47 protein-coding genes and 2 tRNA genes (1 of these 49 running past the window's edge) are annotated in these 48,528 nt (G+C 68.5%); 24 read left to right on the forward strand and 25 right to left on the reverse strand.

Going from position 1 to position 48,528, the window contains the following annotated elements; genetic code table 11:
• Positions 1-1,344, forward strand: the 3' portion of a protein-coding gene (locus B7W94_RS06155) for an alkaline phosphatase family protein (protein WP_085605294.1). It extends 420 nt beyond the left edge of the window; the window shows 1,344 of its 1,764 coding nt (coding positions 421-1,764); its start codon lies beyond the left edge, outside the window; its stop codon occupies positions 1,342-1,344.
• A gap of 81 nt (positions 1,345-1,425) precedes the next feature.
• On the opposite strand, the gene B7W94_RS06160 is transcribed toward B7W94_RS06155, so the two are convergent.
• The 4 genes from B7W94_RS06160 to B7W94_RS06175 form a co-directional block, all read right to left on the reverse strand.
• Positions 1,426-2,076 carry a dihydrofolate reductase family protein gene (locus B7W94_RS06160; protein WP_085605296.1) on the reverse strand — a complete coding sequence of 217 codons (651 nt, stop codon included), beginning with the start codon at positions 2,074-2,076 and terminating at the stop codon, positions 1,426-1,428.
• Between the two features lie 73 nt (positions 2,077-2,149).
• Complete coding sequence (locus B7W94_RS06165; protein ID WP_085605298.1) at positions 2,150-2,623, reverse strand: GNAT family N-acetyltransferase; 474 nt, start codon at positions 2,621-2,623, stop codon at positions 2,150-2,152.
• Between the two features lie 35 nt (positions 2,624-2,658).
• Positions 2,659-3,717, reverse strand: a complete 1,059-nt coding sequence (locus B7W94_RS06170) for an LLM class flavin-dependent oxidoreductase (protein ID WP_085605300.1) — start codon at positions 3,715-3,717, stop codon at positions 2,659-2,661.
• Between the two features lie 28 nt (positions 3,718-3,745).
• Complete coding sequence (locus tag B7W94_RS06175) at positions 3,746-5,254, reverse strand: DUF7059 domain-containing protein (protein ID WP_172400076.1); 1,509 nt, start codon at positions 5,252-5,254, stop codon at positions 3,746-3,748.
• A gap of 96 nt (positions 5,255-5,350) precedes the next feature.
• Here B7W94_RS06175 and B7W94_RS06180 point away from each other — a divergent pair, with 96 nt between their 5' ends.
• From B7W94_RS06180 to trxA, 4 genes are all read left to right on the forward strand, one after another.
• A complete protein-coding gene (locus tag B7W94_RS06180) occupies positions 5,351-7,546 on the forward strand; it encodes a DUF6049 family protein (RefSeq protein WP_085605302.1) in 2,196 nt (731 codons plus the stop codon).
• The gene (murJ, locus tag B7W94_RS06185) at positions 7,539-9,173 is read left to right on the forward strand and encodes a murein biosynthesis integral membrane protein MurJ (RefSeq protein ID WP_085605304.1); all 1,635 of its coding nucleotides are present in this window, start codon (positions 7,539-7,541) and stop codon (positions 9,171-9,173) included. The genes B7W94_RS06180 and murJ overlap by 8 nt, the downstream gene beginning before the upstream one ends.
• Positions 9,174-9,252: 79 nt before the next feature.
• Entirely contained in the window at positions 9,253-10,227 is a 975-nt protein-coding gene (gene trxB, locus B7W94_RS06190) for a thioredoxin-disulfide reductase (RefSeq protein WP_085605306.1), read from the forward strand.
• A 68-nt stretch (positions 10,228-10,295) separates the two neighbouring features.
• Positions 10,296-10,619: a thioredoxin gene (trxA, locus tag B7W94_RS06195; protein ID WP_025102859.1), complete on the forward strand. Its 324-nt coding sequence runs from the start codon at positions 10,296-10,298 to the stop codon at positions 10,617-10,619.
• A gap of 74 nt (positions 10,620-10,693) precedes the next feature.
• Here the strand turns inward: trxA and B7W94_RS06200 are convergent, their stop codons facing one another.
• The 12 genes from B7W94_RS06200 to rpmH all read right to left on the reverse strand — a co-directional run bounded on the left by B7W94_RS06200 (position 10,694) and on the right by rpmH (position 21,195).
• A complete protein-coding gene (locus B7W94_RS06200) occupies positions 10,694-10,969 on the reverse strand; it encodes a GrpB family protein (RefSeq protein ID WP_085605308.1) in 276 nt (91 codons plus the stop codon).
• Positions 10,969-11,217 (reverse strand): GrpB family protein, encoded by a 249-nt coding sequence (locus tag B7W94_RS06205; protein WP_085605310.1) that lies wholly within the window; start codon positions 11,215-11,217, stop codon positions 10,969-10,971. Before B7W94_RS06205 ends, B7W94_RS06200 begins: the two co-directional genes overlap by 1 nt.
• A gap of 6 nt (positions 11,218-11,223) precedes the next feature.
• Positions 11,224-11,559: a hypothetical protein gene (locus B7W94_RS06210; protein ID WP_025102860.1), complete on the reverse strand. Its 336-nt coding sequence runs from the start codon at positions 11,557-11,559 to the stop codon at positions 11,224-11,226.
• A 9-nt stretch (positions 11,560-11,568) separates the two neighbouring features.
• Positions 11,569-13,017 carry a sugar porter family MFS transporter gene (locus B7W94_RS06215; protein ID WP_172400077.1) on the reverse strand — a complete coding sequence of 483 codons (1,449 nt, stop codon included), beginning with the start codon at positions 13,015-13,017 and terminating at the stop codon, positions 11,569-11,571.
• A gap of 61 nt (positions 13,018-13,078) precedes the next feature.
• Positions 13,079-14,053 carry a ParB/RepB/Spo0J family partition protein gene (locus B7W94_RS06220; protein ID WP_025102862.1) on the reverse strand — a complete coding sequence of 325 codons (975 nt, stop codon included), beginning with the start codon at positions 14,051-14,053 and terminating at the stop codon, positions 13,079-13,081.
• The gene (locus B7W94_RS06225; protein WP_301178376.1) at positions 14,053-14,925 is read right to left on the reverse strand and encodes a ParA family protein; all 873 of its coding nucleotides are present in this window, start codon (positions 14,923-14,925) and stop codon (positions 14,053-14,055) included. The genes B7W94_RS06220 and B7W94_RS06225 overlap by 1 nt, the downstream gene beginning before the upstream one ends.
• Positions 14,926-18,119: 3,194 nt before the next feature.
• Positions 18,120-18,767 (reverse strand): 16S rRNA (guanine(527)-N(7))-methyltransferase RsmG, encoded by a 648-nt coding sequence (gene rsmG, locus B7W94_RS06230; RefSeq protein ID WP_062765888.1) that lies wholly within the window; start codon positions 18,765-18,767, stop codon positions 18,120-18,122.
• A 24-nt stretch (positions 18,768-18,791) separates the two neighbouring features.
• The gene (locus tag B7W94_RS06235) at positions 18,792-19,283 is read right to left on the reverse strand and encodes a Jag family protein (RefSeq protein ID WP_025102865.1); all 492 of its coding nucleotides are present in this window, start codon (positions 19,281-19,283) and stop codon (positions 18,792-18,794) included.
• The gene (gene yidC / locus B7W94_RS06240) at positions 19,280-20,350 is read right to left on the reverse strand and encodes a membrane protein insertase YidC (protein ID WP_060921330.1); all 1,071 of its coding nucleotides are present in this window, start codon (positions 20,348-20,350) and stop codon (positions 19,280-19,282) included. Before yidC ends, B7W94_RS06235 begins: the two co-directional genes overlap by 4 nt.
• Before the next feature lie 3 nt (positions 20,351-20,353).
• Positions 20,354-20,704, reverse strand: a complete 351-nt coding sequence (gene yidD, locus B7W94_RS06245) for a membrane protein insertion efficiency factor YidD (protein ID WP_025102867.1) — start codon at positions 20,702-20,704, stop codon at positions 20,354-20,356.
• Entirely contained in the window at positions 20,701-21,051 is a 351-nt protein-coding gene (rnpA, locus tag B7W94_RS06250) for a ribonuclease P protein component (protein WP_081811539.1), read from the reverse strand. Before rnpA ends, yidD begins: the two co-directional genes overlap by 4 nt.
• A 6-nt stretch (positions 21,052-21,057) precedes the next feature.
• Complete coding sequence (gene rpmH, locus B7W94_RS06255; protein ID WP_022879826.1) at positions 21,058-21,195, reverse strand: 50S ribosomal protein L34; 138 nt, start codon at positions 21,193-21,195, stop codon at positions 21,058-21,060.
• Between the two features lie 225 nt (positions 21,196-21,420).
• On the opposite strand from rpmH, the gene B7W94_RS06260 reads away from it, so the two are divergent.
• From B7W94_RS06260 to B7W94_RS06320, 13 genes are all read left to right on the forward strand, one after another.
• The gene (locus B7W94_RS06260; RefSeq protein WP_085605316.1) at positions 21,421-22,035 is read left to right on the forward strand and encodes a hypothetical protein; all 615 of its coding nucleotides are present in this window, start codon (positions 21,421-21,423) and stop codon (positions 22,033-22,035) included.
• A gap of 183 nt (positions 22,036-22,218) precedes the next feature.
• Entirely contained in the window at positions 22,219-23,610 is a 1,392-nt protein-coding gene (gene dnaA / locus B7W94_RS06265) for a chromosomal replication initiator protein DnaA (RefSeq protein WP_025102871.1), read from the forward strand.
• A gap of 482 nt (positions 23,611-24,092) precedes the next feature.
• Positions 24,093-25,235, forward strand: coding sequence for a DNA polymerase III subunit beta (dnaN, locus tag B7W94_RS06270; protein WP_025102872.1), 1,143 nt, complete (start codon positions 24,093-24,095; stop codon positions 25,233-25,235).
• A 52-nt stretch (positions 25,236-25,287) separates the two neighbouring features.
• On the forward strand, positions 25,288-26,502 hold the full coding sequence (recF, locus tag B7W94_RS06275) for a DNA replication/repair protein RecF (protein ID WP_085605318.1): 1,215 nt from the start codon (positions 25,288-25,290) through the stop codon (positions 26,500-26,502).
• The gene (locus B7W94_RS06280) at positions 26,495-27,004 is read left to right on the forward strand and encodes a DUF721 domain-containing protein (RefSeq protein WP_085605320.1); all 510 of its coding nucleotides are present in this window, start codon (positions 26,495-26,497) and stop codon (positions 27,002-27,004) included. The genes recF and B7W94_RS06280 overlap by 8 nt, the downstream gene beginning before the upstream one ends.
• A 118-nt stretch (positions 27,005-27,122) precedes the next feature.
• Positions 27,123-29,204, forward strand: a complete 2,082-nt coding sequence (gene gyrB / locus B7W94_RS06285) for a DNA topoisomerase (ATP-hydrolyzing) subunit B (RefSeq protein WP_025102875.1) — start codon at positions 27,123-27,125, stop codon at positions 29,202-29,204.
• 72 nt (positions 29,205-29,276) lie between these two features.
• Positions 29,277-31,832, forward strand: coding sequence for a DNA gyrase subunit A (gene gyrA, locus B7W94_RS06290; RefSeq protein ID WP_025102876.1), 2,556 nt, complete (start codon positions 29,277-29,279; stop codon positions 31,830-31,832).
• On the forward strand, positions 31,829-32,233 hold the full coding sequence (locus B7W94_RS06295; RefSeq protein ID WP_025102877.1) for a DUF3566 domain-containing protein: 405 nt from the start codon (positions 31,829-31,831) through the stop codon (positions 32,231-32,233). The genes gyrA and B7W94_RS06295 overlap by 4 nt, the downstream gene beginning before the upstream one ends.
• A gap of 161 nt (positions 32,234-32,394) precedes the next feature.
• A complete protein-coding gene (locus B7W94_RS06300; RefSeq protein ID WP_085605322.1) occupies positions 32,395-33,705 on the forward strand; it encodes a sensor histidine kinase in 1,311 nt (436 codons plus the stop codon).
• Positions 33,693-34,382 (forward strand): LuxR C-terminal-related transcriptional regulator, encoded by a 690-nt coding sequence (locus B7W94_RS06305; protein ID WP_025102879.1) that lies wholly within the window; start codon positions 33,693-33,695, stop codon positions 34,380-34,382. Before B7W94_RS06300 ends, B7W94_RS06305 begins: the two co-directional genes overlap by 13 nt.
• Complete coding sequence (locus tag B7W94_RS06310; protein WP_139833271.1) at positions 34,379-35,287, forward strand: DUF4097 family beta strand repeat-containing protein; 909 nt, start codon at positions 34,379-34,381, stop codon at positions 35,285-35,287. Before B7W94_RS06305 ends, B7W94_RS06310 begins: the two co-directional genes overlap by 4 nt.
• An 85-nt stretch (positions 35,288-35,372) precedes the next feature.
• Positions 35,373-35,446: transfer RNA gene (locus B7W94_RS06315), tRNA-Ile, on the forward strand.
• 26 nt (positions 35,447-35,472) lie between these two features.
• Positions 35,473-35,548 (forward strand) — tRNA-Ala (locus tag B7W94_RS06320).
• Between the two features lie 9 nt (positions 35,549-35,557).
• Here the strand turns inward: B7W94_RS06320 and B7W94_RS06325 are convergent.
• Positions 35,558-36,679 carry a M24 family metallopeptidase gene (locus B7W94_RS06325; RefSeq protein ID WP_085605375.1) on the reverse strand — a complete coding sequence of 374 codons (1,122 nt, stop codon included), beginning with the start codon at positions 36,677-36,679 and terminating at the stop codon, positions 35,558-35,560.
• Positions 36,680-36,729: 50 nt separating this feature from the next.
• Positions 36,730-37,176 (reverse strand): hypothetical protein, encoded by a 447-nt coding sequence (locus tag B7W94_RS06330; protein WP_025102882.1) that lies wholly within the window; start codon positions 37,174-37,176, stop codon positions 36,730-36,732.
• Positions 37,177-37,310: 134 nt separating this feature from the next.
• Between B7W94_RS06330 and B7W94_RS06335 the strand changes: the two genes are divergently transcribed.
• A complete protein-coding gene (locus B7W94_RS06335) occupies positions 37,311-37,733 on the forward strand; it encodes an NUDIX hydrolase (RefSeq protein ID WP_025102883.1) in 423 nt (140 codons plus the stop codon).
• A gap of 14 nt (positions 37,734-37,747) precedes the next feature.
• On the opposite strand, the gene B7W94_RS06340 is transcribed toward B7W94_RS06335, so the two are convergent.
• Together B7W94_RS06340 and B7W94_RS06345 are read right to left on the reverse strand one after the other, a co-directional pair.
• Positions 37,748-38,230: an aminoacyl-tRNA deacylase gene (locus B7W94_RS06340; protein ID WP_253247395.1), complete on the reverse strand. Its 483-nt coding sequence runs from the start codon at positions 38,228-38,230 to the stop codon at positions 37,748-37,750.
• Positions 38,227-38,724: a hypothetical protein gene (locus tag B7W94_RS06345; RefSeq protein ID WP_025102885.1), complete on the reverse strand. Its 498-nt coding sequence runs from the start codon at positions 38,722-38,724 to the stop codon at positions 38,227-38,229. Before B7W94_RS06345 ends, B7W94_RS06340 begins: the two co-directional genes overlap by 4 nt.
• A gap of 146 nt (positions 38,725-38,870) precedes the next feature.
• Between B7W94_RS06345 and B7W94_RS06350 the strand changes: the two genes are divergently transcribed.
• On the forward strand, positions 38,871-39,428 hold the full coding sequence (locus B7W94_RS06350; protein ID WP_025102886.1) for a peptidylprolyl isomerase: 558 nt from the start codon (positions 38,871-38,873) through the stop codon (positions 39,426-39,428).
• Between the two features lie 21 nt (positions 39,429-39,449).
• Positions 39,450-40,343 carry a rhomboid family intramembrane serine protease gene (locus B7W94_RS06355; protein WP_025102887.1) on the forward strand — a complete coding sequence of 298 codons (894 nt, stop codon included), beginning with the start codon at positions 39,450-39,452 and terminating at the stop codon, positions 40,341-40,343.
• A gap of 151 nt (positions 40,344-40,494) precedes the next feature.
• On the opposite strand, the gene B7W94_RS06360 is transcribed toward B7W94_RS06355, so the two are convergent.
• Complete coding sequence (locus B7W94_RS06360; protein ID WP_025102888.1) at positions 40,495-40,734, reverse strand: cell division protein CrgA; 240 nt, start codon at positions 40,732-40,734, stop codon at positions 40,495-40,497.
• A 104-nt stretch (positions 40,735-40,838) separates the two neighbouring features.
• On the opposite strand from B7W94_RS06360, the gene B7W94_RS06365 reads away from it, so the two are divergent.
• From B7W94_RS06365 to B7W94_RS06370, 3 genes are read left to right on the forward strand one after another with little or no spacing between them, the layout of a single operon-like run.
• Positions 40,839-41,633 carry a class E sortase gene (locus tag B7W94_RS06365; RefSeq protein ID WP_085605326.1) on the forward strand — a complete coding sequence of 265 codons (795 nt, stop codon included), beginning with the start codon at positions 40,839-40,841 and terminating at the stop codon, positions 41,631-41,633.
• Positions 41,634-41,656: 23 nt separating this feature from the next.
• Positions 41,657-41,812, forward strand: coding sequence for a DUF4175 domain-containing protein (locus B7W94_RS17900; protein WP_136051341.1), 156 nt, complete (start codon positions 41,657-41,659; stop codon positions 41,810-41,812).
• Positions 41,809-42,441: an anthranilate synthase component II gene (locus tag B7W94_RS06370; protein WP_085605328.1), complete on the forward strand. Its 633-nt coding sequence runs from the start codon at positions 41,809-41,811 to the stop codon at positions 42,439-42,441. The genes B7W94_RS17900 and B7W94_RS06370 overlap by 4 nt, the downstream gene beginning before the upstream one ends.
• A gap of 18 nt (positions 42,442-42,459) precedes the next feature.
• On the opposite strand, the gene pknB is transcribed toward B7W94_RS06370, so the two are convergent.
• The 4 genes from pknB to B7W94_RS06390 all read right to left on the reverse strand — a co-directional run.
• A complete protein-coding gene (gene pknB, locus B7W94_RS06375) occupies positions 42,460-44,151 on the reverse strand; it encodes a Stk1 family PASTA domain-containing Ser/Thr kinase (RefSeq protein ID WP_085605330.1) in 1,692 nt (563 codons plus the stop codon).
• Between the two features lie 44 nt (positions 44,152-44,195).
• Positions 44,196-45,947: a serine/threonine-protein kinase gene (locus tag B7W94_RS06380; protein ID WP_085605332.1), complete on the reverse strand. Its 1,752-nt coding sequence runs from the start codon at positions 45,945-45,947 to the stop codon at positions 44,196-44,198.
• Positions 45,944-47,398, reverse strand: a complete 1,455-nt coding sequence (locus B7W94_RS06385; RefSeq protein ID WP_085605334.1) for a penicillin-binding transpeptidase domain-containing protein — start codon at positions 47,396-47,398, stop codon at positions 45,944-45,946. The genes B7W94_RS06380 and B7W94_RS06385 overlap by 4 nt, the downstream gene beginning before the upstream one ends.
• Position 47,399: 1 nt before the next feature.
• The coding region (locus B7W94_RS06390) for an FtsW/RodA/SpoVE family cell cycle protein (protein ID WP_085605336.1) at positions 47,400-48,528 on the reverse strand (1,129 nt) is incomplete at its 5' end.

A 48,528-nucleotide genomic window follows, 5' to 3' on the forward strand; every position in this document is an offset into this window, starting at 1 on the left:
GACCCGGGTGAGGAGTACCCGCACGTCAACACGCAGATCTTCGGCACCGTCGATCCGAAAGCCAACGCCGACCTGTTCGTCGACGAGATGACCACGCCCTTCAACGCCCCCACCCACGGGGAGAAGGCGACGATGTCCGGGTTCCTCGAGGACTACATCATCAACTTCCGCCGACTGCGCGACGGGAAGGAGCCGAGCCTGGACGAAGCGCGGCACATCATGGGCTCGTTCTCGCCGGAGATGCTCCCGGTGCTCTCCACCCTCGCCGCCGAGTTCGCCGTGTTCGACCACTGGTACGCGGGAGTGCCCTCCCAGACCTTCTGCAACCGCTCCTTCTTCCACGCCTCGACCTCGCACGGCTTCGTGACGAATCAGGGTGGCGGCGGCTACCGGAAGTGGCTCGACGCCCCGGCCGCACCGACGGTGTTCAACCGCCTGGAAGACCGCAAGGTCAGCTGGCGGATCTACATCGACAAGCTCCAGCTGGTCTCCTTCACGGGGATGCTGCATGCGGCGGTGCTCGAGAAGTACTGGCGCACGGATCATTTCGGCACGATGGAGGACTTCTACGCCGACGCGAAGAACGGCACCCTCCCGGCCTACGCGTTCATCGAACCCCGGATGGTCTACGACCACAACGACTTCCATCCGCCGTTCGGGAAGCCGCGGGAGAGCGTGGTCGACGGCGAGCCCGTGTTCGACAGCGCCATCTCCGATGTGCGGGCGGGCGACCGGCTCATCCATGACATCTACGAGGCCGTGCGCACGAGCGCGACGCCCGGCGGCTCGAACGCCGTGAACACCCTGCTGCTCATCACCTTCGACGAGCACGGCGGCTGTTACGACCACGTGCCGCCGCCCGCGGCCACGAAACCCACGAAGGACACCGGCGCCGGGGAGATGGGCTTCACGTTCGACCGGCTCGGCTGTCGTGTCCCGGCGATCGCGGTGTCGGCGTACACGCGGCGTGGCACGATCATCCACGACGAGATGCACCACGGATCGGTCACGGCCACGCTGTCGCGCCTGCACGGGCTGGAGCCGCTGAACGACCGGGACCAATCGGCCAACACGCTGCTCAACGTCGTGAACCTCGACAAGCCGCGGCACCCGGCCGACTGGCCCGTCACCACACCCGCGTACACCCCGCCGAACCCCGAAGACGGCACCCCGCAGCCGAACGAGGCCGATCACCTCAAGCCGCTCACGCCTCCCGCCCGCGGCCTGCTCGGGCTCCTCCTCGCCCGCTACGGCGCGCCGGGCGAGAAGGAACCGGAGACCTTCGCCGACGCATACCAGCTCCTCCACGAGCACGGCGAGGAGCTGTTCGGCCCTCCGCTCTGACGTCGCACTTCCGCACGAGGTCGCAGAGTCTCCGGGAATCCCCGCGACCTCGGTGCGATTCTGCGACCGCGCGCCGGCGCCTCAGCCCTCGCGGGAGAACGTGATGTGGGTCACTCCGGACTCCGCGACCTCGGTCGTCACGCGATAGCCGGCCTCGAGGCCACGCAGGTCATCCCAGAGCCGGATACCGCTGCCGGTGAGGATGGGGGTGATGCCGACGTGCAGGTCGTCGACGAGCCCCGCGCGCAGGAACTCCCGGACCGTGGTCGCCCCGCCGCCGACGCGCACGTCACGCCCTCCGGCCACCGCCACGGCTTCCCGCAGCGCCTCCTCCGGGGTCGCGGAGAGGAAGCGGAAGCTCGTGCCGTTCGCGAACTCGATCGACGGGCGCGGAGTATGCGTGAGGACGAACACCGGCACCTCGAACGGCGGCTCCTCGCCCCACCAGCCGCGCCACTCCGGGTCGTCCGGGTTCGCGTGGAGCCCGAACATCCCGGCGCCCATGATCTCGGCGCCGATCCCCTCGAAGTACTGCGCCGCGTACTTCTCGTCCACCCCGGTGGTGCCCGCACCGCTCGTGTCGTGGAAGACGCGCTCCTGGAAGGTGCGGGTCGCGGTGTAGGCCGCGGTGAGGCGTCCCCAGTCCTCGCCGAAGGGGTTCTCCGGCGTCTGATCGGTCGTCGTGGCAAAGCAGTCGAGGGTGATGTTGAGGTCGACGCGCACGCGGGTCATGGTGCCTCCGAAGCGGTGGGGACGGGCGCCGGTCGGCGCGCCGTCCCCAGCGTCGGGCGCCCCGCGGCCCCTGTCAAGAGGCCCCGGGGTCTCCCGGAAGCGCCATGTGGATGGTCGGGTAGGGACGACCGTCGCCGTCGAGCGCGCTCCGACCCACCTCCACGAAGCCCCGACTGCGGTAGAAACCACGCGCGCCCGGGTTGTCCTCGTTCACATCGACCCTGACCACGCCCTGGTGGGCGACCACCTCGGCGAGCAGGGCGGAGCCCACGCCGCCGCCGCGGACGGCATCGGAGACGAAGAGCATCTCCAGTGCGCCGTCGTGGACACCCGCGAACCCGACGGGGATCCCGTCCTGTTCGGCGACGGTGAGGGTCACCGCGGGGAAGTAGTCGGACGCGAGATGCGATTCGATCCGGGCGAAGTCGGCCTCGTCGAGGAAGTCATGCGTGGCACGAACGGCACTGCGCCAGATCTCGACGAGCGCCGCGTACTCCTCTTCCCCTCGACATGGCCGGATGGTGAGCGGAGCACTGCCTGCGGACATGAATCCGACACTATCGGTCGGACCGCCGTGCCGGATCAGGCCACGGGGTCGCCCTGGACCGGTCCCTCCGTGTTGGGCTTCCACCCGAGGGCCGGCGCCACGTGCTCCGCGAACGCCTCGAGCACGTGGAGGTTGTACTCCGGCCCGAGCTGGTTCGGGATCGTGAGCATGAGGGTGTCCGCGGCCATGACGGCCTCGTCCTGCCGGAGCTGCTCGATGAGCACATCAGGCTCCGCGGCGTAGGTCTTGCCGAACGTGGAGCGGAACCCGTCGATGATGCCGATCTGGTCGGCGTTCTCCTCGCTGCGCAGCCCGAAGTAGGCGCGGTCCATATCCGACACGAGCGGGAACACGCTGCGGCTGACCGAGACCCGCGGCGACCCGGTGTGGCCGGCGTCACGGTAGGCGGAGCGGAACAGCTCGATCTGCTCGCGCTGCAGCTCGTGGAACGGCTGACCCGTGGCCTCCGTCACGAGCGTCGAGCTCATCATGTTGAGTCCCTGGCGTCCGGTCTCCTCGGCCGTGGCGCGCGAACCCGAGCCCCACCAGATGTGGTCGCGCAGCGTGGGCGACTGCGGCTCGATCGCGAGGTACTGTCCCGCGCCCACCATGCGGGGGTCGCCGGGGGCGAGGCGCTCGCCGTCGATGGCCCGCAGGAAGATCTCGAACTTCTCCCGTGCGAGCACGCTGCCGCGCTCCGGGTCCTCCTCGTCGCGGAAGCCGAAGGTCTCGTAGCCGCGCAGCGCCGTCTCGGGTGACCCACGGCTCACGCCGAGCGCGATCCGGCCGTCCGCGATGAGGTCGAGTGCGGCCGCCTCCTCCGCGAACTGGAACGGGTTCTCGTAGCGCATGTCGATCACGCCGGTGCCGACCTCGATCCGCTCGGTGCGCGCGGCCATGGCCGTCAGCAGCGGCATCGGGGACGCCGCCTGGCGGGCCCAATGGTGCACGCGGACATAGGCGCCGTTGACGCCGAGCTCGTCCGCGCCCTCCGCGATCTCGATGGTCTGCTTCAGCATGTCGCCCGCGGTGCGGGTCGCCGAGCCGGGCACGTCGGCGTAGTGACCGAACGAGAGGAATCCGAAAGCCTTCATGGTGTATTCGAACGCATGGAAGCCGGGACTATTCCCCCGGGAGGAGGAAGCCGTCGAGCACGAGTCCCCGGATGCGCGGCTCGAGCTCCGCCCACAGCTGCGGGAAGGGCACCTCGAAGAGGTCGGCAAGGGCGGGGGCGATCTGCAGCACCTGGAGCTCCCCGTCGCAGGCGCCGACGAACCCGGCGAGCGCGGGATCCACCGCGACGGTCCGCGCGAATCCGCCGCCCTGACGCAGCTCGATCACGCTCGGGTCGTCGTTGCCGGGAAGCAGGTGGCGCGCCTCCGTCACGTCAGGGGCCACGACGAGCGTGTCGGGCAGTCCCTCGGCGAGCGCATCGTGGGCCGCCAGGCCGAGAGCGAGCGCCGCCCCCACGTTCGCCACGGACTGCGAGACCCGCTCCGACCGCCGCAGCGGCTCCCCCTGCCCCCGGCGGAGCAGCACGTAGCCGAAGCCGATCGCGGTCACGCCCCGCGCCGCGAAGTCGTCGAGCCACGCGGTGAGCAGCGGAGTGAACGCGGCGTCGCGCGGCGTGATGCCGCCGTCCCTGATCCAGAGCTCGGCGTACGCGAGGGGCGACAGCTCCTCCCGCTCCACCACCCACAGGTCGAGGTCGGCGGGCACCCACGCGTCCAGCCGGGCGAGGCCGGTGATCCCCGTGCGGGACTCCCAGTTGCCGAGAAGCTGGGCAATGCCGCCCGGGGTGAGATGCGCCGGTGCCGTGCGCACGAACTGCTCGACGAGCGCGTCGCCGACGAGACCGCCGTCGCGGTACTCGTAGGCGGGCACCCCCTCGGTTCGGGGGGTGATCACGAACGGAGGGTTCGAGACGATGAGGTCGAACGCCTCCCCGGCGACCGGCTCGAACATGCTGCCGTGGCGGAACTCGATGTTCGTGACCCCGTTGAGCTGCGCGTTCAGCGCGGCGTAGGCGAGTGCTCGGCGGGAGACATCGGTGGCGACGACCCGGCCGGCTCGCCGCGCCACGAGGAGCGCCTGGATGCCGCAGCCCGTGCCGAGGTCGAGGGCACGATCCACCGCGAGCGGCACGACCGTCTCGGCGAGCGTGCGCGAGGCCCCGCCCACGCCGAGCACGTGATCGGCGGGCAGCGGACCGTCGAGGGCGACCTCGTCCAGATCGCTCGCGATCCACCACTCCCCGACACCGTCCTCGTCGACGAACGACTGCGGGCGCAGCAGCGCGACCGGGATCACGGAGTCGGCGTCGACCGTCGCCAGCCCCAGGGCCTCCAGACCGTCCACGCCGAGGGTGGGCAGGGCGCGCTCCACCGCCGCGCGGGGCTGCGGAAGCCCGAGCACCAGGAGACGTCCGAGGGTCGCGAGCACGCCCTCGTCCCCGGCGATCGCCCGCAGGATGGGTTCGCGCAGGCCGCGGGCGAGGGCATCGTCCGCCTCCTCTCCCCAGAGGCGACGCAGGGGCTCGGATCGGAGGTCGGCGGCGTCGAGATCCGCGGCGAACGCGGCACTGCGGAGCGGGTCGGGATGGGGGGCGGGGGTGTCGGACACGGCCGTCACTCTACGCGTCTTCAGGGTTCTCCTCCCTCCGGCCTCCTAGAATCGCAGGGTCAGTACTCACGATCCGCCTCCTCCCGGCGTTCGAGGAAGACCTTCATGACCGCGATCACTCCCGAGACGGGCCTCCGCGCGCGCGTGCGCCGGCTCGCGGCGTTCGTGGTCGCCGCCGGCGTCTGCGCCGTAGGTGTCGCCGGTCCCGCTGTGGCGGCCGACCAGCCAGCCGCGGACGACGATCAGCGGGTGGAACTGCATGTCACGGCAGGCCTGCGCGGGACCGTCGCCCCGGGGACCTCGACGTCGGCCGTGGTCACGATCGACAACCGCACCGAGGCGGAGCTCTCCGCGGGCCGCGTCGAGATCGAGCTCGGCAGCACGCCGCTGACCGACGACGACGCCGTCACCGAGTGGTTGGACGAGGGTCAGGCCGCGGGCTCCTTCCTCCCCCTCGGAGAGGAGACCACGAAGCCGGCCGAGGCGCGCGGATCCGCCGCCACCACCGTGTTCGTGCCGCAGGAGACCCTGAAGCCGTTGAAACCCGGGGTGTACCCGCTGCGGGCTGCCCTGAGCGACGCCGGCACCAAGGATGGTGAGGGGCAGCGCACCACCGTTTGGGACACCACCGCGACGAGCGTCCTCGTCGTCACCTCCGGCCCCACGAGCCCGGTCGGGGTCATCGTGCCCATCACCGCCACGCCGGCGGGCGGTGCCCTCCTGAGCGCCGAGGAGCTCACGGAGTTGACCGCCGCGGACGGCGACCTCACCGCGCAGCTCGACGGCGTGGCCGGGACGACGGCGGTGCTCGCGGTCGACCCTGCCATCCTCACGTCGATCCGCGCGCTGGGCACCGCCGCCCCCTCCACGGCGACCGACTGGCTGCAGCGGCTCGACGAGCTCCCCAACGCCCGATTCGCCCTGCAGTTCGGCGATGCCGACCTCACGGTGCAGGCGCAGTCCGGTCTGCCCGAGGCGCTGGCACCGCTGCCACTGACCTCGCTGCTCGATCCCGCCGCGTTCCCCCAGCAGCGAGCCGTGACACCGACGGGCACTCCCGGCACCACCGCGGAACCGACGGCGACGCCGACCGACGGACCGGCTCTTCCCACCGACGACGAGCTCACGGAGATCGACGGCGCGACCCCGGGGATCGTCTGGCCGGAGAACGACCTCACGGAGGCCGACCTCGCGGCGTTCACCGGCTATCTGGGACGCCCTGCCACGACCATCGTGTCGTCCGAGACCGTAGGCGACAAGAGTGCGGCCCATGCGACAGCGGGCGGTCAGGACCTGCTCGTCACCGACGCCGCCACGTCGGCCGCACTGTCTGCTGCGGCGACCGAATCCGCCTCGGTTCCCCGCCAGGGGCTGTTGGCGGAAGCGGCCGCGCGGCTCTTCCTCGCCGGCGCGCGGGCACCCGGCGCTCCGATCCTCATCGGCCTGGAGCGCGACGAGAACCGCTCCGCGGACGCCCTCCGTGACGCGATCTCGGCAGCCGACTCGATCGGCTTCGAACTCTCGACGGTGCGGGCGGCTCCCGCCGCCTCGGTGAGGCTGCCCGAGACGGCCGCGGCGACCCGGGCGTCCGATCTCACCAATCTCCTTGCCGACGAGCGCTCCCTCACAGCCTTCGCCACCGTCCTCAGCGACCCCCTCGTGCTGCTGAGCCCCGAGCGGATCCGGATCCTGCGGACCATCGCGGTCGGATCGTCCGCGGAAGCCTTCGCCGAGAAGGTCGCGGCACATCGCGCGCGCACCACCGAGACCCTCGGCGCCGTCAGCATCCCCGACTCCAGCACCATCCAGCTCCTCACGGCCAACGCCGACCTCCCCATCGCCGTGCGCAACGACCTCCCGTGGCCGGTGACGGTGCGGTTGTACGCCGCCCCCACCGATCCGCGCCTCGAGGTGACGCCCGTGATCGACGTCGCTGTGCAGGCGAACTCGACCACGAGGGCGAAGGTGCCGGTGTCGGCCCGTGTCGGCAGCGGCGAGCTCGATCTGCGCCTCAGCCTCACCAGCCCGACCGGGGTGCCGATCCAGTCCGAGCAGACCGTCCGCGTGGCGGTGCGGGCGGAGTGGGAGACCATCGGGCTCGTCATCTTCGGCGGCCTGGCCGTGCTGCTCATCGCTCTCGGCGTGGTCCGCACGGTGCGTCGGAAGCGCCGGGAGGCGATCGAGGAGCAGGCGGTCGAGGCGGCCGTCGAGGAACTGATCGAGGAGAAGGAGTCGGAGGCCGCGGTGCAGGAGCGTCTCGACGGCCCTGACGCCCCTTCCGCGAAGGAGTCGCGTGACTAGTCTCGGGCGCGCCAGCGCCATCATCGGCGCGGGCACCCTGGTCTCCCGCGTGACCGGGCTGCTGCGCAGCATCGTCCTCGTCGGTGTGCTCGGCTCCGTCGCCTCCGAGGCCGCTGACGCCTTCACCTACGCGAACCAGTTGCCCAACAGCGTCTTCTCGTTGATCTCGGTGGGCATCCTCACGGCCGTCATCGTGCCGCAGATCGTCAAGGCCACGGCGGATGCGGATGGCGGCAACGCGTTCATCTCCAAGCTCTTCACGCTCGGTACGGTCGTCCTCGTCGTGGTCACCGGTATCGCCACGGCCTGCGCACCGTGGCTCGTGCACATCGTGGCCGGTCGTGCGAACCCGGAGCTGCTGGCCCTCGCCACGGCGCTGGCGTACTGGTGCCTCCCGCAGATCCTGCTGTATGGCCTGTACGCGATGATCGGCGAGGCGCTCAACGCGCGCCGCATCTTCGGGCCCTTCACGTGGGCGCCGGTCGTCAACAACGTCGTCTCGATCATCGGGTTCCTGGCGCTCGGCGCCCTCTTCGGACCCGTGCCCACGCGGGCGGCGGAGTGGACGCCGGCCATGATCTCGCTCCTCGGCGGGACCGCGACCCTCGGCATCGCCCTGCAGGCCGTGGTGCTGCTGGTCTTCTGGCGTCGTACGGGTCTGGCTCTGAAGCCGGACTTCCGCTGGCGCGGCGTCGGGCTCGGCACGGTCGGCCGCCTCGCCGGATGGACCTTCCTGATGGCGTTCGCGAGCCTGGCCGCGGGGACCCTGCAAGGCTTCATCGTCAGCGAGGCGGCGGGGCTCGAGGCCTCGGCCACGGTCACGACCAACGCCTGGCTGATCTTCATGCTCCCCTACTCGGTGATCGTGCTGTCGATCGGCACCCCCTACTTCACCCAGATCAGCGAGCACGCCGCGAGTGGCCGGGACGACGAGGTCCGCAGCGACATCTCCCGGAGCATCCGCACGCTCCTCTTCTTCATCGCCGCCGCCGTCGCCGCCGTGGCCGCCGCTGCCGTGCCGGCCTCGCGGGTCTTCACGAAGGACACCGAGTTCGTGACCGCCGAGGACGCGGCGAGGTCCGCCGCGCTGGTCCTGCTCTGCTACCTGCTCAGCCTGATCCCTCTGACCGTCCTCTTCATCGTCCAGCGCACCTTCTACGCCTACGACGACACCCGCACCCCGTTCTGGTTCACGATCGTGCAGTGCACGCTCATCGTGGCCACCGCCCTCCTCGCGTGGGCGCTGTTCGAGGCTGAGGTGCTGCCGCTGTCGCTGCTGGCCGCCGCCGTCGCCCTGGGGCAGTCCGTGGCCAGCATCCTGCAGACCGTCCTGGCCGTCTGGCTCCTGCACCGGAAGATCGGTGGTCTGGGAGTGCGCTCCTGGCTGGCCGCCGTGGGGCGATTCGGCCTGGCTGCGGTGCCTGCGGGCCTCGCCGGCTGGGGCGTGTTCGTGCTGAGCGGGGGAGCAGACGGCTGGATGATGGGCAGCGCGATGTTCGGTGCGCTCGGCACCGCCGTCATCGGCCTCGTCGTCGTGCTCGTCTACGTCGCGATCCTCGCGGTCTTCCGCGCCCCGGAGCTGAAGGCCGCCGGCGGGCTCGTCCGCCGCTTCCTGCCCGGCCGCTGACGCGGGAATGCCCCGCGGTTACCATGGGTTGAAGCAGTCGGACGTCTTTCGACGGCACCGCCTTTCTAACGGAGATCACATGCGTCAGGTCATCATCATCGGCTCCGGCCCCGCCGGATTCACGGCTGCCATCTACGCGGCGCGCGCGAACCTGGAGCCGCTCCTCATCGCGAGCTCCGTCGAGGTCGGCGGAGAGCTTATGAACACGACCGAGGTGGAGAACTACCCCGGCTTCCCGGAGGGCATCCAGGGCCCTGAGCTCATGGCCAAGTTCCAGGAGCAGGCCGAGAAGTTCGGCACCGAGGTGCTCTACGACGACGTCACCGAGCTCGACGTCGCCGGTCCCGTCAAGAAGGTCACCCTCGGTTCGGGCGCCACCCACGAGGCGAAGACCATCATCTACGCGACGGGTTCCGCCTACCGCAAGCTCGGCATCGAGGGCGAGGAGCGTCTCTCCGGCTTCGGTGTCTCCTGGTGCGCCACCTGCGACGGCTTCTTCTTCCGTCAGAAGACGATCGCCGTGGTCGGCGGCGGTGACTCGGCCATGGAGGAGGCCACCTTCCTCACGCGCTTCGCGGACAAGGTGTACGTCATCCACCGCAAGGACACCCTGCGGGCCTCGAAGATCATGCAGGAGCGCGCCTTCGCGAACGAGAAGATCGAGTTCGTGTGGAACAGCGAGGTCGTGGAGATCCTCGGCGACAACGCCGTCTCGGGCGTGCAGCTGCGTTCCACGGAGGACGGCTCGCTGCGCGACCTGCCCCTCGACGGCCTGTTCATCGCCATCGGCAACGACCCGCGCACCCACCTCGTCCACGAGAAGCTCGAGCTCACGCCCGAGGGGACGATCTGGGTCGACGGTCGCTCCTCGCGCACGTCGGTTCCCGGAGTCTTCGCCGCCGGCGACGTGATCGACCCCACCTACCGCCAGGCCATCACCGCCGCCGGAACGGGCACGATCGCGGCCCTCGACGCCGAGCACTTCCTCGCCGACCTGGAGGACTCCTCCGTCGAGGTCCCCGCGGCCGGGGCCGCCGAGGTCATCACGGCCTGACCACGGCCGGGAACACTTTCCCCCCGCCCGTTGTTGCAACAGGCGAACCTCGAACAAGGAGAACTCTGATGAGTGCAAAGGCAACGAGCCAGGCGACCTGGGAGCAGGACGTGCTGCAGGCCGATGGTCCCGTGCTGGTGGACTTCTGGGCCGAGTGGTGCGGTCCGTGTCGTATGGTCGCGCCGGTGCTGGACGAGATCCAGTCCGACAACCCCGACAAGATCACCATCCTCAAGCTCAACGTGGACGAGAACCCGGAGCTGGCCATGAAGTACCAGATCACGTCGATCCCGGCGATGAAGGTCTTCCAGGGTGGAGAGGTCAAGACGACGATCATCGGCGCCAAGCCGAAGTTCGCCCTCGAGCAGGATCTCGCCGCTTTCCTCGGCTGATCCCCCACGACCACGAAAAGGGCCGCACCTCCGGGTGCGGCCCTTTTCGCATTCCCGGGGACGCCTGCGCCCGGTCAGCGCTTGTCGTACACGTCCACGGGTTCGAGACCGCGCGCGGCACGGGCGCTGTTCACGATCTCCTGGATGACGGCCGTCTTTCCCGCTTTGTAGGAGGCCACCCCGTCCGCCGCCGCCCGCGCTGCGTCGTGCTTGGCGCGCTCGTATCGCTCCGCGTCTGCCCGATGCGCGCGCAGCCAGTCCTGCAGCAGACGCTGGGGCGCGAGATCCCACTCCGCGACAGAGAAGAAATGCGCGATGGCGAGGCGCTCCCCCGCCGACTCCCGGATCATCACCGGATGCGTGCGACCCCGCTGCCGATGCGCCAGCCGGCCTCCTCCAGTGCGGAGCTCCGGTCGCCGAACTGCTCCCCTGTCTCTAGGCGCACCGCGAGGTCGATGACCGGCTTCGCGCTCATCCCGGGAATCGCGGTCGAGCCGATGTGCTCGATGATCCATTCCTCGGCCCCGACGGCGCGGATCGATGTCGCGAACTCCTCGAACCGCTGCGGCCACGACGGATCATACGGAACGAGGAGCATCGGTCGTCAGGACGCGTCGGCGATGCGGGGATCCCAGCGGCGGTGGCGCTGCTTCTCGTCTAGAAGCCCCCAGACGGCCGGTGTGAGCTCCGGGTACTCGAGGGCGATCTGCCGCAGCACGCGGTAGTGTCGTGCGGCGTTGGGTCGCACACCGTCATTCGCCGCGATGTTGTCCGCACGGAGCAGGTACACGACGAGTTCGTCGACGCTGGGCAGCTCCTCCATGAACTCCCAGGGGTCCTCACCGCCCAGAAGGCGCTCCTGGACGAGGACGGCGAGTTCGTCCGACGCCTCGGCGCGCAGCACTTCCAGGCTGGCGCGACGGGGGACGGATTCGGTCATCCCTCCAGCCTACGCGCGTGCGCGACGGGGTCGGCGCTCCACCTTCGCATCCTCGCGCATGTCTTCGAGCTCGCGGCCCTTGGTCTCCGGCACCTTGAAGAACACGAAGAAGAACGACAGCAACGCGAAGAACGCGTAGAAGCCGTACGCGAATGTGAGGCCGATCTCGGCGAACGCCGGGAAGGTCGTCGAGATGAAGAAGTTGGCCACCCACTGCGCCGCCGCGGCGACGGCCAGAGCACCGGCACGGATCGAGTTCGGGAAGATCTCGCCCAGGAGCACCCACACCAGCGGGCCCCAGCTCGCACCGAAGAACACGACGAAGCCGTTGGCGCAGATGAGGGCGACGGTGGCCCAAGGATCGGGCAGCGTCGCGGTTCCGGAGGAGTCAAGCGTGCCGAACGAGAAGGCGAGCGCCATGAGTCCGAGCGTCACCGTCATCCCGACCGAGCCGACGAGGAGCATGATCCGACGACCGACCCGGTCGACGAGGAGGATCGCGACGATCGTGACGACGATGTTCGTGACGGAGGTGATGACGGACGTGAGGAGGGCACTGGATTCGTCGAAGCCCACCGACTGCCACAGCGTGGTGGAGTAGTAGAAGATGACGTTGATGCCGACGAACTGCTGGAACACCGACAGCAGGATGCCGACCCAGACGATCGGCTTGAGCCCCAGCCGGCTCCCCCGCAGATCCCGCAGCGACTCGGAGCGCTCCGTGTCGATCGTGCCCGTGATCTCCTTGATCTTCGCTTCGGTGTCGATCGTCCCCGTGACGGTCTGGAGCACTTCCGCGGCGCGCTTCACCTCGCCCTTGCGGACCAGGTAGCGCGGCGACTCCGGCAGCCGCAACGACACGAGTCCGTAGACGAGCGCGGGGATGGCCGCGACCATGAACATCCACCGCCACGCGGTCAGGCCCCACAGCGGCTGGTCGGCCTCCCCCGCGATGCCCGCCAGCAGGGCGTCGGACAGGAGGGCGGCGAAGATGCCGAGGACGATGGCGAGCTGCTGCAGCGATCCGAGCCGACCGCGGATCGCTGCCGGCGAGACCTCCGCGATGTACGCGGGTGCGATCACCGACGCCGCACCGACGCCGAGGCCGCCGATCACACGCCAGACGATGAGGTCGACGACACTGAAGGCGAGGCCGGAGCCGATCGCCGAGACGAAGAACATGGCCGCGGCGACCACCATCACGGGGATGCGTCCGAACTTGTTCGAGACGGGCCCGGCGAACCAGGCCCCCACGGCGCAGCCGATCAGGGCGGACGACACGGCGAAGCCCTTGAGGCCCGTGCCCAGATCGAAACCGGAGACGTCTCCGGCCAGAGCGTCAACGGCGCCGTTGATCACCGCGGTGTCGAATCCGAAGAGGAATCCGCCCAGAGCCGCCGCGATACTGACGGCGATCACGCGACGCTTGATACTCGCTGGATCAGCTGATCTGGACATGACATCCCCCTCGCATCGTCAAGATGACGCGAGTCTATGTCACCCCCGACCGGGGGCGCGGTCACCGCGCGGAGCCGTACCCTTCTTCGCCCAGCTCCTCGAGAATGCGGTTCAGATCCTGGATCGATGCGAAATCGATCGTGACCTGGCCTTTTCGTGCACCCAGGGAGATCCGGACGCGCGTGTTGAGCCGGTCTCCGAGCTTGCCGGCGACCTCGTCCAGGTAGGCCCGCCGCGCACCCGGGGTGGGCTTGGGAGTCTTCCCTGCGGACGGCTGCGACTTGGCGGCTTCCTCCGTCGCGCGAACGGACAGGTCTTCGTTGACGACCTTGTCCGCCAGACGCTGCATCGCTTCCGGAGAGTCCACGCTGAGGATCGCGCGGGCGTGTCCGGCGGTCAGCACACCGGCGGCCACTCGCTGCTGCACCGGCACCGGCAGCTTGAGCAGGCGGATGGTGTTGCTGATCTGCGGACGGGAGCGCCCGATGCGCGTGGCCAGCTCCTCCTGAGTGATGCCGAAGTCGTCGAGGAGCTGCTGGTAGGCCGACGCCTCTTCCAGGGGATTCAGCTCCGAGCGGTGGAGGTTCTCCAGCAGCGCGTCACGCAGGAGGTCCTCGTCGGCCGTGTCGCGGACGATGGCGGGGATCGCCTCGAGTCCGGCCTCGCGGGCGGCCCGCGTGCGCCGCTCCCCCATGATGAGCTCGTACTCGCCGTCGCTGTTCTTCCGGACGACCACCGGCTGCAGTACGCCGAACTCACGGACACTGTGCACGAGTTCCGCGAGGTCCTCGGGGTTGAAGTGCGTGCGGGGCTGCCGCGGGTTCGGCACGATCGCCTGCGGGTCGACCTGGATCAGGTGGATCCCCGGCACCGCCTCGAGTTCGGTCTCGGGCGCGGCGTTGGCGCTCGTGGAGGGAGCCTCGGGGGTCGGAGCGATCTTCGCACCGGGGAAGAACACGTCGACGGGACGCTCGGTCTGGTCCGCCGTCGGGATGAGGGCGCCGATGCCGCGGCCGAGTCCAGTGCGCTTCGCCATTATTTCTCCTTGCTCTGCGTCTGTCGCGACGCGATTTCGACGGCGGCCTCGCGGTACGCGATCGCCCCGGCGGACTGACCGTCGTAGGCGATGACCGTCTGGCCGAAACTGGGGGCTTCCGACACACGGACGGAGCGCGGAATCACGGTGTCCAGCACCTGCGAGGGGAAGTGGGACCGCACTTCTTCCGCCACCTGCTGGGCCAGCCGCGTCCGTCCGTCGAACATCGTGAGGAGGATGGTCGACAGACGCAGACCCGGGTTGAGGTGCTTCTGGATCATCTGGATGCTGCCGAGCAGCTGGCTCAGACCCTCCAGGGCGTAGTACTCGCACTGGATCGGGATGAAGACCTCGTTCGCGGCAGTGAAAGCGTTGATCGTGAGCAGCCCGAGGGAAGGAGGGCAGTCGATGATCACGAAGTCCACCGGATGCTCCGCGAGGTAGTCCTCCAGAGCCCGGCGGAGGCGGTGCTCTCGCGCCACCTGCGCGACGAGTTCGATCTCAGCACCCGCAAGGTGGATCGTGCTCGGCGCGCAGAAGAGGTTCGGGCTCTCGGGGCTGGGCTGAACGATCTCCGCAAGGGGGAACTCGTCGATGAGGACATCGTAGACACTCGGGGTGTCGGCGTTGTGCGGCACCCCAAGGGCAGTGGAGGCGTTCCCCTGGGGATCGAGGTCGATGACGAGCACCTTCGCGCCCAGTCCCGCCAGCGCGGATGCGATGTTCACGGCGCTGGTGGTCTTACCCACACCGCCCTTCTGATTCGACACCGTCAGGATGCGGGTGTCGCCACTGAACTCGACGGAGACCCCTTCGAGCGCGCGGCGCCGGGCGGAGAGATCCGCGATTTCTCGCGCGAGGGGTGTATCCATCCCGAACGACTCGTTCGACGATGCCTTCTCGGACTGTTTCACGTGAAACATCCACTCCTTTCGGGGCCGCGTTCCACTCTAATCGCAGGTGCGGACCTCGCAGCACAGGCGCGACCTGGCAGCAGGGTGCGTGCCTCGCGCGCCGCGTCCGCCGAATGGACCGCATGGCGCGGGACACGGACGTTTCACGTGAAACGCCTGACTACCCTCCCGTCCTGGAGATCGGCCTAGGTGCCACACCTTTTTAGCCTGTGGTCCGGCGTGACGGGCGGAACTGGCTTCGCCATCATCCGCGTCCCCCCGGGTCACGTCGGGTCGGGAGCATGCTTCCGTCAGGTCCGCGAATCATCTCCTCCTTCTTCACCGGATCCGTCACGCTACGAGGCCCTGGCACGCTCTCCTCGGCCCCCGCAGATGCTCCTCCCCGCCCCGTCTGTGTTTCCATGCAGTCCCGCAGTCCAAGATCCGTAAGGGCCCCGACCCCCGGGGCTCGCCTGGACATGGGCAATACGGCACACGCAGGCCCCACCTCTACGGGTCCCAATCGGAGACCGAGACAGCCACCACGGAGCCAGGCCGCCAGGCGGGAACGCCCACCCATGCCGGCTTCCTTGTCCGTGTCTGAGCCCCCTGCACCCGCCTAGCTCGCCCGCACCACGCCAACGTCGTTTGAACCTCCACATCGAGCCTTGTCTACCCCAGGAACTCGGCGTCGTCCGCGTATGCCTGGTGGTCCGACCGCGCCTGCCTCCACCCGTCGCTGCCGCACGGGCCGGAGTGGCGCATGCCCCTCCCCCGGCACGCGATCCACGCGTCGGGTGAACGTACTGCTCCTCATGCGCGGGGACAGGCGATGAGCCCACACATTCGGTGCCGTTTCACGTGAAACGCCCAGGGATGCCCCCTGTGGGCGAGCGCTCACTCCGTGCCGCTGAGTACCGCAGGTGATCCAGTAGGCCGGCGTCACGCGATCTGTCGAAGACCGCGAGCACTGACGCCCGCTGGAGTGCGCCCTCCATGCCGCGCCCCAATCGAGTAGCTCAGCACGAGTGCTCGCCACGGTATGCCCTCGCGATTTCCCCAAGCCGACACGCGAGCTCCCGTGCGGACCCCGTCGACATCACGGCGATCCCTCGGCGCTCGGTCACGCACATGAAACCCACGCAGTCGCCGGCCCAGAAAGCACAACTCATTCGCCCGCGCCCGCCGGGGTGGTCACTGCCGCCTACAACCAGAGAATCGGACAGCCCACGCCGAATCCCTCACCAGTGGAGCCCCCGCGCCCACCGACGACCGCTCACCAGCGGTGTCAAACACCGCGGGCACCACCGTGAGCGCGGGGCAACCCACGACCGATCCCCCACGACTAACGGCTCACGACGAACTGACTCTCAGCGTGCCGGGCTTCGTCAGATGACACAACCGCCCCGACCCCCGCCGCACCCGAGAGGGTGGTCACGTGAACCAGCGGCACGGCGCCCGGATCTCGGCTCTGCGCGCTGCGCTCCTTAGCCGACGACGCCGGGCAGCATCAGATGCTGGGCTTGCTTAGCGACACGGCTGGTCACCTCACGGCCGTCGTCCGTCTACACCTGCTGTCGGCAACCGTTTCACGTGAAACCGCCGAATGACGCCCGACGTCAGCCTCTACGTGCTGCCACCGGTGGCCCATGACGCCTCGCAGCATGAGGCACTCCGTTTGGGTACTGTCCCGGCCGTCCCGCACACGCACAGCCCTCGGCCGTCAACCGCTGTCGGTCATGGTTTCACGTGAAACAGCCCTCCCCCCGATGCTCGGCCCTGCGTGCTGCACTCCCTGCAAACTCCCGCCCCTGCGGACCAGGCACGCCCCTTGGATAGCAAGGCGATTGCTCTGCTTACTGAGAGCCCTGTAACCCAGCAGCTGTCGCCAGCGTTTCACGTGCAACGGCCGCACGGCTCCCAACCCTCGTCCCTGCGCTCCACGCTCCCTGACCTACGTCGCCGCACAGCCGTACGCGCTGGCTCTGGCAGCGAGGCGACATCTCCCCTCGAGACCAGCGCTTGGCCCCCAGCTGTATTCATCCTGCCGTTTCACTGAAACGTTGGCCCGTGACTCTGACCTCAGCGCACCGACGGGCCCGATGCCAGAAGCTGCGCCTGTCGACGACGCACCTGCGTACGCCCATCGAGCCGCGCGGACCCTTGGTGAGCCGCAGTCCGGACACCTCGTCGCCCGTGTTCCACATGAAACGGACCAGGGTCGCCAGGGGGCCATCAAAGCGACGCACACACCTCTCGCCAATGCGTCCGGCTGGCTGAGCCAGCCAGTCCTCCGCCCGCCGTCGCGAGGACGTGCCGAGCGGAGCAGAACTTGCATTGCCACCCGATCTCGCATCTGGGCGCCGCTTTTAGGATTGCGGGCCCCACGACACATCGTGTCGGGCGTTCGTGACGAGTGGTTCTGCACGGTACGTGGCGTGGGTAACTTCTGGGGCGCCCCGGCCCTGCTCATGCGGGCACGGGAACCCTGCCTTGGCAACTCCCGGAAGACGAGGTATGGCGACAGCCACGGCGCGGACGACCCTACCCCCAACGGTCGACGGGCACCGCCCACCCCTCAGCCGGACGGGCCTCATCCCGCCCCGCCTTGGTGACACCTTCGCCTCACCATCGCGCCGCGGCCCATCCGCGTTCAGGGGCCCGCCGAGGCCCGAGAGCGACACCTGTCGACGCATCGGCGCACGGCAGTGTGACGGTTACCTACTCCCCTGCATCGCTTTCCTATCCGCCTCGGCCAACGGTGCGGAAATGAAGCTGTTTCACGTGAAACAACTGCCGTACAGCACCCGAACTGAAGCCTTCACACGCGCCATGCAGAGGTCCGGACCCGTCCCGTTCGCCGCAGCCAGTCGGATTCACGCCCATTGCGCGGCGCACCGACTCAGCGCTTCCCAGCCCTGGCGCATCGATCCGCGCAGCGGCTCAATCGATGCGACGACAGGACGAACCTTCGCGGGGCGCGGTGAACGACGACTGCTCCGACTTCGATCTGGACGAACACAGCCGCAACCGCAGCGGAGCGGCCTACGGACGTGATCGCACGACATCGCCCCATGGAGAGTGATCTCCCGGCGACGTATCGACGGCGCCGGAAACATGGGGGCACGGTAGGACCCCGGGTCAGCCCCGTGTCCCGGGAGACGGCGACGTCTTCAGCGCACGGAGGCGCGGACGACTCGAGTGGTCTCCGGGAGCAACCCCTCGCCCAGCACTTCGACCCGAACATCCGCGAGCTTGAACTTCGCGATCTGCTTCCGTGCCGCTTCGATCTCGTTCGCGGCGTTCATCCCCTTCAACAGGGCCAGTTCCCCACCATCGCGGACCAGCGGAGCGGTCAGAGGGATCAGGGTCCGCAATGCGCTCACCGCACGAGCCGTGACGACATCGAAGGCGCCCTTCGCACGCACGTCCTCGGCACGCGCGCGGAGAATGGTGACATTCGTGAGCTCCAGGTCGTTCACTTGCTCAGTCAACCAATTGATCCGACGCTCCATCGGCTCCACGAGGGTCCACGACACGTCGGGCCGCGCGATCGCGAGCACCAGACCGGGCAGTCCGGCCCCGGACCCGATATCCGCGACGGAGCCGTGGAAGAGGGGCGCGGCGATCGCGCTGTTCAGGATGTGGCGCGTCCACAAGCGCGGCAGTTCCAGCGGCCCGATCAGGCCCCGCTCCTCCCCCTCACGCGCAAGGGAGTCCGTGAACCGTCGAGCGAGTTGCAGGCGCTCCCCGAAGATCCGGGCAGCGACGGCCGGCTCCTGCTCGACGGTCTTCTCGCCGAAGTCCTGCGTCTCGGACACGTGCCAGCGCTCGCCTTCCGCGCGTCAGTGCCGACGCAGGACCGTGTGCCGGTCCGCGCCCTCGCCGTACGACTCGGAAACGAGCCCGCGCTCGGCGGCGATGTCGTGGACCAGCTTGCGCTCATAGCTCGACATCGCCGGCAGCGAGGCCTGCGACGAGCCCTCATCGAGCTTCGCGGCCGCCGCCTCGACCAGAGTCACGAGCTGACGGCGCCGCGCGTCGCGGGATCCGCCGATGTCGAGGATGAGGCGCGAGAACGAGCCGGTCTTGTTCTGGACGGCGAGACGCGTGAGCTCCTGCAACGCCTGCACCGTATCGGGAGCGGAGAGCAGCGCGAGCCCGTCACCCTCGGCCTCGACGGAGACGTAAGCACGACCCTGACGGACGTCGAGGTTCAGATCACCGTCGATGTCTGCGATGTCGAGCAGCTCCTCGAGGTAGTCCGCCGCGACATCCCCCTCGTTCTCGAGCTGCGCCACAGTGGGCTCTGTGCTCCCGGTCACGACCTCGCTCATGACGCGTTCCCCTTCTTCTTCGCACGCTTCTTGCCGACCGGCTGCTGCCGCTTCGGCGCCGCCGCCTTCGCCTTCTCAGCCTCCTCGAGCAGACGCTGCTGCTCGGCCTCGTAGGCAGCCATCGGGACGACCTTGCCGGAGGAGTCGATCGCCTTGCCCTTGCGGGCGAGCCGCTCTTCGCGGGCCTTGGCGGCTTCGGAACCGGGAGTCGGCATCTCACGGATGACGAGGAACTGCTGCCCCATGGTCCAGAGGTTCGAGATGAACCAGTACACGACCACGCCGAGCGGGAAGAAGACACCGGAGAAGATGAAGCCCAGCGGCAGAACGTAGAGCATGATCTTCTGCATCTGGTACGCCTGGCCGGTCTTGGCCTCCGGCGAGAGGTTCTTCGAGATGATCTGCAGCTGCGTGAAGAACTGCGACGCGATCATCAGGACGACCAGGGTGATCAGGATGATGATCGCCGTGACGTTCTGGGCCTCGATCGCGTTGCCGAGGTTCTCGTGCAGGGACGCGACCCCGAAGAGCTTGGCGTCGTAGAACTCCTGCGTGAGCTCCGCGCTCAGCAGCCCGACACCGCCGACGCCCTGCGTCGCATGCTTGCTGACGTCGCTCAGCACGCTGTAGAGCGAGAAGAAGATCGGCATCTGCACGAGCAGGGGCAGACAGCTCGACATCGGCGTCGTGCCGTGCTTCTTGTACAGCGCCATCGTCTCGCGACTCATCGCCTCGCGAGAGAGCTGGTCCTTCTTGCCACGGTACTTCTCCTGAACTTTGCGCAGCTCAGGAGCGATTTCCATCATCTTCCGCTGGCTCTTGATCTGCTTCACGAACAGCGGGATGAGCGCTGCACGGACCACGATCACGAGGCCGACGATCGAGAGGACCCAGGTGATTCCGGACGCCGCCGGGAGACCGACGGCCGTCAGCAGCCAGTGCCAGGCGACGAGGATGAGCTCGACGACCCACTTCAGCGGCCACAGGATCGTGCCGAGCAGGTCGAATCCGCCGGATGCCGGTTCCGGGCTGGGGGTGGCACTGGCGAACAGAAGGTCAAGACCCACCGATCAGTCCTTTCGGGAGGGGACGACGAAACCGTGTGCGGTCAGGTCGTAGCGGAAGTGTCGATGCGGTGTGACGTCGTCGACGCCTCCGCGAGACCAGGGGTTGCAGCGGAGGATGCGCCACGCCGAGAGCAGAGCCCCCCGCACGGCGCCGTGCTGCTGCACCGCACCTACAGCGTAGGCGGAACAGGAGGGGTAGTACGCACACACGTCCCCGTACATCGGCGAGACCACCTTGCGGTACCCCGCGAGAAGAGCGAGCACGGCGTTGCGCGGAAGGAGCGGAATGCTCCGGAGCACGTCGCGTCCGTGCATCTCTCCCGTGCCCACCGACGACGCCGGCAACGCAGTCATGATGTGGCCTCGACGGGCGCGAGCCGCGCCAGACAGCGGTGCACGTCACTGCGGAGTTCCGCATACGACGCGGTCGCCGACGCAGGAAGGGCACGGATGACGACATCCGTGCCCTGAGGAACACGCGGGAGCGCCTCCGCACAGACGGCTTTGAGTCGCCGGCGCACGGTGTTGCGCACCACAGCGGTGCCCACCTGCTTGCTGATGATGAAACCGAAACGCGCTGCTCTGCTCTCACCGGTCGCCAGCATGGAGGTGAGGACGCGGGCCCCGCCACAACGCGATCCGCGTCGAACGACCAGTCGGTAGTCGCTCCCGCGGGTCAAACGGAACGGGCGGGCGAGCACAGCTGCTTACGCGGAGAGCTCGGTACGGCCCTTCGCGCGGCGTGCCGAGAGGATGGCACGACCGGCGCGGGTGCGCATGCGGGCACGGAAGCCGTGCTTCTTGGCGCGACGACGGTTGTTGGGCTGGAAGGTGCGCTTGCTCATGAGATCACTCCGGGAATGCTGCCACCGGATTCACTTCGACCGGAGACATAGGGAACTGCCGTACAGGCATAAGTCAACCGATTAAGGGTACGTCTTGGCGGCGCGCAGGGCAAATCTACCGCACGACCGTTCTCGGCCGCTCCGCTCGCGAGGGCGCCATCCGGCCGTCGATATGCTATCCGGACCGCCGATGAGCGGAAAGTGCCGTGCCAGCGAGAGGCCGCGATGACCCACCCGCAGACCCTTTCCTCCGACTCCGGATCCGCGCCCGCCTATGACGGCGGGGCAAGACGTGCACTCTCCACCGCGGCGATCGCCACGGGCGCTGTCTCCCTGATCCTCCTGGTCGCCCTGGCCGTTCCGTACTACGCGCTCCAGAATCCTTGGCTGATCCCCGTGTTCGTCCTCGGTGCGGCTGCCGCGATCGGCGGTATCGCCCTCGGCCTCCGTGCACGACGAGCCCCGTCGGCCGAGCGCCGGTCAGCCGGTCTCGGAGTGGCGGGGGCCGTCGCCGCCCTCATCCTCGCCCTCGTCCTGCTGGTCGTCTTCCTGAGCGGACTCTGGTCACCCCCGCTGAACAAGGTGTTCCTCGAAGGAACGGGACCGCAGTCCGGGGTGACAGCCACCTTCAGCAGCGACACCGAGACCAGGACCCTCCCCTGGCCGGCGGTCGGGAACGCGCAGTACACCACCTCGGAGTCGTCGGCCTGGATCACGATCACGGCACCCACCGACAGCGATGATCAGACGGTGGGATGCAAGATCTATTGGAACGACGAGCTGGTCGTCGAGGAGACGTCGGATTCCGGCACGGTCAGCTGCGAGTACGACGCCGACTGAGAGCACTCGCCTCCGCTCCACACAGGAGCTATCCACAACCCCGGCCACGCGACCGAGCCGCCACGGGGCTTGATTCTCCGCGGCAGGTTGCCGTTCCCGACGACGATGACTAGCGTGGGCATCCGTAGTTATCCACAGGGCAGCCTCTCCCGCGCTCCCTTCCCGAATATCGTCCGGAGCACCATGTCCTCACCAGCCCAGCCCGAAGTCCCGATCTGGACCACGGTGCAGGAGCTGCTGGAAGCCGACGACCGGGTCACCCCCCAGCTCCAGGGGTTCCTGAGTCTCGCGGTACCGGCCGGCGTGATGTCGGCGACGCTCTACCTCGAGGTGCCGAACGACCTCACCGCGGCCCAGATCAACAAGCGCCTCCGGCTGCCCATCATGGAAGCCCTCGCGCACATCGGCGAGGAGGTCACCTCGTACCGGGTCGTCGTGAACCACGAACTGGCCGAGCAGCCCACCGCCCCCATCGCCGTGGCGGACTTCGGTCGGCAGGAACCGGTGCGCGCCGAGTCCCCGATGGAGCAGCCCGCGGCCGTGCGCCACGAGTCGCGCCTCAACCCGAAGTACACCTTCGACAACTTCGTGATCGGCCAGTCCAACCGGTTCGCCCATGCCGCGGCGGTCGCGGTGGCCGAAGCGCCGGCCAAGGCCTACAACCCGCTCTTCATCTACGGCGACTCCGGACTGGGCAAGACCCACCTCCTCCACGCCATCGGCGACTACGCGCAGTCCCTCTATGCGGGGGTCAAGGTGCGATACGTGTCGAGTGAGGAGTTCACGAACGACTTCATCAACTCGATCGCCAACAACCGCGGTGCCGCGTTCCAGGCCCGGTACCGCGACGTGGACATCCTCCTCATCGACGACATCCAGTTCCTCCAGGGGCGCGCGGAGACGCAGGAGGCGTTCTTCCACACCTTCAACACCCTGCACGATCACAACAAGCAGGTCGTGATCACGAGCGATGTCGCGCCGAAGCACCTGACCGGCTTCGAGGACCGCATGCGCAGCCGCTTCGAGTGGGGCCTCATCACCGACGTGCAGGCACCCGACCTCGAGACCCGCATCGCGATCCTGCGCAAGAAGGCGCAGAGCGAAGCCCTCCACATCCCCGACGAGGTGCTCGAGTACATCGCCACGGTCGTGTCCTCGAACATCCGCGAACTCGAGGGCGCACTCATCCGCGTCTCGGCGTTCGCGAGCCTGAACCGCTCGGCCCTCGACATCTCCCTCGCCCAGACCGTGCTGCGGGACATCATCGACACGGCCGAGGACAACATCATCTCGCCGACCGACATCATCACGGCGACCGCACAGTACTTCAAGCTCACCGTCGACGATCTCTACGGCTCCAGCCGCTCCCAGCAGATCGCCACCGCCCGGCAGATCGCCATGTACCTCTGCCGTGAGCGCACCAGCCTCTCCCTCCCGAAGATCGGGCAGCTCTTCGGCAACCGGGACCACACGACGGTCATGTACGCCTACAAGAAGATCAGCGAGCTCATGAAGGAGCGCCGCTCGATCTACAACCAGGTGACCGAGATCACCACGCAGCTCGGTCGTCGCTGACGCCCGCGCGCACGAGAGGGACGCCATCCGACACCGGAGGGCGTCCCTTCGGCGTTTGGCAGGTCCGTGACCGCCGGATAAATGCGTCTATGCACATGTGGATAACTTGTGGATGACCGTGGAACGCGCCGACGCAGATGTGTGTCGATCGGGGAAACCTGTGGATAACCGCGGGACGGTCTAATCGCGACGGACCCTCGTCCACCCGCGGATTCCTCAGGGTCTCCACAAGTGACAAGTGTGTAGTTCCCTACTCGCGCTTGCTTTCCACCGACTTATCCACAGTATCCACAGGTGTTAACACCGTTAAGGAGTTAAGTCATTCAAGGTGCGATCCGATCACCAGACGGTGGGGAGAACCGGTCCGGGGCATGACAAGTCCTCCGGCGTAGGGAAGCGCAGGACTGTGGGGCTAGCATGGGATTCCCTGCACAGGCAGGGCCCGACGACGACCCGTCATGTTCGACGACAAGGGAGCACCCGTGAGGTTTCAGGTCAACCGCGATGTCTTCAGCGAGGCTGTGTCCTTCGTCGTCAAGCTGCTCCCCCAGCGGAATCCGCAGCCGATCCTCGCCGGAGTGCTGATCGAGGCCGACGGTTCGGGACTCACGCTCTCGGCCTTCGACTACGAGGCCTCCGCACGGACGACCATCGAGGCGACGGTCGAGACCCCGGGCACGATCCTCGTCCACGGCCGCCTGCTCTCGGACATCGCGAGCCGCCTCCCGAACGCCCCCATCGAGATCGCCGTGGAGGATGACGGCGGGATCGCGGTGACCTGCGGCTCGGCGCGCTTCACCCTCGCGGCCATGCCGGTCGAGGAATACCCGTCGATTCCCGAGGTCTCCGGATCCTCCGGCGTCGTCCCGGCCGACGAGTTCGGCACCGCGATCGCCCAGGTCGGCTTCGCCGCATCCCGTGACGACGTGACTCCGGTGCTGACGGGTGTCCAGCTCGAGGTCACCGGACACACGCTCAGCCTCGTCGCCACCGACCGCTACCGGGTCTCGCTCCGCGACGTGCCGTGGGACGGGGAAGCCGTCGAGGCGACCGCGCTGGTCCCCGCTCGCACGCTCGTCGAGGTCGGCAAGACCTTCGGGCACGCCGGCACGATCCAGATCGCTTTCTCGGGGGCCGGAGACCGCGAGATCATCGCGTTCACCGCCGGCAACAAGACCGTGACCTCGCTGCTCATCAAGGGCAACTTCCCCCCGGTCCGGCGCCTCTTCCCCGAGCAGACCGACCACTACGCCGTCGTCAACACCGCCGACCTCATCGAGGCCGTCCGCCGCGTGTCCCTCGTGCTCGACCGCGCCGCGCCGCTGCGCTTCACGTTCTCGACCGACAGCGTCACGATGGACGCCTCCGGCAGCGAGCACGCCCGCGCCTCCGAGTCGGTCGACGCCATCCTCTCCGGCGGCGACGAGGTGACCCTGGGGCTCAACCCGCAGTACCTCATCGAGGCGCTCGGCGCGGTCAAGAGCGAGTTCGTGCGAGTGACCTTCACCTCCAGCGACAACGCCAACAAGCTCAGCCCCGTCCTCATCACCAGCCAGACCTCGGTCGACCAGGCGGGCCTGGACTCGTTCAAGTACCTGCTGCAGCCCAACCTCCTCCTGCGCTGAGCGCGAGCTCTCGCCCCGAGGGAGTGTCCGACCCGGAAGGTAGGCTGGCTCCGTGATTGTGGAGCATCTCAGCCTGGTCGATTTCCGCAATTACGCGACCGCGGAACTCGCCCTGCACCGAGGGCCGAACGTCCTCGTCGGGCGGAACGGCCAGGGCAAGACGAACCTCGCCGAGGCCGTGGTCTTCCTCGCGACGCTCGGGTCGCATCGGGTGTCGTCCGACGCTCCGATGGTGCGGGACGGCCAGGACTACGCGGTCATCCGTGCGCGGCTCTCCCACGGTGAGCGGCGTGTGCTCGTCGAGGTGCAGCTCAATCGACAGGGGTCGAACAAGGCGCGCGTCAACGGCTCGCCGTCGAAGACCAACGAGCTCCCCCGCTACGCGCACGTCGTCCTCTTCGCGCCGGAAGACCTCCAGATCGTCCGTGGAGACCCGTCGGCTCGGCGCCGGTTCGCCGATCAACTCCTCATCCAGCGCACCCCGCGCCTCGCCGCGGTACTGGCCGACTACGATCGCGTGCTCAAGCAGCGCAACGCCCTTCTCAAGTCGGCGCGGGCGCGCGGCATCCGCGGTGAGGCCTTGAGCACCCTGGACGTCTGGGACGACAAGCTCGTCTCGCTGGGATCGGAGATCATCACGGCGCGGCAGCGGTTGGCTTCCGATCTGCACCAACCGGTGGCCGATGCCTATGCGGCGATTGCGGGCGCCGATCACCGACCGCAACTGGACTGGGCCCTGTCCGTCGCCGGCAGCGATCCGGAGGACGACGACGATCGGGACGCCGCCGACGGCTCCACTCCCGTGGATGACGTGCGCGGAGACTCCCGCCGGATCGCCGAGATGTTCCGCGCTTCCCTCGCCGCGAAGCGATCGAACGAGCTCGACCGCGGTCTCACCCTCACCGGACCCCACCGGGACGATCTGGTGCTGCGGGTCCGCGACCTCCCCGTGAAGGGCTACGCCTCGCACGGCGAGTCCTGGTCGGTCGCGCTCGCTCTGCGGCTGGCATCCGCCGAGCTGCTGCGCAGCGAGTCTCCCGCCGGCGACCCGGTGCTCATCCTCGACGACGTCTTCGCCGAGCTGGACGCCGATCGGCGCCAGCGTCTCGCCGCCCTCACGGCGGGCTATGAGCAGGTGGTGGTGACTGCCGCGGTGGAGGAGGATATCCCCGATGTGCTTCACGCCCACGTCGTGCGCATCGCAGCGGGGACCATCACCGACGAGCGCGACCGGTCGCAGGAAGAGGAGGGTGCGCAGGATGACTGACGTCGTCACGGAAAGCGCAGCTCCGGCGGAGGCGCCGGAGACCGTCGCCACCTATTTGCGGCTGCGCGGGCTCAAGCCGAGCGCCAAGAACTGGAAGCGCAAGCGACGGATCTCGGTCGACGACGACAACGCGCCGTTCACTCCCGGACGCGATCCGGGAACCCTCGGTGCGGTCCTCGACACCCTCACCCGTGAATCCGGCTGGGAGACGACGCTCGCGCGGGAGGACCTCGTCCGGCAGTGGGCCGACCTCGCCGGGGCGGACACCGCGAAGCACTCGGAGCCGGTGTCGCTCGAGCGCGGACTGCTCACCGTGAAGTGCGATTCGACGGCGTGGGCGAAGAACCTGCAGTTCATGCGTGCGACCATCCTCACCGAGATCGGACGACGGTATCCGGAGGCGGGGGTGGAGAACCTCCGCTTCATCGGACCGGACGTCCCCTCGTGGAAATGGGGTCCCAGAGCCGTTCCAGGGCGGGGCCCGCGCGATACCTACGGGTAGGGCACCATGCAAGGGGTCCGAAACGCTCAGAGGGCCACACGCGGCCGTTGAGCGGCATTTCGACTCGAAACCCGGCTAGAATGGGAGTTCGAGATATCGATCTGGAGAATGCCCTCTGATGACGCCTGAATCCCCTGCTGACGAGACGGAACCGAACAACGACGCTTCGTCGGGCTCACAGGCCGGAGAATCGGCGGCACCCGCACCGAAGAAGCAGCAGCCCGGTGAGTACGGCGCCGACTCGATCCAGATCCTCGAAGGACTCGAGGCCGTCCGCAAGCGCCCCGGCATGTACATCGGCTCGACCGGGCCGCGTGGACTGCACCACCTCGTCTACGAGATCGTCGACAACTCGGTGGACGAGGCGCTGGCCGGCTACGCCGACACGATCCTCGTCACCCTTCTCGCCGACGGCGGCGTGCGCGTGGTCGACAACGGCCGCGGCATCCCCGTCGACCCGCACTCCTCCGACCCGTCGAAGTCCACGGTCGAGGTCGTGCTCACGATCCTGCACGCGGGCGGCAAGTTCGGCGGCGGCGCCTACGCCGTCTCCGGCGGTCTGCACGGCGTCGGATCCTCGGTGGTGAACGCCCTGTCGACCCGCTTCGACGTGGAGGTCAAGCAGAAGGGCTTCGTCTGGCGGCACAGCTTCGCCGAGGGCGGCGTCCCGCAGCAGAAGCTCGAGAAGGGCGAGGCCACCGAGGAGACCGGGACGAGCATCACGTTCTGGCCGGACGCGGAGATCTTCCAGGAGACGGTCGAGTTCGACTACGACACGCTCCGCACCCGGTTCCAGCAGATGGCGTTCCTCAACAAGGGACTGCGCATCGAGCTGTCCGACGAGCGGCCGGAGTCGGCGTACGAGACGGAGGAAGACGGCCAGGCGGTCACGAAGCAGCCGAGCGACGTCTTCTTCTACGAGCGCGGTCTCGTCGACTACGTCGAATACCTGAACAAGGTGCGTCACGCCGAGGTCGTCAACGAGGAGATCATCGCCTTCGAGTCGGAGGACACGGCGCGCAAGATCTCGCTCGAGGTCGCGATGCAGTGGACCACGTCCTACACGGAGAACGTGTTCACCTACGCGAACACGATCAACACGCACGAGGGCGGCACGCACGAGGAGGGCTTCCGGGCGGCGCTCACCACGCTCGTCAACCGCTACGCCCGTGCGAACAACCTCCTCAAGGAGAAGGACGACAACCTCTCCGGCGACGACGTGCGTGAGGGGCTGACCGCCGTCATCTCGATCAAGCTCGGCGAGCCCCAGTTCGAGGGTCAGACCAAGACCAAGCTCGGCAACACCGAGGCGAAGGCCTTTGTGCAGAAGGTCGTCGGCGATCAGCTCGGCGACTGGTTCGACCGCAACCCGACCCAGGCGAAGAACGTGATCCGCAAGGCGATCGACGCGGCGACGGCACGCCTCGCCGCCCGCAAGGCGCGCGAGACGGCTCGCCGCAAGAGCGTCTTCGAGTCGGCGGCGATGCCCGACAAGCTCAAGGACTGCACGAGCAAGGACCCGTCGATCAGCGAGATCTTCCTCGTGGAGGGCGACTCGGCCGGTGGTTCCGCAGTGCAGGGTCGCGACCCGCACACGCAGGCGATCCTCGCGCTGCGCGGCAAGATCCTCAACGTCGAGCGCGCGCGTCTCGACAAGGCGCTCGGCAACAAGGAAGTCCAGGCGATGATCCAGGCCTTCGGTACGGGCATCGGCGAGGAGTTCGACATCGAGAAGGCGCGCTATCACAAGATCGTGCTGATGGCCGATGCCGACGTCGACGGCCAGCACATCACCACCCTGCTGCTCACGCTGCTGTTCCGCTACATGCGCGGACTCATCGAGGCCGGCTTCGTGTACCTCGCGATGCCGCCGCTCTACCGCCTCAAGTGGTCGAACGCGGCACACGAGTACGTGTTCAGCGACGCCGAGCGCGACGCGCTGCTGGCCTACGGGCTGGAGAACGGCAAGCGCATCCCGAAGGACGCCGGCATCCAGCGCTACAAGGGTCTCGGCGAGATGAACGCCAAGGAGCTCTGGGAGACCACGATGGACCACACCACCCGGACGCTCCGTCAGGTGACCATCGAGGACGCCGCCGCCGCGGACGAGATCTTCAGCGTGCTGATGGGCGAGGACGTGGAATCGCGTCGGAGCTTCATCCAGCGCAACGCCAAGGACGTCCGGTTCCTCGACATCTGATCACCGCGGGGTCCCTGAGCGTGTGCCAGGGGATCCGACGCCTCGACAAGCTCAGCCAACCAGGAAAGACACATGACTGACGAAGAACGCCCCGACATCACCGAGGGCCACGAGCACGGCAAGATCGACCAGGTCGATCTGCAGTCGGAGATGCAGCGCAGCTATCTCGACTACGCCATGGCGGTCATCGTCGGCCGTGCTCTCCCCGATGTGCGCGACGGTCTCAAGCCGGTGCACCGCCGAGTGATCTACGGCATGTACGACGGCGGATTCCGCCCCGACAAGTCGTTCTCCAAGTGCGCCCGCGTCGTCGGCGAGGTCATGGGTCAGTACCACCCGCACGGCGACTCGGCGATCTACGACGCGCTCGTCCGTCTCGTGCAGCCGTGGTCGCTCCGGTACCCGCTCGCTCTCGGCCAGGGCAACTTCGGCTCGCCCGGCAACATGGGCGCGGCGGCACCGCGGTACACCGAGACGAAGATGGCCCCGCTCGCGCTCGAGATGGTGCGCGACATCGAAGAGGACACCGTCGACTTCGCCGACAACTACGACGGCCAGACCCAGGAGCCGACGGTTCTGCCGTCCCGGTTCCCGAACCTCCTCGTCAATGGCTCGGTGGGCATCGCGGTCGGCATGGCGACCAACATCCCGCCGCACAACCTCCGCGAGGTGTCCGATGCCGCGCTCTGGGCGCTGGACAACCCGGACCTCCCCCGGGAGCAGCTGCTCGACGGGCTGATCCAGCGCATCCCCGGACCGGACTTCCCGACCGGCGCGCAGATCCTCGGCACGAAGGGCATCCACGAGGCGTACCGCACCGGCCGCGGCTCGATCACGATGCGCGCCGTCGTCAACGTGGAGGAGATCCAGGGGCGGACCTGCCTGGTCATCACCGAGCTGCCGTACCAGGTGAACCCCGACAACGTGGCGGTCAAGATCGGCGACCTCGCGCGCGACGGCAAGATCACCGGCATCGCCGACATCCGCGACGAGTCCTCGGACCGCACGGGTCAGCGCCTCGTCGTCGTGCTCAAGCGCGATGCCGTGGCGAAGGTGGTGCTGAACAACCTCTACAAGCACACGCAGCTGCAGGAGAACTTCGGCGCGAACATGCTCGCGATCGTCGACGGCGTCCCGCGGACGCTCGCGATCGACGGCTTCATCTCGAACTGGATCGCCCACCAGATCGACGTCATCGTGCGACGGACGCAGTTCCGGCTGAACGAGGCCGAGAAGCGCATGCACATCCTGCGCGGCTATCTGAAGGCGCTCGACGCGCTCGACGAGGTTATCGCGCTCATCCGCCGTTCCCAGACGACGCAGGATGCGAACGAGGGTCTGCAGAAGCTCCTCGACATCGACGAGATCCAGGCCGATGCCATCCTGCAGATGCAGCTCCGTCGCCTCGCCGCGCTGGAGCGTCAGAAGATCATCGACCAGGCCAACGAGCTCGAGGCGCTCATCGCGGACTACAAGGCGATCCTCGCCGATGAGGGCCGGCAGCGGACGATCATCCGCGAGGAGCTCACCGCGATCGTCGACCGGTTCGGGGACGAGCGGCGCACGCACATCCTGCACGGCTTCGACGGCGACGTGTCGATGGAAGACCTCATCGCGGAAGAGGAGATGGTCGTCACCGTCACGCGCGAGGGCTACATCAAGCGCACGCGCAGCGACAACTACCGCTCCCAGCACCGCGGCGGCAAGGGCGTCAAGGGCGCCCAGCTGCGCGCCGACGACATCGTCGAGCACTTCTTCGTCACGACGACCCATCACTGGCTGCTGTTCTTCACCGACAAGGGCCGGGTCTACCGCGCGAAGACGTACGAGGTGCCGGAGGCCGGACGGGACGCGAAGGGCACGCACGTCGCGAACCTCCTCGCTCTGCAGCCGGACGAGAGCATCGCGCAGGTCCTCGACATCCGCGACTACGCGGTGGCGGACTACCTCGTCCTCGCCACGCGCGACGGCCTGGTCAAGAAGACCCGTCTCGACAACTACGACACCAACCGCCAGGGCGGCGTGATCGCGATCCGGCTGAACGACGAGGACGAGCTGGTCAGCGCCCTCCTCGTCAACGCCGAGGACGACATCCTCCTCATCAGCCGCAAGGGCATGTCGGTGCGGTTCCAGGCGACCGACGAGGCCCTGCGCCCGATGGGTCGCGCCACCGCCGGTGTGAAGGGCATGAAGTTCCGCGAGGGCGACAGCCTGCTGTCCGCTTCGGTCGCCGCACCCGGGAAGTACGTGTTTGTCGTCACCGACGGCGGCTATGCCAAGCGCACCGCCGTCGAGGAATACCGGGTCCAGGGGCGCGGCGGATACGGCATCAAGGTCGCCAAGTTGAACGACGATCGGGGCACTCTCGCGGGTGGTCTGATCGTGTCCGAGGACGACGAGGTCTTGGTGGTTCTGTCCAGCGGCAAGGTGGTACGCTCTGCCGTGGCCGAGGTCCCCGCCAAGGGTCGCGACACCATGGGAGTGGTGTTCGCCCGCACGACGGAGGCCGACCGCATCCTCGCCATCGCCCGGAACGGCGAGCGTGGTCTCACTGAAGAGGAGACCGAGCCGGATGCCGATGCCGAGGCCCCCCAGACGACTGAGACACCCGAGGATACAGACGCATGAGCACAGTGGCCGACAAGCTGGCGAAGAAGTCGACACGGAAGACCGGCGGTAAGCAGGTCCGTCTGCGCCTCGTCTACGTCGACTTCTGGTCCGCCGTGAAGCTCTCCTTCCTGGGAGCGGTCGCACTGGCCGTGGTCACGATGGTGTCGTTCTTCCTGATCTTCCTCGTGCTCCAGGCCACCGGCATCATGTCCACGGCTGACGAGTTCGTGCGCAGCTTCACCGACGGCGCCATCCCGCTGTCGGAGCTCGTGGGTCTGCCGCAGGTCATGGCGTTCGCCGCCGTCGTCGCGATCCTCAACCTCATCGTGTTCACGGTGCTCGGTGCGGTCGTCGCAGGCATCTACAACCTGGCCGTGAAGGTCACCGGAGGGCTGCTCGTCGGCTTCATGTCGAACTGAGCCTCCGAGACCCCGTCTTTCCGCCGAGACCCCGGCCTGCGCACCGATGCAGGCCGGGGTTTCGGCGGTAGAGCGGGGTTTCGGCGGGGTAGGGAAAACCCGAACGGGAGTGTCCGGCTGACTCGGTGGGCGAGGTCGTGCGGCGGCCCTACCGTGGAAGCATGACCACACAGACTGCGCCCCTCGAGGCCGCTGCGACCGGGAAGCCGCCGCTGCGCATCCCGCTCACGATCCTGCATCTCGCTGGCGTCGGGGTGATCGGGGGCGGCATCTTCGGGATGCTCGGCGGCCTCCTCGGCACCGGACTCGGACTCCTCTTCGTCTTCGGCGTCGGCATCGTCGTGCTCGTGGGCCTCGTCTATGCGCTCTTCGGAGTGGGCTGGTTCGAGATCGCCCGCGTCGCCGGCCTGTACCGCGTGCCGAACACCCCGCTCCGGCTCCAGCCGCGGGATCGTCCCGGCTTCGGCGGCTGGCTCCGCTCTCTCGGGCGGCAGGCCATCGACGGACGGATGTGGCGCGCGGTCGCGAACTTCGCGATCACCGCCGTCCTCGGCTTCGTGGTGCTGCGGCTTTTCTGGGCCCTCCTCTGGTCGACCATCATCGCCTTCGCGCCGCTGACCTCGGCCGAGACGATCATCGGTCCCTTCGGCGGCGGGCAGATCCCGGTGTCCTGGGCGCCCCTGATCGGCATCCTCGGTGCGCTCGCCTCGGCCGCCGGCATCATCGGCCTCGCCCTCCTGGCTCGCACGCTGGCTTTGGCGATCGTCGCCCGGGCGCGGGAGGTCGAGCTCACCGAGCGCGTGCGGGCATCCACCGCCCAGCGGGAGGGAGCGGTCCGCGCGGCCGACCTGGAACGGACGCGGATCGAACGCGACCTGCACGACGGCGTCCAGCCGCGGCTCGTGTCCGTCGGGATGACCCTCGGGCTCGCGCAGCAGAAGATCGACACCGATCCCGACGCCGCGAAGGAGCTCATCTCCGAGGCGCACACGTCGACCAAGGCGGCGATCACCGAGCTGCGGCAGCTCGCGCGGGGCATCCACGCGTCGGTGCTCGACGACCGCGGCCTGGACGCCGCACTGTCGGCGCTCGCCAGCCGCTCCCCCATCCCCGTGCAGTTGGACGTGCGGATGGACCCTTCGACAGGCTCAGGGACCCAGGGGCACGGCTCAGGGGCTCCGCGGCCGGGGCGCGATGCGGAGGCGGCGGTGTACTTCTCCATCGCCGAGTCGCTGACCAATGCGGCGAAGCACTCCCGGGCCAGCGAGGCGCGGGTCACGGTCCGGCTCCGCGAGGGGAACACCCTCTGGGCGCGGGTCGAGGACAACGGCATGGGCGGCGCCCAGGTCATCCCGGGCGGAGGCCTCGACGGCATCGCGAACCGGATCCTCGCCGCGGGCGGAACGTTCCGACTCGACAGCCCGCAGGGCGGTCCGACCAGCCTGGAGGTGAACGTGCCATGCGCATCCTGATCTGCGAGGACTCCGTCCTCCTGCGCGAGGGGCTCGTGCGTCTGCTCGAGGACGCCGGCCACGAGGTGGTCGCCGCCCTCACCGACACCACCGACCTCCGTGCCACTGTGGCATCCACCTCCCCGGACCTCTGCATCCTCGATGTGCGGCTCCCGCCCACGTTCACGGACGAGGGCATCCGCGCGGCGCTGGACCTGCGTGCCGTGCACCCGGCGCTCGCCATCCTCGTGCTGTCGCAGTACGTGGAGGAGCGCTACGCGTCCGACCTCATCGCCGCGCAGGGCGGTCCGCTCGGCTACCTCCTGAAGGACCGGGTGGCGGATGTCGCCGAGTTCATCGATTCGGTGCAGCGGATCGCCGACGGGGCCACGGTGCTCGACCCGGAAGTGGTGGCTCAGCTCCTCACCCGGCGGAACCGCGACGATCGCATGATGCGGCTCACCGAGCGGGAGCGCACCGTGCTGGCCCTGCTCGCCGAGGGCAAGTCGAACCAGGCGATCGCCGGCCTCCTCTTCCTCTCGGCGGCGAGCGTCGAGAAGCACATCACCTCCATCTTCCAGAAGCTGGGCTTCGAACAGGACGAGTCGGGCAACCGCCGCGTGCTCGCCGCCCTCGCCCATCTTGAGAACACGGGCGGCACGACGCCGCCGAACGGCCAGACAGGAGTCACACGATGACCACCGAGAACACGGGAGCACAGGGCGGCCACACCCCGATCACTCCTCCCCCGCCGCCGTCCGCGGCTTCCTCCGCGTCGGCGCCCGGCGCGCCCGGACCCCGGCGCTCCTCCGGAGCGACCGCCGTCATGATCGTCACCGCGGTGGTCGGTGGGATCGCCCTGCTCGGAGCCGGAGGCACGGCGGCCGTCGCGGCGACCGGCACCCTCCTCTCCTCCAGCCGACCGGATTCGGTGCAGACGGTGGACGTCGACGGCGTCACCGCGATCGATCTCGACGCCGACGCGAGCATGGTCCGCATCGACTTCGGCGATGTCGACGCGGCGGAGCTCTCCGTGACCAACGGCCGCGGTGCTTGGACGTTCGAGCGCGAGGCGGACGAGCTCGTCGTCTGGAGTCCTCGACCGGCCTTCGGCTGGTGGTTCGGCAACTGGTTCGGCGACGACGAGCGCGCGGTCCTCACGCTGCCGGAGGAGCTCAGCGGCTCCGACCTCGACGCGAGTCTCACTCTCGATGCCGGCGCTCTCGACGTCTCCGGTGAGTTCGGCTCCCTGGAAGTCCAGATCAACGCCGGATCCCTCGACGTCTCCGGTGCGGCCTCGGCCTTCGATGTGCAGATGAACGCGGGACGCGCGGACGTCCTCCTCGACGGCGTCGATCAGGCGGATCTCGGCATCGCTGCGGGCGATCTGACGGTGGAGCTGACCGGCGATGCGCCGACGACGACCACGATCGACGTGAGCGCCGGATCGCTGAATCTGACCCTTCCCGACGTGGAGTATCGGATCAGTCAGGACGTCAACGCGGGCTCGTTCGATGCCCGGGTCGACGAGTCCCCGAGCGCTCGCCGCACGATCGACGTGTCCGTGTCGGCCGGCAGCGTGGACGTCAGTCCGGGACGGTGACCGGCCGAGGGCGAGGATCCCGGAGGGGGTCCTCGCCCTCGATTCGGATTTTCGGCGAAACTCCGGTAAAGTTCTGGAGGTTGACGGGGCTATAGCTCAGGCGGTTAGAGCGCTTCACTGATAATGAAGAGGTCCCAGGTTCAAGTCCTGGTAGCCCCACCCTTTCAATTCAAGAATTCCCTCACGGGGCCTTAGCTCAGTTGGTAGAGCGCCTGCTTTGCAAGCAGGATGTCAGGAGTTCGAATCTCCTAGGCTCCACCATCCTCTCCCTCACCGGTCGGTCGCCGTGAGTTCATGCGGTGCCGTGTTCAGGCGCTCGGCGCCGTCCGCCGTCACGACCACGATGTCCTCGATGCGGGCGCCCCATTCGCCGGCGAAGTAGATGCCGGGCTCGATGCTGAAGGCCATGCCCTCTCGGAGCACGAGGTCGTTGCCGGGGGCGATGTAGGGCTCCTCATGCACCGAGACGCCGATCCCGTGACCCGTGCGGTGCAGGAACGCCTCGCCGAGCCCCGCCTCCGTGAGAACCGAGCGGGCGGCCGCGTCGACCTCCGCCGCCGTGACCCCGGGCCGCACCGCGTCCACGGCCGCCTGCTGCGCGCGGACGAGGGTGGCGATGCGATCGGCTGCCACCGGATCGGGAGTTCCGACCACGTACGTCCTCGTGCTGTCCGAGTTGTAGCCGCTCGGCACCGCGCCGCCGATGTCGACGACCACCACGTCGTCCTGCTCGATGACCCGGTCGGAGACCTCGTGGTGCGGGTCGGCGCCGTTGGGCCCGGAGCCGACGATGACGAACTCGACGGTCCGATGCCCCTCCTCCACGATCGCCGCGGCGATGTCGGCGGCGACCTCCCGCTCGGTGCGGCCGGCGCGCAGCCATCCGGGCACGCGGCGGTGCACGGCATCGATCGCCGCGCCGGCTCGGCGCAGCTCGGCGATCTCCTCGTCGTCCTTGGTCATCCGGCCCTCGCGGAGGACGGGTGTCGCGAGCTCGAGCCGGGCCTGCAGCCGCTCCCCGATCGGGACGACGTGCAGCGCGGGAAGCGCATCCGACACCCCGACGCGGGAGACGGGACCTGTCGCCGCGGCGACGAGGGCGTACGGATCGTCGCCGTCGACCCAGTCGGCGACGGTCAGTCCGAGCTCTCCGACGGCCGTGCTGCGCACCTTGGCGAGCTCCATCCGCGGGACGATGACCGTCGCCGCGCCCTGCGGCGGCAGGACGAGGGCGGTCAGCCTCTCGATGGTGTCACCCTCGACGCCGAGGAGGTACTGCAGGTCGGGGCCGGGGCCGACGATGATCGCGCCGAGGCCAGCCTCCTGGGCGCGCTCCTGCGCGCGTGCCAGACGGCGGGCGTAGACGGCGGCGGAGAAGGGAAGGGTGCTCACAGGCACCACGCTAACGCGAGCGGCCCCGCTGCGTCAGACCCACTTCGGGATCAGCTGATCGCCTGGCGGATGCGTCCGGCGAGGAACTCGAGGTCCTTCTCCGTGAGCGCGGTCACCGCGTACGCGGTCGGCCAGACGGTGCCGTCATCGAGGTTGGAGATCGGCTCGAACCCGAAGGTGCCGTAGCGGACCTTGAACTTGCTGGCCGGCTGGAAGAAGCACAGCACCTTCCCGTCGCGCCCCCACGCCGGCATGCCGTAGTACGTCCGGGGCACGAGTTCCGGCGCCACCTCGGAGACCAGCTCGTGCAGCTTCTCGGCGAGCAGCTTGTCCTCGTCGGTGAGCTTCGCGACGGCCTCCTTGAGATCGGCCTCTCCGGCGGCCCGCAGCTCCTCGGGCGACTTCTTGGCCCGCGAGCGTCGGGTGCGGGCCTCCTTGGCGGCGGCCTGCATGGCCTCGCGCTCCTCGGCGGTGAAGTTCTTCTCGGTGTCAGCCATGATGTTCCTCTCGTGGGCCGGATGATGCTCCCAGCGTAGGGACGGCCCGTGATGTCGGGCTTCTCGATTCGTGATCGATCACCCCGATCGTCACGCGGCGGGGGACGGCCCGAGACCCGGATAAGGTGTGACGCATGGACCTGCGCGTCGCCGCATACGGGGTCGTCACCGATGAGGGTGGGCGCCTCCTGCTGGCGCGGTGGACCGAGGGCCGGCGCGTGGCGTGGACGCTCCCGGGCGGCGGCCTGGAACCGGGCGAGGCGCCGGAGGACGCGGTGCGGCGGGAGCTCCGCGAGGAGACCGGGTACACGGTCCGGGTCGGACAGCTCCTCGGCATCCACTCCCGTGTCATCCCGGCCGGACGGCGCGTGCAGAAGTCGTCCGACCCCCTGCATACCCTGCGCATCGTCTATCGGGCCGAGGTCACCGGGGGGAAGCTGCGCTGGGAGACGGAGGGCTCCACCGATCGCGCCGAGTGGTTCGCGCTCTCCGCGGTCGCCGGACTGCAGCGTGTACGGCTGGTGGACATCGCCCTGCGGATGGCCGGCCTGCTCTGAGGCTCCGGCGACGGTCAGCGCTCTTCGGGCACCGAGATGTCGGCGATGGTCGCGCCGTACGCCGCGATGAGGTCGTCGGCGTCGACGAACAGGCTGTAGCCGTGCGCACCGGCACCCATCGCGATCCGCTCGCCGACGATGGACTCATCGGCGTAGACCGGCCAGTCGGTGGTGCTGCCGATCGGGACGATGGTTCCGCGCTCGTAACCGGTCGCTGCGAGAGCGAGCTCGGGTTCGGGCAGACGGAGCTTGTTCACTCCGACGACGGCGCGCAGCTTCGGCCACGAGATGGACCGCCCACCCGGGACCAGCGCGAACAGATAGGTGTCATCCGAGCGCTTCACCACGAGGGTCTTCACGATCCCGGACGGCGGGAGGCCGAGGATCTCGGCGGCTTCGACGAGGCTACGCGCCTGCGGCCGCTCGCGGATCTCGATGTCGAGTCCGCGGGCGGCCGCAGCATCCCTCACCCGCGTGTGCGGGTCGGGAGTGGTCACGCGTCGGGAGCCGACAGCGGGTCGTCGGCGACCCAGAGCTCGTCGTCGGCCCGCAGCGCCTGCCAGGCGGCGTAGAGCACGCCGACCGCGGCGGCGGCGCCCAGGACGATGGCGATGACGGATCCGAGGCCCGGACCCTTCTTCTGCGAGACGGCCTTGCGGGCCTTGTACTCGACGCCGTGGCGCTTCGCGTTCGCGACGTCCCAGGCGGTCAGTGCCGTACCCACGACCCCGCCGACGATGGGGACGACCTTGTCGTCCACGACATGCTTACCGGCCTTCACCGAGCGGTCGACGACCGGGGCGACGCGGCGGTTGTAGGTGTCCTGGACCACGGGGACGATCTGCTCGCGATTGAAGTTGCCGAGCTGGCGACCCGCCTCACGAGCGACGTCGGCGGCGTGGCCGACGAGCACCTGCTGGTCTTCCCACAGCTGGTTCGCGTCCTTCTGAAGACGACGAAGCTGCTTCTTCCGCTTGCGGCTGAGGCTCACGATGCTCTCCTGTCCATTGGAGTACGGGTTCCCCATCTTGCCACGAGAGGCTGGATGCGGCGAGGGAATCGCCCGCCCCTTGCATCATCGGCTCCCGCGTTGTACACGCCCGGCCCGCTCACCGGAAGCTCTGCGAGAATGAACGCATGGTTCACGCTTCCCACGTCGCAACTCTGCACACCAACCACGGTGACATCGTCATCAACCTCTTCGGCGACCACGCCCCGAAGACGGTCAAGAACTTCGTCGGTCTCGCCGACGGCTCCCAGGAGTGGACGCACCCCGCCACCGGCAAGCCGGGCGAGGGTCCCCTCTACAAGGACGTCATCTTCCACCGCATCATCCCGAACTTCATGATCCAGGGCGGCGACCCGCTCGGCCAGGGCGTCGGCGGTCCGGGGTATAACTTCGACGACGAGATCAACAACGAGCTCAACTTCAACGAGCCCTACATCCTCGCGATGGCCAACGCGGGCCTCCGCCGCAACGCCATCACCGGCAAGGTCGAGGGCACCAACGGCTCGCAGTTCTTCATCACCACCGACCCGACCCCGTGGCTGCAGGGCAAGCACACGATCTTCGGCGAGGTCGCTGACGACGCATCGCGCAAGGTCGTCGACGCGATCTCCGCGGTCCCGACGGCAGCGGGCGACCGCCCGATCGAGCCCGTGGTGCTGCAGTCGATCGACATCGTCGCCGCCTGACGACTGCGACGGCCGATCCGGATGACGACGCCCGAGTTCACGAACAATCGTGAGAACTTCTGCTACCGGCATCCGGATCGGCAGTCCTTCGTGCTCTGCCAGCGGTGCCTCCGCACCATCTGCCCCGAGTGCCAGACGCCCGCCCCGGTCGGCGTGATCTGCCCCGAGTGCATGGATGCCGAGCGCAAGAACCGCACCCCCGCTCAGAAGAAGGCCGCGCGACGCTGGCGCGGCGGCGGCGCCACGACCATGGGGGCCGTGCGCAGTGGCAAGCCCGTCGTCACGTACGTCCTGCTGGCGGTGACGTCGTTCATCGGCCTCGTGCAGCTCATCCCCGGGCTCAACGCCCCGATCATCCAGGCTCTCGGCTTCTACGCGCCGTTCCTCTACCCGAACCTCTCCCTCCTGCCGTTCGAGCCGTGGCGACTGCTGACCGTGCTGTTCGTGCATGGGGGCTTCGTGCATCTCGCCCTGAACATGCTCGCCCTGTGGATGCTCGGGCAGAACCTCGAACCGATGCTCGGTCGTGTCCGCTATCTCGCGCTGTACCTCATCAGCGGTCTCGGCGGATCCGTCGCGGTGGCCGTCCTCGCGCCGGAGACGTGGACGGTCGGCGCCTCCGGGGCGATCTTCGGGCTCCTGGCGTCGCTCCTGATCATCGGGCGCCACATCGGGGCCAACGTCACGGGCATCCTCGTGATCCTCGGCATCAACTTCGCCTTCGGGTTCTTCGCCGGTGGCATCTCCTGGCAGGCGCACCTCGGCGGCGCGATCACGGGCGCGCTCGTGGCCCTCATCTATGTCCGCACGAAGCGCCGCGACCAGCGGACCTGGCAGATCGTGTCGCTTGCCGCCCTGGTGGTGCTGTTGATCGTCGTGGTCGCCGTGGTGCCGCCCCTCATCCTTTTGGCCTGATCCCGAGTTGTTAACAGGGTTGTTAACGCCTGTGAATAACATCGGTGTAATTCTCCCCAGTGTGGGGATAACCTGTGGATAACGTCCGCCTCTCGGACAGACGAAAGAACCCCTCGCCGCGGTGGCGAGGGGTTCTTGTCGTTGCGGCCGGTCAGCGCCAGCGTGTGGTCATGAGGAATCCGATGAGGGCGATGCCCAGACCGATGGCCAGATTCCAGTTGTCGAGGCCGGGGATGGGGAACTGCATGCCCGAGATGTAGAAGACGAGGATCCAGGCGAGGCCGAGGAGCATGAAGCCGATCATCACCGGCTTGAACCAGACGGCGTTGGGAGCGGCGTCGCCCTCGGCGCGCTCGACGGCGGGTTCTTCGGTCTTGCGGTCACGTGCCATGCCGTCATTGTACCCGGGAGACCTCGGCGCCGACGAGACGTGAGGACGCGGATCGGCGGTGCCCCGACTCCTGCTGCACAGGTCGGGCGGATATGATCACGCCCATGACTGCATCTGTCGTGCCTGGGGGGCGGCGCGGACGGCGGCAGCGACCCCGGTCGCGCGCCACGTTCGCGAGTGTGCTCGGCGAACTCCTCCTGACCGCCGGCGTCATCGTACTCCTCTTCGTCGCCTGGCAGATGTGGATCGGCGACATCATCATCGCCGCCCAGAAGAACGAGGAGGGCGCCGCGATCTCACAGCAGCTCGCCGCGGGCGAGGCACCCGAACTGCCGCCGCTGGTCGAGACGGACAACGGTGAGACGATCTACGAGGCGCCCGTCCCTGCGGCCCCGGCTGACGGGGAGTGGTTCGGACAGATGCACATCCCCCGGTTCGGCGCCGACTACAACTTCGGCATCTACGGCGGCACGAGTCGCGCTCGCACCCTGGATCAGAAGGGCATCGGTGTCTACACGCAGTCGAAGATGCCCGGAGAGGTCGGCAACTTCTCGCTCGCCGGCCACCGCACGACCTGGGGCAAGCCGTTCAACCAGCTCGACAAGCTGCACGTCGGCGACGCGATCGTCGTGGAGACCCCTGACGGCTGGTACACCTATCGGTTCCGCACGCTGGAGTACGTGAAGCCGACGCAGACCGACGTGCTCGCCGATGTGCCGCAGATGCCGGAGCAGCAGACGGGGGAGCAGTACATCACCCTGACGGCCTGCTCACCGCTTTACTCGCTCGCCGAGCGCATCGTCGCGTACGGGGTGTTCGAGAGCTTCCAGCCGCGAGCCGAGGGACCCCCGTCCGCTCTGACCGACCCGCCGCCCCCGCCAGCCGCACCGTCCGTGTGACCCGCCTCCAGGAGAGAAGACCCATGTACGCCGCACTCTGGCGCCTGCTTCCCGGTCCGTGGTGGCTGCGCGTCCTCATCCTGCTCGTCGTGATCGCCGCGGTGCTCTATGCGCTGTTCTGGTACGTGTTCCCCTGGGTCAGCCCGCTCATCGCCCCGGGCGAAGTCGACGTCGAATGACGAGGGTGCTCGTGGTCGACAACCACGACAGTTTCGTGCACACCCTCGTGGGATATCTGCGCGAGCTCGGCGCGGACACCACGCTCGTGGAGTCAGACGCGACCGACGCGGTCGAGGTCGAGGAGCATCTCGGCGCGCATGACGCGCTGCTGCTCTCTCCCGGTCCCGGGGCTCCTGCCGATGCCGGCGTCTCGATCGACGCTGCTCGCATCGCAGTGCGGCGGGGGGTCCCCACCCTCGGCGTGTGTCTCGGGCATCAGGTCATCGGGGCCGCGTTCGGCACGGCGGTCCGGTCTGCTCCCCAGGTCATGCACGGCATGGTTTCGGCGGTCCGCCACGACGGCTCCGCCCTGTTCGCGGGGATCCCCTCCCCTTTCGACGTCGGGCGGTATCACTCGCTCGCGCTGTCCGCGGCAGACCTCCCCGATGACCTCGCGGTCATCGCCACCGCCCCCGACGGCACCGTGATGGCGGTGGCGCACCGGACGTTGCCGTTGCACGGGGTGCAGTTCCATCCCGAGAGCGTCCTCACCCGAGGGGGCTACCGGCTCCTCGCCAACTGGCTGCGCCTCTGTGGCGACGAGGAGGCCGTGGCCCGCTCCGCCCTCCTCGATCCGCTGACGCGCTGAGCCGCGGCGCGTCCCGCGTCAGGACCCGGTGCAGTAGCGGAGTTCGACCGACGACCCGACAGGGACATCGCCCGGAGCGATGGACATCGAGTGCACCGTCGCCGGATCCGTCGCCGGGCACTCCGGCGCCTCGGTCGGCACCGGCGTGAGCCCCAGGTCGTCGAGCGCCTGCGTCGCCGAGTCCATGGACCAGCCGACGACGTTGTTCAGCGTCACCTTCCCGCTGGCGACCTCGAGGTTCACGACGGTGCCCGGAGCCACCTCGGCCTCCGCCTGCTCGCTCGCCGTCATCACGGTGTTGGCGGCGAGACCCTTGTCATTGCGTTGCGTCACCGTGCCGAGTTCGAGGCCGGCGGCGTTCAGCGCCTTGGTCGCGGCATCGAGGGACATCCCCTCGAGCTTCGGCACGACCACCGTCTCCTCGCCGGACGACACGTAGAGGGTGACCGTCGAGCCCTTCTCCACGGACACGCCGCCCTCGGGATCGGTGCGGATGACGTTGCCCTCAGCGATCGACGGGCTCGATTCGATGACGATCTTCGAGGAGAGGTCCAGTTCCGCGAGGTCGTCCTGCGCGCGCTCGGAGGCGACGTTCGTCAGATCAGGGACGAGCCGCGAGGTGCTCGGCACGTCGGCAGGGCGCATGCTGATGGTCCAGACCCAGAACAGCACGGACGCCAGGAGCACCGCCAGCAGCGCGACTCCCGCCCAGATCCACGCGACGGGCGGTCCCGACTGTGTGCGGGCCATCGTGGTGTCGGTGCTGAGCTGACGCAGCGACCGCGCCGTCTCCTGCGCCTGGCGCGGACTCGGGCCGTAGAGCTCGCTCGTCAGGGCGCCGATCTGCTTGCGCGTGGGGGCGGCGCCGGTCACCGCGGCGTCCAGAGCGGCACGGAAGTGGGCGGCGTCCGGATACCGCTGATACGGGTCCTTCGCGAGGGCGCGCAGCACGATCGGGTCGAGGGCTGCGGGCGACTCCTCGTTGACCTCGGAGGGCGGGACCGGTGTCTCGCTGACGTGCTGGTAGGCGACCGCGACCGGCGACTCCCCGCGGAACGGCTGCCGTCCGGTCAGCAGCTCGTAGAGCACGACGCCGGTGGAGTAGAGGTCGGCACGAGCATCGACCGGCTCCCCCTTGGCCTGCTCGGGCGAGAAGTAGGCGGCGGTGCCGATGATCTGGGTGGTCTCGGCCACGGTCGAGGAGGAGTCGGACACCGCGCGGGCGATGCCGAAGTCCATCACCTTCACCTGGCCCTTGTCGGTGACCATGACGTTGCCCGGTTTGATGTCGCGGTGCACGACTCCGGCGCGGTGCGAGTAGTCCAGCGCTTCGAGGATCCCGTCGACGTAGCGCACCGCATCCTCGACGGGGACCGGGCCGTCGGCGATGATCTTCTTGAGCAGGGTGCCCTTGACCAGCTCCATCACGATGTACGGCGGCTCGTCCGAGGAGCTGTCGACCGTGGAGGGGTCGCCGGCGTCGTACACCCGCACGATCGACGGGTGCGACATGCGCGACGCCGACTGCGCCTCCAGACGGAACCGCGTACGGAAACTGGTGTCGCGGGCGAGCTCAGGGTCGAGGATCTTGACCGCGATCTCGCGGCCGAGCGTCAGATCGTACCCGCGGTACACCTTCGCCATCCCGCCGTGCCCGATGAGCTCGTCGACGCGGTACCGGCCCGCGATGACTCGTGGCTCTGTGGACACGGATGACCCCCTGGAAACGACTATGGCTGGACTGGATACTCAGGCTACCCTTGGGCGCCGTCGCCGCCGTCACCCTCGCCGTCCTCCGGGGCCACGATCGTGACGGAGAGCGGGGGGGAGGCGTTCGACGTGCGCTGGTCGCCACCGGAGCACAGGCCCTGATACGTCGCGATGAGCTGCTGCCCCACGGCATCGCCGACCGTCACCTGAGCGTTGCGCTGCGTCGGCTGGAAGTTCGGCCCGCCCGAAGCGAAGGTGCCGTTCTGCAGGGAAACGACGTAGCCGGACAGCGTGGTGCCACTGGGGCAGGTGAAACCGGTGCCCCAGGAGATCGTCACGGTGCTGCCGGCGATCGGGTCGCCGGTGATCGTCGGCACGTCCGTCGGCGTCGGCAACGGCGTACGGCCGGCGTAGACCGTGAGGGCGATCGGCGTCGTCGTCGCGACGTTCCCCTCCGGCTGCACCCGGTAGACCTTGCCGACATCGCCGTCGCTCGGGGCGGGGTCGCCCTCGCCGCAGGCGATGTCGGAGAACCCGGCCTCTTTGAGCGTCGCGGTGGCGGTGCCGCAGTCCATGCCGTTGAGACCGAGGGCGGTCACGTCGACCCGGGTCTCCTCGGGCGTGGGCTCCTGCGAGGGCGTCTGCGTCTGGGTCTGCGTGGGGGTGCGGCTCGCGGACCCGGTGGGGTCGGGGTCGGCATCCTTGCCCTGGTTGCCGAACAGTGCCCACAGCGTGCCGGCGACGACGATGAGCAGCAGGACCAGCAGCGCGATCAGCGGCCAGGTCCATGCACTCTTCTTCTTCTTTTTCTTCTCCTGCTCCTCCGCGGCGGCCTCGTCGGTGGGCAGCTGCGCGGTAGTGGGCAGAATTCGCGTCGTGCCGTCGTCGCCGGTCGCGGTCAGCATCCGCGTGGCGTCGTCGTCCCCGGCGATGCCGCCCGTCGCGATGGCGGGCACGGCGATGGCGGCGGAGTTCAGGTCTCCGCGGCGGAGGGCCTGGGCGGCCCGGGCCACCGTGGCCGAGGAGGACGGGCGGTCCGCCGGCTTCTTGGCGATCATCGCCATGACCAGGTTCTGCACGGGGATCGGGACCGTCGGCGGCAGCGGCGGGGGCTGCTCGTTGATCTGCGCCATGGCGATCGCGACCTGCGACTCCCCGGTGAAGGGGCGCTTGCCGGCGAGGCACTCGTACGCGACGATGCCGAGCGAGTACGTGTCGGTCGCGGGGGAGGCAGGGTGACCCGATGCCTGCTCCGGCGACAGGTACTGCACCGTTCCCATCACCTGCCCGGTCGCCGTGAGCGGGACCTGGTCCGCGATGCGGGCGATACCGAAGTCGGTGATCTTTACGCGGCCGTCCGGCGTGATGAGGAGGTTTCCGGGCTTGATGTCGCGGTGCACGAGACCCGCCGCGTGCGCGGCTTGGAGGGCCGAAGCGGTCTGCGCGACGATGTCGAGCGTCTTGTCGGCATTCAGCGCGCCGTCCCGCTCGAGGATGGTCGAGAGGGCCTCACCCGGCACGAGCTCCATGACGAGGTAGGCGCTGCCGTTCTCCTCGCCGTAGTCGAACACGCTGGCGATGCCCTCGTGATTGACGAGCGCGGCGTGACGCGCCTCCGCGCGGAACCGCTCGAGGAACCCGGGGTCCCCCATGTACTCGTCCTTGAGGATCTTGATGGCGACGGTGCGACCGATGACGTGATCCGTCGCCTCCCACACCTCGCCCATGCCGCCGATCGCAATACGCGACTGCAGCTCGTAGCGACCACCGAACGACACACCCTGCGTCGGCCTCATCTGCCCAGCACCGCCTCTATGACCTTCTTCGCAATCGGAGCGGCGATGGTGTCCCCGCTTCCTGATTGACCCTGTCCGCCGCCGTTCTCGACGACGACCGCTACCGCGACCGCGGGGTCGTCCGCGGGGGCGAACCCCGTGAACCACAGCGTGTGCGGCCTGTTTCCGTTCTCCGCCGTTCCCGTCTTACCGGCTACGTCGACCCCGTCTATTCTTGCACCCTGCGCCGCACCGTTTGAGACGCTCGCGACCATGGCGGAGGTGACGTCGTCGGCGACGTCGGCGTCCATCGCGCGCCCGAACTCGGTGCTCTCGAACGACCGGATCACCGAGAGGTCGTTGCCGATCACGGCGTCCACCATCTGCGGGTTCATGACCACGCCGTCGTTCGCGATGCCCGCCGAGACCATGGCGATCTGCAGCGGCGTCGCGGTGACCTGTCCCTGCCCGAACCCGGTGAGCGCGGTCTGCGCGTCGTCCAGGCCCTGGGGGTAGCTGGAGGGCGTCGAGGTGAGGGGCGTGTCGAAGCTGCGGTTGAAGCCGAACTTCTCGGCCATCTCCCGGATCGTGTCGTCGCCGAGCTCGACCGCGAGCTCGGCCATGGGGATGTTGCAGCTCAGGCGGATCGCTTCGGCGATCGTGACGGTCTCCCCGGGGCCGCAGGCGCCTCCCCAGGCGTTGGAGACGCGATTGTTCGAGCCGGGGAGCGTGTACGAGGTCGGGTTGGGCAGCGTCGACTCCGGCGTCCAGTCTCCGCTCGCGTAGGCGGCGGCCGCCACGACGATCTTGAAGGTCGAGCCCGGGGGGTTGAGGTCACCCGCGATCGCCCGGTTGGAGAGCGGCTTGCCCGGATCGGCCACCAGCTCGTCGTACGTGGCGTTGGCCGCGTTCGCGTCGTGCGTCGCCATGCGGTTCGTGTCGAAGCCCGGGGTGGAGGCCATCGCGAGGATGCGTCCGGTCTTCGGGTCCATCGCGACGACCGCTCCCTGCAGGCCGTCCAGGGCCTCGACGGCGGCGCGCTGTGCGGCGGTGTTGAGGGAGAGTTCGACGCTGAAGCCGCGCTGAGGCTGGCCGGAGAGGATGCGCTCGATCTCGGCGAAGAAGGCGTTCGAGCCGGTGCCGGAGAGATCGGCGTTCATCGCCTCTTCGATGCCGGTGGCCGAGCCCAGGGCGGGGTTGAAGTACCCGGTGACGGGTTCCCACAGGCCCGGGTCGGTGTACACGCGCTGGAACCGGTACTGGTCGTCGCTCGGGACCGAGTTGGCGATGGCGGTGCCGTCGACGATGATCGCGCCACGCTGGATCTCGTAGCTGTCCAGCCGCGTCCGCTTGTTGTGCGGGTTCTGCGACAGGACATCGGTCTCGACGACCTGGATCCAGCTCGTCGCGGCGAACAGCGCGACGAACATGAACAGCATGACGATGCTGAGTCTGCGGAGCTCTTTGGTCATGTCAGCCGATCACCACCCGGGGCTGACGGCGGACGCCGTCGGAGATGCGGAGCAGGAGCGCCACGATGAGCCAGTTCGCGACGAGGGAGGAGCCGCCGGCGGCGAGGAACGGCGTGGTCAGACCCGTCAGCGGGATGACCCGCGTCACGCCGCCCACCATGATGAAGACCTGGAGGGCGATCGTGAACGACAGCCCCGTGGCGAGCAGCTTGCCGAAGTCGTCCTGACCCGCGAGCCCGATGCGGACACCGCGGCTGACGAACACCATGTAGAGGCAGAGGATCGCGAAGAGGCCGATGAGGCCGAGCTCCTCGCCGAGGCTCGTGATGATGTAGTCGCTGTGCGCCAGCGGGGTGATCTCCGGGCGGCCCTGGCCCCAGCCGGTGCCGATGAGGCCGCCACGGGCGAGACCGAACAGTCCCTGCATGGGCTGGTAGCCGGCGACGTCGGGGTCGACCTTGGAGGAGTCGAACAGGAACAGCCAGTTGATGAAACGACCCTGCACGTAGCTGAGGATCTGCGAGGCGGCGGCGACGCCGGCCACCACGAGGCCGAGACCGATCAGCACCCAGCTCGTCTTGCCCGTCGCGACATAGAGCATCGCCACGAACATGCCGAAGATGAGCGTTCCGGTGCCGAGGTCGCGCTGGAAGACGATGATGCCGAGCGAGACGAGCCAGACGACGAGGACCGGACCGAGTTCGCGCATGCGCGGCCAGGTGATGCCGAGCACCCGCTTGCCGACCGAGGTCAGGCTCTCCCGCGTGCGCACGAGGTAACCGGCGAAGAAGATCGCCAGGCAGATCTTGGCGAGCTCGCCGGGCTGGAAGGCGAACATGCCGCCCAGCGACACCCAGACCTGGGCGTTCGCGTCGGGGATCCGCAGACCGGGCACGAACGGCAGGAGCAGCAGGAGGATGCCGGCGAGGCCGAAGATGTAGGTGTACCGGAAGAGGATCCGGTAGTTGCGCAGCAGGATGACCACCGCGATCGCACCGGCGAGCGAGATGGCCGTCCAGGCGAGCTGCTTGGTGGAGTAGGCGTTCCACCCGGTGTTCCCGAACGCGATGTCGATCCGGTAGATCATCGCGACGCCGAGGCCGGTGAGCAGCGTCGCGATCGRKCTACCG

The sequence above is a fragment of the Microbacterium sp. LEMMJ01 genome (genome assembly GCF_002114135.1).
Lineage (GTDB): Bacteria > Actinomycetota > Actinomycetes > Actinomycetales > Microbacteriaceae > Microbacterium.

What these genes read in the sequence shown, in the direction of transcription:
- trxB (WP_085605306.1), top strand. Translation starts at nt 9,253, where the DNA reads ATGCGTCAGGTCATCATCATCGGCTCCGGCCCCGCCGGATTCACGGCT.
- B7W94_RS06180 (WP_085605302.1), top strand. Translation starts at nt 5,351, where the DNA reads ATGACCGCGATCACTCCCGAGACGGGCCTCCGCGCGCGCGTGCGCCGG.
- B7W94_RS06215 (WP_172400077.1), bottom strand. Translation starts at nt 13,017, where the DNA reads ATGTCCAGATCAGCTGATCCAGCGAGTATCAAGCGTCGCGTGATCGCC.
- B7W94_RS06170 (WP_085605300.1), bottom strand. Translation starts at nt 3,717, where the DNA reads ATGAAGGCTTTCGGATTCCTCTCGTTCGGTCACTACGCCGACGTGCCC.
- B7W94_RS06370 (WP_085605328.1), top strand. Translation starts at nt 41,809, where the DNA reads ATGACGAGGGTGCTCGTGGTCGACAACCACGACAGTTTCGTGCACACC.
- B7W94_RS06295 (WP_025102877.1), top strand. Translation starts at nt 31,829, where the DNA reads ATGAGCACAGTGGCCGACAAGCTGGCGAAGAAGTCGACACGGAAGACC.
- B7W94_RS06205 (WP_085605310.1), bottom strand. Translation starts at nt 11,217, where the DNA reads ATGCTCCTCGTTCCGTATGATCCGTCGTGGCCGCAGCGGTTCGAGGAG.
- B7W94_RS06300 (WP_085605322.1), top strand. Translation starts at nt 32,395, where the DNA reads ATGACCACACAGACTGCGCCCCTCGAGGCCGCTGCGACCGGGAAGCCG.
- trxA (WP_025102859.1), top strand. Translation starts at nt 10,296, where the DNA reads ATGAGTGCAAAGGCAACGAGCCAGGCGACCTGGGAGCAGGACGTGCTG.
- B7W94_RS06225 (WP_301178376.1), bottom strand. Translation starts at nt 14,925, where the DNA reads ATGGATACACCCCTCGCGCGAGAAATCGCGGATCTCTCCGCCCGGCGC.
- B7W94_RS06160 (WP_085605296.1), bottom strand. Translation starts at nt 2,076, where the DNA reads ATGACCCGCGTGCGCGTCGACCTCAACATCACCCTCGACTGCTTTGCC.
- B7W94_RS06200 (WP_085605308.1), bottom strand. Translation starts at nt 10,969, where the DNA reads ATGATCCGGGAGTCGGCGGGGGAGCGCCTCGCCATCGCGCATTTCTTC.
- B7W94_RS06380 (WP_085605332.1), bottom strand. Translation starts at nt 45,947, where the DNA reads ATGAGGCCGACGCAGGGTGTGTCGTTCGGTGGTCGCTACGAGCTGCAG.
- B7W94_RS06305 (WP_025102879.1), top strand. Translation starts at nt 33,693, where the DNA reads ATGCGCATCCTGATCTGCGAGGACTCCGTCCTCCTGCGCGAGGGGCTC.
- B7W94_RS06355 (WP_025102887.1), top strand. Translation starts at nt 39,450, where the DNA reads ATGACGACGCCCGAGTTCACGAACAATCGTGAGAACTTCTGCTACCGG.
- B7W94_RS06360 (WP_025102888.1), bottom strand. Translation starts at nt 40,734, where the DNA reads ATGGCACGTGACCGCAAGACCGAAGAACCCGCCGTCGAGCGCGCCGAG.
- B7W94_RS06165 (WP_085605298.1), bottom strand. Translation starts at nt 2,623, where the DNA reads ATGTCCGCAGGCAGTGCTCCGCTCACCATCCGGCCATGTCGAGGGGAA.
- B7W94_RS06210 (WP_025102860.1), bottom strand. Translation starts at nt 11,559, where the DNA reads ATGACCGAATCCGTCCCCCGTCGCGCCAGCCTGGAAGTGCTGCGCGCC.
- B7W94_RS06365 (WP_085605326.1), top strand. Translation starts at nt 40,839, where the DNA reads ATGACTGCATCTGTCGTGCCTGGGGGGCGGCGCGGACGGCGGCAGCGA.
- dnaA (WP_025102871.1), top strand. Translation starts at nt 22,219, where the DNA reads ATGTCCTCACCAGCCCAGCCCGAAGTCCCGATCTGGACCACGGTGCAG.
- B7W94_RS06310 (WP_139833271.1), top strand. Translation starts at nt 34,379, where the DNA reads ATGACCACCGAGAACACGGGAGCACAGGGCGGCCACACCCCGATCACT.
- yidD (WP_025102867.1), bottom strand. Translation starts at nt 20,704, where the DNA reads ATGACTGCGTTGCCGGCGTCGTCGGTGGGCACGGGAGAGATGCACGGA.
- B7W94_RS06280 (WP_085605320.1), top strand. Translation starts at nt 26,495, where the DNA reads ATGACTGACGTCGTCACGGAAAGCGCAGCTCCGGCGGAGGCGCCGGAG.
- B7W94_RS17900 (WP_136051341.1), top strand. Translation starts at nt 41,657, where the DNA reads ATGTACGCCGCACTCTGGCGCCTGCTTCCCGGTCCGTGGTGGCTGCGC.
- B7W94_RS06335 (WP_025102883.1), top strand. Translation starts at nt 37,311, where the DNA reads ATGGACCTGCGCGTCGCCGCATACGGGGTCGTCACCGATGAGGGTGGG.
- B7W94_RS06350 (WP_025102886.1), top strand. Translation starts at nt 38,871, where the DNA reads ATGGTTCACGCTTCCCACGTCGCAACTCTGCACACCAACCACGGTGAC.
- B7W94_RS06235 (WP_025102865.1), bottom strand. Translation starts at nt 19,283, where the DNA reads ATGAGCGAGGTCGTGACCGGGAGCACAGAGCCCACTGTGGCGCAGCTC.
- gyrB (WP_025102875.1), top strand. Translation starts at nt 27,123, where the DNA reads ATGACGCCTGAATCCCCTGCTGACGAGACGGAACCGAACAACGACGCT.
- rpmH (WP_022879826.1), bottom strand. Translation starts at nt 21,195, where the DNA reads ATGAGCAAGCGCACCTTCCAGCCCAACAACCGTCGTCGCGCCAAGAAG.
- B7W94_RS06220 (WP_025102862.1), bottom strand. Translation starts at nt 14,053, where the DNA reads ATGGCGAAGCGCACTGGACTCGGCCGCGGCATCGGCGCCCTCATCCCG.
- gyrA (WP_025102876.1), top strand. Translation starts at nt 29,277, where the DNA reads ATGACTGACGAAGAACGCCCCGACATCACCGAGGGCCACGAGCACGGC.
- B7W94_RS06330 (WP_025102882.1), bottom strand. Translation starts at nt 37,176, where the DNA reads ATGGCTGACACCGAGAAGAACTTCACCGCCGAGGAGCGCGAGGCCATG.
- B7W94_RS06385 (WP_085605334.1), bottom strand. Translation starts at nt 47,398, where the DNA reads ATGACCAAAGAGCTCCGCAGACTCAGCATCGTCATGCTGTTCATGTTC.
- B7W94_RS06260 (WP_085605316.1), top strand. Translation starts at nt 21,421, where the DNA reads ATGACCCACCCGCAGACCCTTTCCTCCGACTCCGGATCCGCGCCCGCC.